Origin of the sequence: Bacillus sp. MYb56 (genome assembly GCF_002976445.1) — a bacterium.
GTDB lineage: Bacteria > Bacillota > Bacilli > Bacillales > Bacillaceae_G > Bacillus_A > Bacillus_A mycoides.
On record NZ_PCOH01000021.1, the window covers coordinates 1 to 57,671 of the forward strand.

At 33.0% G+C, this 57,671-nt stretch carries 54 protein-coding genes, 1 tRNA gene and 4 pseudogenes (1 of these 59 running past the window's edge); 40 read left to right on the top strand and 19 right to left on the bottom strand.

Going from position 1 to position 57,671, the window contains the following annotated elements; translation table 11 throughout:
* The 8 genes from CQ058_RS21465 to CQ058_RS21500 all read left to right on the top strand — a co-directional run.
* A partial coding sequence (locus CQ058_RS21465) for a DUF3958 family protein (protein ID WP_142396384.1) occupies nucleotides 1–205 on the top strand: 205 nt, incomplete at its 5' end.
* The gene (locus CQ058_RS21470; RefSeq protein WP_105589966.1) at nucleotides 202–1,872 is read left to right on the top strand and encodes a T7SS effector LXG polymorphic toxin; all 1,671 of its coding nucleotides are present in this window, start codon (nucleotides 202–204) and stop codon (nucleotides 1,870–1,872) included. The genes CQ058_RS21465 and CQ058_RS21470, both read left to right, overlap by 4 nt.
* 24 nt (nucleotides 1,873–1,896) lie before the next feature.
* On the top strand, nucleotides 1,897–2,349 hold the full coding sequence (locus tag CQ058_RS21475; RefSeq protein ID WP_002188201.1) for a YrhA family protein: 453 nt from the start codon (nucleotides 1,897–1,899) through the stop codon (nucleotides 2,347–2,349).
* Between the two features lie 216 nt (nucleotides 2,350–2,565).
* Nucleotides 2,566–2,814 (top strand): GntR family transcriptional regulator, encoded by a 249-nt coding sequence (locus CQ058_RS21480; protein ID WP_105589967.1) that lies wholly within the window; start codon nucleotides 2,566–2,568, stop codon nucleotides 2,812–2,814.
* A gap of 376 nt (nucleotides 2,815–3,190) precedes the next feature.
* Nucleotides 3,191–4,171 carry a tyrosine-type recombinase/integrase gene (locus CQ058_RS21485; RefSeq protein WP_105589968.1) on the top strand — a complete coding sequence of 327 codons (981 nt, stop codon included), beginning with the start codon at nucleotides 3,191–3,193 and terminating at the stop codon, nucleotides 4,169–4,171.
* Between the two features lie 647 nt (nucleotides 4,172–4,818).
* The gene (locus tag CQ058_RS21490; RefSeq protein WP_082187721.1) at nucleotides 4,819–5,088 is read left to right on the top strand and encodes a BRO-N domain-containing protein; all 270 of its coding nucleotides are present in this window, start codon (nucleotides 4,819–4,821) and stop codon (nucleotides 5,086–5,088) included.
* On the top strand, nucleotides 5,085–5,480 hold the full coding sequence (locus tag CQ058_RS21495; RefSeq protein ID WP_002188208.1) for a Rha family transcriptional regulator: 396 nt from the start codon (nucleotides 5,085–5,087) through the stop codon (nucleotides 5,478–5,480). The genes CQ058_RS21490 and CQ058_RS21495 overlap by 4 nt, the downstream gene beginning before the upstream one ends.
* Before the next feature lie 52 nt (nucleotides 5,481–5,532).
* Nucleotides 5,533–6,081 (top strand): hypothetical protein, encoded by a 549-nt coding sequence (locus CQ058_RS21500; RefSeq protein WP_002188209.1) that lies wholly within the window; start codon nucleotides 5,533–5,535, stop codon nucleotides 6,079–6,081.
* Between the two features lie 308 nt (nucleotides 6,082–6,389).
* Here CQ058_RS21500 and CQ058_RS21505 read toward each other — a convergent pair whose 3' ends face one another.
* The 7 genes from CQ058_RS21505 to CQ058_RS21535 form a co-directional block, all read right to left on the bottom strand.
* Nucleotides 6,390–6,746, bottom strand: coding sequence for a hypothetical protein (locus CQ058_RS21505; RefSeq protein ID WP_002188211.1), 357 nt, complete (start codon nucleotides 6,744–6,746; stop codon nucleotides 6,390–6,392).
* 4 nt (nucleotides 6,747–6,750) lie between these two features.
* The gene (locus CQ058_RS21510) at nucleotides 6,751–7,125 is read right to left on the bottom strand and encodes a hypothetical protein (protein ID WP_001030776.1); all 375 of its coding nucleotides are present in this window, start codon (nucleotides 7,123–7,125) and stop codon (nucleotides 6,751–6,753) included.
* Nucleotides 7,126–7,238: 113 nt separating this feature from the next.
* The gene (locus CQ058_RS21515; protein WP_002188212.1) at nucleotides 7,239–7,481 is read right to left on the bottom strand and encodes a hypothetical protein; all 243 of its coding nucleotides are present in this window, start codon (nucleotides 7,479–7,481) and stop codon (nucleotides 7,239–7,241) included.
* Nucleotides 7,482–7,769: 288 nt separating this feature from the next.
* Nucleotides 7,770–8,597 carry a hypothetical protein gene (locus tag CQ058_RS21520; protein WP_105589969.1) on the bottom strand — a complete coding sequence of 276 codons (828 nt, stop codon included), beginning with the start codon at nucleotides 8,595–8,597 and terminating at the stop codon, nucleotides 7,770–7,772.
* A complete protein-coding gene (locus CQ058_RS21525; RefSeq protein ID WP_002188214.1) occupies nucleotides 8,597–8,788 on the bottom strand; it encodes a hypothetical protein in 192 nt (63 codons plus the stop codon). The genes CQ058_RS21520 and CQ058_RS21525 overlap by 1 nt, the downstream gene beginning before the upstream one ends.
* Nucleotides 8,789–8,803: 15 nt before the next feature.
* Entirely contained in the window at nucleotides 8,804–9,091 is a 288-nt protein-coding gene (locus CQ058_RS21530; RefSeq protein WP_002188215.1) for a hypothetical protein, read from the bottom strand.
* Nucleotides 9,092–9,754: 663 nt separating this feature from the next.
* A complete protein-coding gene (locus CQ058_RS21535) occupies nucleotides 9,755–10,573 on the bottom strand; it encodes a tyrosine-type recombinase/integrase (RefSeq protein ID WP_002188217.1) in 819 nt (272 codons plus the stop codon).
* Nucleotides 10,574–11,006: 433 nt separating this feature from the next.
* Here CQ058_RS21535 and CQ058_RS21540 point away from each other — a divergent pair, with 433 nt between their 5' ends.
* From CQ058_RS21540 to CQ058_RS31875, 4 genes are all read left to right on the top strand, one after another.
* Nucleotides 11,007–11,492, top strand: coding sequence for a hypothetical protein (locus CQ058_RS21540; protein ID WP_002188222.1), 486 nt, complete (start codon nucleotides 11,007–11,009; stop codon nucleotides 11,490–11,492).
* Between the two features lie 59 nt (nucleotides 11,493–11,551).
* The gene (locus CQ058_RS21545; protein ID WP_105589970.1) at nucleotides 11,552–12,184 is read left to right on the top strand and encodes a hypothetical protein; all 633 of its coding nucleotides are present in this window, start codon (nucleotides 11,552–11,554) and stop codon (nucleotides 12,182–12,184) included.
* 114 nt (nucleotides 12,185–12,298) lie between these two features.
* A complete protein-coding gene (locus tag CQ058_RS21550) occupies nucleotides 12,299–12,787 on the top strand; it encodes a hypothetical protein (RefSeq protein ID WP_002188224.1) in 489 nt (162 codons plus the stop codon).
* Between the two features lie 23 nt (nucleotides 12,788–12,810).
* Nucleotides 12,811–12,975: a hypothetical protein gene (locus CQ058_RS31875; RefSeq protein ID WP_181150775.1), complete on the top strand. Its 165-nt coding sequence runs from the start codon at nucleotides 12,811–12,813 to the stop codon at nucleotides 12,973–12,975.
* A gap of 603 nt (nucleotides 12,976–13,578) precedes the next feature.
* Here the strand turns inward: CQ058_RS31875 and CQ058_RS21555 are convergent.
* On the bottom strand, nucleotides 13,579–13,899 hold the full coding sequence (locus CQ058_RS21555) for a DUF3884 family protein (RefSeq protein ID WP_002140297.1): 321 nt from the start codon (nucleotides 13,897–13,899) through the stop codon (nucleotides 13,579–13,581).
* A 661-nt stretch (nucleotides 13,900–14,560) separates the two neighbouring features.
* On the opposite strand from CQ058_RS21555, the gene CQ058_RS21560 reads away from it, so the two are divergent.
* The 11 genes from CQ058_RS21560 to yhbH all read left to right on the top strand — a co-directional run bounded on the left by CQ058_RS21560 (nucleotide 14,561) and on the right by yhbH (nucleotide 27,149).
* A complete protein-coding gene (locus tag CQ058_RS21560) occupies nucleotides 14,561–15,280 on the top strand; it encodes a YebC/PmpR family DNA-binding transcriptional regulator (protein ID WP_002113875.1) in 720 nt (239 codons plus the stop codon).
* Between the two features lie 150 nt (nucleotides 15,281–15,430).
* The gene (locus tag CQ058_RS21565) at nucleotides 15,431–15,892 is read left to right on the top strand and encodes an NUDIX hydrolase (RefSeq protein WP_002188226.1); all 462 of its coding nucleotides are present in this window, start codon (nucleotides 15,431–15,433) and stop codon (nucleotides 15,890–15,892) included.
* Nucleotides 15,893–16,421: 529 nt separating this feature from the next.
* Complete coding sequence (locus CQ058_RS21570; protein WP_002091102.1) at nucleotides 16,422–17,198, top strand: transglycosylase domain-containing protein; 777 nt, start codon at nucleotides 16,422–16,424, stop codon at nucleotides 17,196–17,198.
* Nucleotides 17,199–17,384: 186 nt separating this feature from the next.
* Complete coding sequence (locus CQ058_RS21575; protein WP_002091101.1) at nucleotides 17,385–18,038, top strand: DsbA family protein; 654 nt, start codon at nucleotides 17,385–17,387, stop codon at nucleotides 18,036–18,038.
* Between the two features lie 115 nt (nucleotides 18,039–18,153).
* Nucleotides 18,154–18,227 (top strand) — tRNA-Gly (locus tag CQ058_RS21580).
* A gap of 200 nt (nucleotides 18,228–18,427) precedes the next feature.
* The gene (gene queG / locus CQ058_RS21585) at nucleotides 18,428–19,570 is read left to right on the top strand and encodes a tRNA epoxyqueuosine(34) reductase QueG (RefSeq protein WP_002115986.1); all 1,143 of its coding nucleotides are present in this window, start codon (nucleotides 18,428–18,430) and stop codon (nucleotides 19,568–19,570) included.
* Between the two features lie 44 nt (nucleotides 19,571–19,614).
* Nucleotides 19,615–20,502, top strand: a complete 888-nt coding sequence (locus tag CQ058_RS21590; RefSeq protein ID WP_002029655.1) for an amidase domain-containing protein — start codon at nucleotides 19,615–19,617, stop codon at nucleotides 20,500–20,502.
* 58 nt (nucleotides 20,503–20,560) lie between these two features.
* Complete coding sequence (gene trmL, locus CQ058_RS21595) at nucleotides 20,561–21,049, top strand: tRNA (uridine(34)/cytosine(34)/5-carboxymethylaminomethyluridine(34)-2'-O)-methyltransferase TrmL (protein ID WP_000538149.1); 489 nt, start codon at nucleotides 20,561–20,563, stop codon at nucleotides 21,047–21,049.
* A gap of 124 nt (nucleotides 21,050–21,173) precedes the next feature.
* Nucleotides 21,174–23,243 carry a sensor domain-containing protein gene (locus CQ058_RS21600; RefSeq protein ID WP_002140299.1) on the top strand — a complete coding sequence of 690 codons (2,070 nt, stop codon included), beginning with the start codon at nucleotides 21,174–21,176 and terminating at the stop codon, nucleotides 23,241–23,243.
* Nucleotides 23,244–23,646: 403 nt separating this feature from the next.
* On the top strand, nucleotides 23,647–25,542 hold the full coding sequence (locus CQ058_RS21610; RefSeq protein WP_002029658.1) for a PrkA family serine protein kinase: 1,896 nt from the start codon (nucleotides 23,647–23,649) through the stop codon (nucleotides 25,540–25,542).
* Between the two features lie 449 nt (nucleotides 25,543–25,991).
* Nucleotides 25,992–27,149: a sporulation protein YhbH gene (yhbH, locus tag CQ058_RS21625; RefSeq protein WP_087963125.1), complete on the top strand. Its 1,158-nt coding sequence runs from the start codon at nucleotides 25,992–25,994 to the stop codon at nucleotides 27,147–27,149.
* A 227-nt stretch (nucleotides 27,150–27,376) separates the two neighbouring features.
* On the opposite strand, the gene CQ058_RS21630 is transcribed toward yhbH, so the two are convergent.
* The 4 genes and pseudogenes from CQ058_RS21630 to CQ058_RS32360 all read right to left on the bottom strand — a co-directional run.
* Nucleotides 27,377–28,507 carry an MFS transporter gene (locus tag CQ058_RS21630; protein ID WP_087963126.1) on the bottom strand — a complete coding sequence of 377 codons (1,131 nt, stop codon included), beginning with the start codon at nucleotides 28,505–28,507 and terminating at the stop codon, nucleotides 27,377–27,379.
* Between the two features lie 161 nt (nucleotides 28,508–28,668).
* Nucleotides 28,669–29,295: an FMN-dependent NADH-azoreductase gene (locus tag CQ058_RS21635; RefSeq protein ID WP_087963127.1), complete on the bottom strand. Its 627-nt coding sequence runs from the start codon at nucleotides 29,293–29,295 to the stop codon at nucleotides 28,669–28,671.
* 199 nt (nucleotides 29,296–29,494) lie between these two features.
* Entirely contained in the window at nucleotides 29,495–30,139 is a 645-nt protein-coding gene (locus CQ058_RS21640; RefSeq protein ID WP_002114586.1) for a DsbA family oxidoreductase, read from the bottom strand.
* Nucleotides 30,140–30,391: 252 nt separating this feature from the next.
* Nucleotides 30,392–30,493 (bottom strand): annotated as a pseudogene (locus CQ058_RS32360) (DUF3238 domain-containing protein); the annotation flags it as partial.
* Between CQ058_RS32360 and CQ058_RS32365 the strand changes: the two are divergent.
* Nucleotides 30,481–30,621, top strand: a pseudogene (locus tag CQ058_RS32365) (IS6 family transposase); the annotation flags it as partial. The pseudogenes CQ058_RS32360 and CQ058_RS32365 sit on opposite strands and share 13 nt — an antisense overlap.
* 78 nt (nucleotides 30,622–30,699) lie before the next feature.
* On the opposite strand, the gene CQ058_RS21655 reads toward CQ058_RS32365, so the two are convergent.
* Both CQ058_RS21655 and CQ058_RS21660 read right to left on the bottom strand, forming a co-directional pair.
* The gene (locus CQ058_RS21655) at nucleotides 30,700–31,299 is read right to left on the bottom strand and encodes a DUF3238 domain-containing protein (protein WP_087963129.1); all 600 of its coding nucleotides are present in this window, start codon (nucleotides 31,297–31,299) and stop codon (nucleotides 30,700–30,702) included.
* Between the two features lie 154 nt (nucleotides 31,300–31,453).
* Nucleotides 31,454–32,038 (bottom strand): DUF3238 domain-containing protein, encoded by a 585-nt coding sequence (locus tag CQ058_RS21660; RefSeq protein WP_105589971.1) that lies wholly within the window; start codon nucleotides 32,036–32,038, stop codon nucleotides 31,454–31,456.
* Between the two features lie 717 nt (nucleotides 32,039–32,755).
* Between CQ058_RS21660 and CQ058_RS21665 the strand changes: the two are divergent.
* The 3 genes and pseudogenes from CQ058_RS21665 to CQ058_RS21675 all read left to right on the top strand — a co-directional run.
* Nucleotides 32,756–33,003, top strand: a pseudogene (locus CQ058_RS21665) (GRP family sugar transporter); the annotation flags it as partial.
* Nucleotides 33,004–33,180: 177 nt separating this feature from the next.
* On the top strand, nucleotides 33,181–34,899 hold the full coding sequence (locus CQ058_RS21670) for an NAD-dependent malic enzyme (RefSeq protein ID WP_087963131.1): 1,719 nt from the start codon (nucleotides 33,181–33,183) through the stop codon (nucleotides 34,897–34,899).
* A 123-nt stretch (nucleotides 34,900–35,022) separates the two neighbouring features.
* Nucleotides 35,023–35,979: an AEC family transporter gene (locus CQ058_RS21675; RefSeq protein ID WP_002114592.1), complete on the top strand. Its 957-nt coding sequence runs from the start codon at nucleotides 35,023–35,025 to the stop codon at nucleotides 35,977–35,979.
* Nucleotides 35,980–36,290: 311 nt separating this feature from the next.
* On the opposite strand, the gene CQ058_RS21680 is transcribed toward CQ058_RS21675, so the two are convergent.
* Both CQ058_RS21680 and CQ058_RS21685 read right to left on the bottom strand, forming a co-directional pair.
* Nucleotides 36,291–36,926: an FMN-dependent NADH-azoreductase gene (locus CQ058_RS21680; RefSeq protein WP_002114593.1), complete on the bottom strand. Its 636-nt coding sequence runs from the start codon at nucleotides 36,924–36,926 to the stop codon at nucleotides 36,291–36,293.
* Between the two features lie 175 nt (nucleotides 36,927–37,101).
* Nucleotides 37,102–37,419, bottom strand: coding sequence for a winged helix-turn-helix transcriptional regulator (locus CQ058_RS21685; protein ID WP_087963132.1), 318 nt, complete (start codon nucleotides 37,417–37,419; stop codon nucleotides 37,102–37,104).
* Between the two features lie 769 nt (nucleotides 37,420–38,188).
* Between CQ058_RS21685 and CQ058_RS21690 the strand changes: the two genes are divergently transcribed.
* The gene (locus CQ058_RS21690; protein WP_087963133.1) at nucleotides 38,189–38,662 is read left to right on the top strand and encodes a MarR family winged helix-turn-helix transcriptional regulator; all 474 of its coding nucleotides are present in this window, start codon (nucleotides 38,189–38,191) and stop codon (nucleotides 38,660–38,662) included.
* Between the two features lie 350 nt (nucleotides 38,663–39,012).
* Here CQ058_RS21690 and CQ058_RS21695 read toward each other — a convergent pair whose 3' ends face one another.
* The gene (locus tag CQ058_RS21695; protein WP_087963134.1) at nucleotides 39,013–40,560 is read right to left on the bottom strand and encodes a recombinase family protein; all 1,548 of its coding nucleotides are present in this window, start codon (nucleotides 40,558–40,560) and stop codon (nucleotides 39,013–39,015) included.
* 122 nt (nucleotides 40,561–40,682) lie between these two features.
* Between CQ058_RS21695 and CQ058_RS31880 the strand changes: the two genes are divergently transcribed.
* Nucleotides 40,683–40,850 (top strand): hypothetical protein, encoded by a 168-nt coding sequence (locus CQ058_RS31880; RefSeq protein WP_166504398.1) that lies wholly within the window; start codon nucleotides 40,683–40,685, stop codon nucleotides 40,848–40,850.
* 95 nt (nucleotides 40,851–40,945) lie between these two features.
* On the opposite strand, the gene CQ058_RS21700 is transcribed toward CQ058_RS31880, so the two are convergent.
* Nucleotides 40,946–41,323 carry a helix-turn-helix domain-containing protein gene (locus CQ058_RS21700; protein ID WP_087963135.1) on the bottom strand — a complete coding sequence of 126 codons (378 nt, stop codon included), beginning with the start codon at nucleotides 41,321–41,323 and terminating at the stop codon, nucleotides 40,946–40,948.
* A 40-nt stretch (nucleotides 41,324–41,363) separates the two neighbouring features.
* Between CQ058_RS21700 and CQ058_RS32370 the strand changes: the two genes are divergently transcribed.
* From CQ058_RS32370 to CQ058_RS21720, 5 genes are all read left to right on the top strand, one after another.
* Nucleotides 41,364–41,495: a hypothetical protein gene (locus CQ058_RS32370; RefSeq protein ID WP_003195041.1), complete on the top strand. Its 132-nt coding sequence runs from the start codon at nucleotides 41,364–41,366 to the stop codon at nucleotides 41,493–41,495.
* 55 nt (nucleotides 41,496–41,550) lie between these two features.
* Nucleotides 41,551–43,005, top strand: coding sequence for a recombinase family protein (locus tag CQ058_RS21705; protein ID WP_105589972.1), 1,455 nt, complete (start codon nucleotides 41,551–41,553; stop codon nucleotides 43,003–43,005).
* Nucleotides 43,002–44,570, top strand: coding sequence for a recombinase family protein (locus CQ058_RS21710; protein WP_105589973.1), 1,569 nt, complete (start codon nucleotides 43,002–43,004; stop codon nucleotides 44,568–44,570). The genes CQ058_RS21705 and CQ058_RS21710 overlap by 4 nt, the downstream gene beginning before the upstream one ends.
* 614 nt (nucleotides 44,571–45,184) lie before the next feature.
* Complete coding sequence (locus CQ058_RS21715; protein ID WP_105589974.1) at nucleotides 45,185–45,373, top strand: hypothetical protein; 189 nt, start codon at nucleotides 45,185–45,187, stop codon at nucleotides 45,371–45,373.
* A gap of 298 nt (nucleotides 45,374–45,671) precedes the next feature.
* Complete coding sequence (locus CQ058_RS21720; protein WP_105589975.1) at nucleotides 45,672–47,474, top strand: DUF4365 domain-containing protein; 1,803 nt, start codon at nucleotides 45,672–45,674, stop codon at nucleotides 47,472–47,474.
* A gap of 168 nt (nucleotides 47,475–47,642) precedes the next feature.
* Here the strand turns inward: CQ058_RS21720 and CQ058_RS21725 are convergent, their stop codons facing one another.
* Entirely contained in the window at nucleotides 47,643–48,518 is an 876-nt protein-coding gene (locus CQ058_RS21725; protein ID WP_105589976.1) for a CPBP family intramembrane glutamic endopeptidase, read from the bottom strand.
* Between the two features lie 178 nt (nucleotides 48,519–48,696).
* On the opposite strand from CQ058_RS21725, the gene CQ058_RS21730 reads away from it, so the two are divergent.
* The 6 genes and pseudogenes from CQ058_RS21730 to colA all read left to right on the top strand — a co-directional run.
* Nucleotides 48,697–50,127: an IS4 family transposase gene (locus CQ058_RS21730; protein WP_105589977.1), complete on the top strand. Its 1,431-nt coding sequence runs from the start codon at nucleotides 48,697–48,699 to the stop codon at nucleotides 50,125–50,127.
* A 1,608-nt stretch (nucleotides 50,128–51,735) separates the two neighbouring features.
* The gene (locus CQ058_RS21745; protein WP_016102548.1) at nucleotides 51,736–52,299 is read left to right on the top strand and encodes a hypothetical protein; all 564 of its coding nucleotides are present in this window, start codon (nucleotides 51,736–51,738) and stop codon (nucleotides 52,297–52,299) included.
* Nucleotides 52,300–52,528: 229 nt separating this feature from the next.
* Nucleotides 52,529–53,086 carry an AAA family ATPase gene (locus CQ058_RS21750; RefSeq protein WP_087962992.1) on the top strand — a complete coding sequence of 186 codons (558 nt, stop codon included), beginning with the start codon at nucleotides 52,529–52,531 and terminating at the stop codon, nucleotides 53,084–53,086.
* 205 nt (nucleotides 53,087–53,291) lie between these two features.
* A pseudogene (locus tag CQ058_RS21755) lies at nucleotides 53,292–53,447 on the top strand (sporulation protein YhbH); the annotation flags it as partial.
* Between the two features lie 128 nt (nucleotides 53,448–53,575).
* Nucleotides 53,576–57,139, top strand: coding sequence for a leucine-rich repeat domain-containing protein (locus tag CQ058_RS21760; RefSeq protein ID WP_105589979.1), 3,564 nt, complete (start codon nucleotides 53,576–53,578; stop codon nucleotides 57,137–57,139).
* Between the two features lie 302 nt (nucleotides 57,140–57,441).
* Nucleotides 57,442–57,671 carry the start of a collagenase ColA gene (gene colA, locus CQ058_RS21765; protein WP_002193368.1) on the top strand. The gene runs 2,668 nt beyond the window's last position, so only the first 230 of its 2,898 coding nucleotides appear in the window; it begins with the start codon at nucleotides 57,442–57,444; the stop codon falls past the right edge of the window.

A 57,671-nucleotide genomic window follows, 5' to 3' on the forward strand; every position in this document is an offset into this window, starting at 1 on the left:
TATTTTAGGAACTTGGCATAGAGATAGAGAAATGTCATTGTTTTTTATGAATATGCGTCAAGATGCACAACAAATGGAACGAAAACTCACATTTGAATTGGAAAATCAAAAAGAAACGTTGCTTAAAGAAAGACGAGACCTTAGTGATTTAGAAAATGACCTTTCCTATCATCACCAACAATTAGCAAGGGAGGTCAATGCATGAGTTTAAATATGTATTTAGGAGAAGTACAAAGCCAAACTCAAACCATGAACGCTGTATGTACCGCTATCATTCAAGGTATGGAAGAAGCTATCAATTCGATTGATGCTTTTACAGGTGATACTGTTTTGCAGGGGCAAACTTACGATAGTGCGAAAGCCTACTTTGCACAGACATTTCGTCCTTTAGCACAAGGAATCATTTACTTGTGTGAAGAATTAATTCGTCAGAATGATGCCTTTCCAAGTCAATTTCAATCCAAGGTGGCTTCGACAGATGTCATTGAACAAGAAATATTAGAACAAATCCAAGGGATTGACCGAATGAAAGCTGGTGTTGAAGGGATTAGTAATGTCCTTCCAGCTATGCAAGCGATGATGGGTATTTTTGATATGATGAAACGGAAACTGCAAGAAAAGTTAGAACATCTACATGAATTCAATTATACTTCTAGTAGTAATTATGATACAGCACTCCAACTAGCAGCTAACATTGCGACGGGTCTTGCTGAAGTCCAAAGTGGGAAAGGTTTTAGTCCTGCTAGTGGTACATTTAGTACACAGGGATTGAATATGGAGTGGACAACTTCTATTCAAGCGATAGAAGAAGAGAGGGCACGTCAGGCTGCCAATTCAATTGAAGAAGGTGAAATGTGCGGTAAGCTTCCGCCAAAATCTGACTTCGAGAAAGCTTGGGAAGAAGAGAAAAAAGATTTAAATGACGCATGGACTGGTATTTCTACTGGTGTAGAAGATGCTGTCACAGATGCATGGGAAGGACTTAAAGCATTGGGTGATGCAGAAACGTGGGAAAATATGCGTGATGCAATTGTAAACTACAAGGAAACCTTTCCTGCAATGTGGAACACATTCTCTGATTCATTTGTAAATAAATTTTGGAATGGAGATATGGAAAGCAGAATGCATTACGCTGCCTATGGTGTAGCATCAATATTAACAGGTTTTATTGGTGATAAAGGTCTTAGTAAAGCAGGGCAAGCAGGGAAAGTAGCGATTGTTGCCAACTTAGCAAAAGGAAAGTCGTTCATAAATAATTCTGCCGCATATAGAAATGCCTTATATACGTTAAATAACTTTAATTTTGGAAATCAATTTTCATTTGCAGGTATTGATGGAAGTTCTTTAAAATCTAGCTTTGTTGATGCTTATCAAGAGGCTAACAATAAGTTATCTCCTTATCAATATACTAAAAGTACCACAGATGGAGATGTTTTTGTTGGTAAATTGTATGGAAAAGACGTACTTCTTGAGGATGTTAAAGTTGAAGATATTACTTATACTAAGAGACCGAGAGAAGAAGCTGAACAACTTAGGAAAACTTTTGATAGCAAGGTAAGACAAGAGTTTCTTAAATCCTTGGTAAATGACCCTGTTAAGCTTACTGAACTTAAGGAAGCGGGAATAACAGATGGCAATATAGAATTAATGAAACAAGGAAGACCTCCAGTTGGATGGCAAGTACATCATAATCTCCCTTTAGACGATGGAGGAACAAATGCATTTGAAAATTTAACTTTAATACAAAATCATCCATATCATAAAGCTATAACTAATACACAACGTACATTAACTAGACACTTACAAGATGGAGATAGTGCAGACATAAGCTGGCCTATACCCAAATATAATATCTACCCTAAAGGGGAATAAATACACTTAGAAAGAGGTTTTTATATGTGGAAAAATCTAGTTTTAGAAATTGGAGATATACTGAAAAGTGTTAACTTTAATTTGAACACACCAGCAACAGATACTGAAGTTCATAGATTAAGAGAACACGTGAAAGAGAAATTTAATGTTGATTTACCGATTGAATTTGAGGAGTTTCTTAAAAACGTAAACGGTTTAGATTTTGGTGGACTAGTTATTTATGGAGTTGACTCTTCTTTACTAGATACAGAAAGAAACGAACCGATTTGTGGATTTATAGAAACGAATGAGATTTGGTATGAAAATGAATTTCAAAAAGAGTATCTTTTCTTTGGAGATTCAAGTATTGCGTGGTTTTGTAAAAACTTATCTGACGGTACTTACTTAGAACTTGATAAACCATCTGGCACAGTGATGAAAACATATAATGATTTCAATACAATGCTTGAGGAAGCATTAAAAACAGCCCTTCTTTAATATGGGGTATTCTATCCTACGTGATTTCGAAGACGAAGAATAATCAATTATGAGTAACAAAAGTAAGACTTATGTGAATTACGCATAAGTCTTTTTAATATATTATCAGTTAAGAGGAAGTTTTTGGTGTTTTTATAGTAATTAATATGTACTATATGAAATGTAAGGCACCATTAGTATGAGTGTTAAATGACAGAACAAGGGAAGAGGCTAACATTGGCATTATTCAAACGTACTAACTTAGATAAAACAGAACTATTGTTACTATATATTATGAAAGAATTAGAAGCTGATAAAGCACCCGTGAAGTTATCGTATAACCAGTTACAGGATTATTTACGGGCTAATCGTAATACAACATCAAAGGCAATAAAAGGACTGAAAGAACAGGGTATACTGTCTGTTACAGTGGGACAGGGGAAAGCCTCTAATACTTACCAACTTACATTAGAAACAGGTGTATAGAGATAATAATGATTATATAAAAGAAAAGTAGAAAAACTTATTGAAAATCTAGTCTGCTAGAATTATACTGTAAAGTATATAGTAGTCGTGTGAACAGGCTAACTGTAACACCCTACAATTAACTGTAGAATTACTTAATATGACTGTAAAAAAATGATAATAACTAATGATATAACGGAAAAAACCGACTCAAAATCGTGTTCCTTCGGGAGTGTCGGTTCGACCCCGACCATCGGTATCATGTAACGTTGATTTAAACGGCTCTTACGTTCAGTAGGAGCCGTTTTTTCGTGTTCTTAAAAGTTTATTGCATACGATTATCTCCTTGTTAAATAAGCGTACTGAATCATGTACCAAAGGGAGGTAAAAGGTTGTTATGAAAAGACGTAATAATGATTTAAATGTTAAAGAATTAGCAGTAATTCACGATTCTGTACAATTAGATGTACTGGACTATAAAACCGCTCTACACTTATTCCTTAATGATTGTGAGTTACGTAATTTACGTGACCATACCATTCGATATTATAGGAGTGAGTTAACTACGTTTTACAAACTTCTCATGGATCAATCTGTATCCACAAATCCAACTGAAATTACCAGTGAAGTAATTAAGAAGAATGTTATTTTCCATATGAAAGAGGTTCTACAAAGAAAACCAGTTACGATTAATACACGTTTAGGAGCGATTAGAGCGTTTTTTAACTTTCTCCATACTGAAAGATATATTAAATCTAATCCAATGAAAGACGTTAAATTCTTGCGTGTCAGAAGACAAGCTATACCTACATTTAGCAAAGAACAAATAAAAACGTTATTAAAGCAGCCTAATTTAACTACATTTATAGGCTTTCGTGATTATACGGTAATGTTATTACTTTTAGAAACAGGTGTAAGAGCGAACGAACTTGTTGGAATAACAATTACTGATATTAAATGGGAAGATTCATTTGTTCATATTCGTAATACAAAAGGATATAAAGAAAGATTAGTACCAATTCAATCTTATATGAAAGAAGTATTAAGAAAGTATGTAACAGTTCGCGGGTCAATGGAAACAGATGCTTTATTTACTTCAATTGATAATCGACCAATGACAAAAAGACAATTACAAAATCGAATTAGCAAGTATGGAGAAATGGTGAAGATAAAAGATGTTCGTTGCAGCCCCCATACGTTTAGGCATACATTCGCTAAATTAAGTGTTCAAAATGGAGCAGGGATATTTGAACTACAACAGATACTTGGACACACCACGATGGATATGGTTAGAACATATGTCAATTTATTTAGTAATGATGTGAAAGAGAAACATAAAGAATTTTCACCTTTAAAGATGCTAAATAGATACAAATAAAAAGAAAAAAGCCACCTACTGCAATAGGTGACCGAGTTTAAATATGTAATAGCAAAAATTAAATAACGGATATTCCGTACATCTAACACCTTCATTATAAATTTTTAAAAAGTATAATGCAAAGGTTTAATTTCCTATTGTCTTTTTTAGGAATATGTAAAGGGATTTCCGAACGTGGGAATGACCTAACACCACGAATAAACACTTGAACAGGTTAGCTAAGCCACTGTCATAAAATTAAGCGTTCTAACATATAACGTTTCCTTGTTTGCGTTGTTAGAAGTCTAGGAGAGAACGTCCATAAACGGTTTGGTAAGGTTGCTTGGTGTATTAAGGTACAGGTAGCAACGAATAAGAAAGAAATATTAGGTTACGGGTAATAAAGGATAATGTCAGTAGTACAATTCCTTCCCTATATCTTTCAGCATGTTGGACAAGCATAACATGTTAAAAATTCGTTGTAGGTGAAAATCTAACGTTCAAACAAGGTGTTACTATACGGAATCCTTAACCCGATAGACCATGATAAAAATAACAATGAACGTCTGCTTTATGCTGCATTAACTTTCTTGTTTTTGCAATGTAAGGTAGTCATTCTATGCCCTAGCCGTTTTCCTGTACCCTCATCCCATGATAAAAATCCTCCAATGAACGTCAACATATATTTGCAAGTTAAGTTATTAATCTTATACAATCCCTCACCAAATAGAAAAGGGGGAACAAAGGAAGAACCGTTCTTCTTAGCTAAAGACGTAGCTGATTGGATTGATTACGATGGAAGAACAGGGCAATTATTAAAAACTGTAGATGAAGACGAAAAGCTGACGCATACAATATATGCATCAGGTCAAAATCGTGAAATGTGGTTCTTAACTGAAGATGGATTGCATGAAGTGTTAATGCAGTCTCGTAAATGACAAATAATATCGTATTTATTGAAAACAATGAGGTAGTAACAGATAGTTTAATGGTGGCTGAAGTATTTGGGAAAGAACATAAAAACGTAACAAGAGACATTGAAAACCTTTTAGAAACAGGAATTGTTTCACCGCTCAATTTTGAGCAGTCAACTTACATTAACGAACGCGCAAGACAATACAAGAAATACAACTTAACTAAAGACGGTTTCACACTTTTAGCGATGGGATTCACTGGTAACGAAGCATTGAAATTTAAAATGATGTACATTGATGAATTTAACCGCATGGAAGAAAAGTTGAAACAAATGTTAACTGATTCATATATGATTGATGATCCGGTTGCGAGAGCAGAAAGATGGATTAAAGAGCAAAATTTAAAATTAAAATAAAAGGTTATTATTAGCCATAAAGGGTATTTATATTACGAGGGGATGATAAATAATGAAAAAACAATTAGCAACTTTAACAGTAGGGATTTTATTGACTGCGGTGTTCACAAGCTGTTCTGTTCAAGAGGGGGGAACAGAAGAAACAAGCTCGAATACTAATGAAGAATTAATTCAATTTAGTGGTACAGAAGATCTTTCAAAGGACGAAAAAAAGTACATTAACTATGTAGCAAAAGATACTTTGGATTTTCAGAATACAAAATCTAAAATATTTGATTTAATGGGAAATGTAGTTGATAATCCTAATAAATTAAACGATAGTACTTGGAAGCAAGAGGTCAAAGAACATATAAAGGTTTCTAAAAAAGCAGCTTCACACTTTTTAAGTTATAAAAAAGTGCCGAAAAAACTAGAAGATTTTCATGATACGTATGTTGATGCGTTTAAATTAGATGAAGAAGCAATGGAACTTCTAACAAACTATATCAATAACGCTAAATCTTATGATAAGGAAAAGATATCTGAAATCGCTGATTTAATGAAAGAAGCGATTGATAAATCAGAAGAAGCGAATGCATCTTTAAAAGACTTAGCAAAGTAAGAGAAGGGATAGGTGAAATCGCCTATCTTTTTTAGATTTATTGATTGCATGGGAGAGAAATTCCATACTCCCATTTTGGAGAATTAGTGGTTTAGCATAATTGTAATACACTAAGCATAAACTTTCGTATGAGCGAATGTAATAGTGGTTCGAAAGTTCTAGGTAAGCTTATATAAGGTTATAAAGTACTTAATAACCTTATATAAGCTTGTTATGATGCTCTTAATCCGTACTTAACAATGCTATTTAATAACTCCTTAAAACCCTCTTAATAAGTAAAAAAGCATCCTCTAAATTGAGGACACCCTTTAAAATTCTTCTAACTTTATCTTTCCACCTCTATAGGCTAGTTTAATATTATTTTTCTTTAATTCATTTGCCAACTTGTCCGTTTTAGTAGGTGATTCAAAGAGGTTATAAAACTTGTATATATCTAATTTTGCATCTCTTACAAAATGGCGCAGATCAGAAACAGAACCAGTAAACTCTGCTGGATAATTAGCGTATTTATAATATTCTTTAACATAAATGGACAATGCTTTTGCAATTGTTGGAATGTCCATTCTTGTAAAGTCTGAAGGGGAATTTGAAGTGCCATATAATTCAAAGTCATTTCCGTAAAGCATTTTTAACATTTTAACTTCTTTAGTTGTAAAATTATTCATGATATTAATCCTCCAAGTCTTCTAATTTTTTGTTTGGAAATTGTGCTACAAAATCAAGTATAAGTTTTAATTCATCTTGTTCTAACTCAGTTCCCTTGTGATATTTACGTAGGGCTTCAACAAGACCATAATATTTATAACTATTTAGTATTTCTTCTTCAAGGTTATTTGCTTTTTCTAAGAAAAGTAACGGATTACCTTTATAAGTTTTATCTTTAGCAGTTTCATAATCATTTAAGAAAGCTAAAGGGTTATCACTGTTATTTAATTCTTTTGCAGCGGTTTCTTTTTTATTTTCTTCTTCTGTTAAAAATGACAATGGATTACTATTGCTTGCTTCATAACGTTCAAAATTTGAAAATAAATTATCTTTGTTCATATTAATACCATCCTTTATTTAACTTTTGATTAGCCCTATCCAAAGAGAAAAGGTTTTTGAGGGTGTATTAGTCGATTCCCCCTGCTATCCATTCGGTAAGGGCATTACTTTGTTCAATTATTCGTTATTACAAAATGATTCGTATTATTAATACGTTCTACAACAATTCCACATTTAGATAATTGACTCATTAGATCAGTATCTTGTTTCTTTAATCGTAAGTTATCAGTAGTTGTATTTAGATATTCAGCAACTTGTGGAAATGAAATTGGTTCATTTTTATATGCATAGTATCCTAAAGTTAAAATACTAATATGCTGAATAAATTCTTTGCGATTCATGTATTTCTTTTTCATAATTTTTTGCTACCTCCTTAATTTATAGAATGAATGTACGAGCGAAAGTGAAGTACTAAGCCGTCCGGCAATTGAGGACATATAACAAGGAATATATGCACAAGGTAATTCTTACCTATATTAAACTTGTGAATTATTAAACTGTATATAAAGTTAACTTGTATCAAAGATAAAGAAGTAATCAACGCCCAAAACAGTGTTCAGCCTTACTGTCACAATGGATTAAGCGTGATTTGAAACAGGTCAAAAAAGTTACCCATTCGAGCAAAAAAGGGTCAAAAAAGTTACCTATTTTTTTGGAGCATATGGTGAAGCAGCAAACATACCTCTTAACGTATTATCAGGTTGACCACTTTTTCTATAAAAGATATATGGATTTAATGTGATGAAAGTATGGCGTTTATCTTCCAGTATCGTTTCTGCAATTATTCCACCTTTTCTTAAACCTCTAAGGAGAGTAGATATTTTCTTTTGATGGATTTCAGTAACTTGTGCGATTGCTTCTATATTAAGGTACTTAATTTCCTTAGAATCAATTTCATGAGGATTAATACAAATCATGTTAGTTTCGTAATGCACATATGGAAGTAACTTATATAAGAATCCAATTTCAGCAGGTTTTAAGATTGTGCATAGCTGCTTTAATGTTGTAGTAAATAGTTTGATTATCTTTTGTTCTTGAGCTTGTCCCCTAAAGTGATAAGTAGGATTAATACGGTATCCACCTTTAACCTCTTCCAAAATTTCATTACTTTCAAGTGCTTTATATAAACGTTTATTAGTACTATTTGTAATACCTAATGTACGCTCAATATCTACTTTCTTAGTCATAACCGCCCCATCCTTTCCAATTAAAAAACCTGTTCCGAATTCCATATGACACTGTAATTGTAATAAATATCCAAGGTGAACATTTGTTAATTTAGAAATCACTTCTTTAATATTCTCCATATCCGCAAAACTGAAATGACGGTTATCTCTTTCTTTTTCTAATTTGTTCTTATATGCCTGTCTCTGATTTTCAGATATTACTTGTGATTGGGGATTAATAATATCCTCACCTAATACTTCACCAGTTTGTTGATCAACTAAATGTACTAATCGAGATTGAGTCATCAATTCTTCACCTCACTTTCATCTTTTTGTACGTTTTTAGCCGTACTTAATTTGTTGAATTGTTTTGCGAGAAATTCTTGTCTTGCTTGGCAATTTGTAAGAAATTCCTTTTGTATAGCTTTTTCAACGGCTAACTCTTTTTCTAATTCTGTAATACGTTTATATAATGCAGCTTCTTGTGGATTGGACATATTGATGAACCTCCGTTAAATTTGATTGTTGTATTGTCTTGTTTTAAGGTTAAATAAGTAACGACAATAAGCTAATTGAGCACTTAGTGATCTAACGTTTAGCTGCAATGTGTTTGCTTTATAAAGCTCAATCATGTTGTCGATTGAAGGTTGTAAATTTTCTTCATATGTCACTTCAAATGTAACCAAATAACCATCATCTTCCTTTTGAGTTACAGTTACATGACCAATTGATGCTCCTTTAATTGTTGATAATGCAGCAGTTAACGACATATCAGATGTGTGAAAAACCTTTTTAACCATAATTAACATTCCTTTCGAATTACCATATTTGTGATTCCATAAACCATTAATACTTAGGAATCGTGTGTAATTCTTACGTTTTAAAATTTAGTTAAGATGTAATTGCTCGAGGAATTTTTATCGAGTGTTACCGAGTAATCGTATCGAGTAAAAAACATCTTAAAATTAATGAGGATATTGTTTTTATGGATGTGATAAATACAATAAAAATAAAGTAAGAAGTAACAGTGTACATCCTGTTTTTCTTACGTTTAAAAATAGACAAAAGAAAACCCTGTACCGTTTGATACAGGGAAACAAGGGGTTTAAAACGATAAACTTTAAAACTGTAGTGCTCATTTCTATGCCGATTTGAATTAAGTGGAGATAAGAAGCTGCTGAATCCCTCTTATCTGTAAAACACTATTACTTCGTATGTATAGTAATTTCGCATGAATTTACGTTAAATAAGTGTAAGAAAGAGAGTATTTGTTGTAGTAAGGAATAGATGCAAGTATGAAGGAGAAGAGTGGTCACCATCTTGTACGGTGTTAACGAATATATACGAATTGATATGAACGTAAAGATAGTGAAGGGGTAGTTAATTTGTTTTACGAATGAAGGAAGTTTGAAACGATATAAATCAGAATATGAAAAAAGACCATCATAACCGATAGTCTTGTATCAATTCTTATATAATTGTTCAACTGCATTTTCTCTATCCTCTTCTGTCGGTGCTGAATAGCGAAGGATCATATCAGCACTGGAATGACCTGATAAGGATTGAATGATGCTTATATCATGTCCTGCACGTACAAGGTCTGTAATAAAAGTATGTCGCAGTTGATGTACATTGAATCCATATTTATTTATTAAGTGTTGCACACTCCTAACACTAATGCGCTCACCTCTATTACTTAGGAATAAGGCTGGGCTATTTCCATTGCGTTCTTCTAAATACTTAGTTAAAGCCCTCCTAGTTTCTACATTTAATGGCATTGTACGTTCTTTATTTCCTTTTCCAATAATCTTAACCGTGCCTTTTCTTTCGGTAAGGGATATATCATTGATATCTATATTCACCAGTTCACTAACACGTAATCCAGTATTTAATAGAAGCAGTACAATAGCGGAGTCTCGCTTGTTGTTTGCTCTATCCACTTCACGTATGAGTTGATTGCGTTCGTTTCTATCGAGTGACTTAGGTGCTACTTGCTTTAAGTCTTGTTGCTTTACCACACTTATGTCTTCTATTGCTTCTGTCTTGTTACTCCACTTGCAATACTTCTTTAATGCATTAAATACTTTATTAATAGTTGCAGCAGACTTCTTATGGGAAACCATGTAGTCAATATACTGTTGGACATCAGAACGAGCAAAGCTTTCTAAGTCTGTTCCTGCTCCATCAAGCCACTGTTCAAATTGTTTTAATGCATGAGTGTATGTCTTAACTGTTGTTACTGACTTTCCTTTCAATGCTTCATTCACGAACTTCTGAATCATGATAATTCCTCCCTAAATAATTCTACGCAACTTTTTTTATTTGTTATTCATGAGTTTATGTATGTAAACTGTCTGTTTATATGTATATTTTAGCATAGAATTATAATTCTACGCAATAATTCTACGCTGATTTAAGGTTGGTAATATGCTTGTTACTTATGCACTGAATAAGAAGTTTTGTATGATCTAACATAATAGTTAAATTAAATGGCTACATATGTAAAAAACATCTTGCCAACCTCTTCCAGTGATAAGGCAATATAGGGGGAGGGGTGGTTTACATTCTGATATATATCGTATCAATTAAGCGGCTGCATGACCTTAGTTTATTTCACAGGAGAGAATTTTTAGAGTAATTCCTTTTATAAATTGTGAAGGGAAATGTAATAAATTGTCGAATGGAAAAATTAAATTAAAATATTGGAGGTAGCACATGAGTGAAAATAAATATAGTCAATTAAATCATAATGAACTGCTAAAAGGAGTTAAAATAGATAAGGAAAAGCTTGCTGAAATAGTAAGTAAAAAAACAACTAATCCACTTGCTTTAAAAACAGTAGGAAAATCTATAACAAATGAAATGTTAAATGAAATGATTACTTTGCAAAAAGAAAAAGAGCATCGAACAGAACAGTATAATCAATCTGTACTACGGACGTTAGAAAAGATTGAGCAAAATACAGGGAATTTATATCAAATAGTTCAATTACTCAATACACAAACAGATAAGCAAGATACTATTATTGAACTATTAACAGAAGTATTAGCAATTAGTACTTCCGCAACTAAGGAAGAAGCTGAAGGTAAGTATAGATCGGTTATGAAAAAAATTACAACAGTAACAGAGGATGTTGAAACGATACAAAAATTGTCAGGTTTTGCTCAAATGGTTTTTCAAATGTTTCAATCACTAGGTTAATTTGTATAAGCAATTGATGAAATAGTTAATATCGAACTAATATATTAGGAGTGAAATAATTGGATTTATTAAAATGGATAAATGATAACCAAGGAGCAGTAATGGCAATTTTAACCTTGATTTACGTAGGAGCAACTATATTTATTTTAAGAGCCAACTCAGCATCAGTAAAAGAAATGCAAAAAACTAGGGAGGAAGAGAACCGTCCTTATGTGGTTGCTTATTTAGATTCTAAAACAAATGGGGTTGTAAATTTTGTTTTAAAAAACATTGGAAAAACTATGGCTTTAGATACTACGGTTGAGGTGTCACCTAGGATAGAAAGTCCTGAAAAAATGCCATTATCTAATTCAAATTTACTTAACAAACCTATTCCTAATATTCCACCCCAATATAATTATAAAGCTTTTCTTGGAATGAGTTGGGATATAAAAGATAAAGAAAAAGATGTTTATCCTGTTTATAAAGCAACTGTTACGTATAAAGGTGCAAATGATGAAAAAACAATTTATGTAGAAGAATATATAATGGATTTAAATTTTGAAAGTGGATTATTATTTACGAGAGAATATGAGGTGCATGATTTAGTTAAAAGCTTTAATGAATTTAGTAAAGATAATAATAGAGTGTTAAAAAAAATAAATGATAATGTTTCTGCGTTGGGGGATACAAAAAAACGGCATTCTAATTAAAAGGATGTCAAGAACATGCTAATGGAAGATATGATTTAAATATAGACTAGCACTCTTTAATTAGGGTGCTTTGTTTGTGACAAAGAAATACCTATAAGTTAATTGGAGGATAGAATGAACATTGATGTAAAAATATTATCAGCTTTTATTTCAGTAATATTTTCAGTTCTTACTTTTTTACTTATTCATTTATATATTGAGCCAAGAAAGGCAAAAAGAAATTTTAAAATGGAAAAATATAAAAACTTATATGCACCACTTTATACTATGATAATTTCTAGTGTAAATATAGTTAAAGAGGAATCCATAAGAGCAGGTTATATAGAATTAGGACATACAAGTGAGCGAACCTATTTAAGTCCTCAAGATATTGAACAATTTATTTTTAAAAATGCCGGTTATGCCAGTGTTGAATTAATCGAAGCGACAAAAGAATTAGCTTCTTCTTTCGGTAAAATAAAAAAAGGTGTTTCACAAAATCTTGTAGAGGTAACAGTAAAAGATTATAACCAATTAAGACGTGAATTAGGAATGGAATATAATAAAGATGAATTAAACACGGGTATTCCCGATGTAATAAAAGAATTTCGAGAAATTAGCTAATAAACTATGTAAAGGAGAAAGAAATGAAATTTGATGTAGTTGAATCGGTAAAAAATTTATTAGGCGTTGAAGAAGGCAGTAATGTAGAATTCGTATTTGATAATATTGGCAGCGGAGCACCTTATATAAGTGGAGCTATTACTTCACATAGAATAAATCGATTGAAAAAACGTTTGGACGACATCTAATAGAGTTCTTTGAATTAACAAGTTTAATTAAAGATGGACAATTGATTTAGTCTTTTGGTTGTACTTAATGCCTATTTAAAGAGTTTTGTGTCGGTAAGGGCGCTAATATATTAAATAATATATTCACCTATATAATAGGAAGAAACTCGTTTTATGTCGAACTACTCAACTTGACGAACCTTTTTAAACGAAATATACTTATTTACAAGATAGTCGTATGTTATAATTTTGTTTAAACTTAAATTGAACGTTAAAGAGCGTATATATATCAATGTTTCTGATGGTTTATGGAGAAGATTAAATTCTATAACCGACTCAAAATCGTGTTCCTTCGGGAGTGTCGGTTCGACCCCGACCATCGGTATCACGAACGGCGTAACATCAAGGCTCTACACTAATTGTGTAGAGTTTTTTTGTGTTTTTTTCACACTACAAAATAAGCACTAATAGTGCGTTGGGGTAGTGTGCGGTGAGTAAGTGACGAACTTTAGATACAGTTGGAAAAAACTATGAAGTATTAAAAGGATAAAACCAAAAGTTCGGTTTTATCCTTTTATAAAATTTCAGTAGAATATTACATATACAAGAATTTTTTCGAGCACTCTAGAGAGAATCTCTCCACCCTGGTGACATGAAGTTAAATCCGATACCACCAGTTGAAATTACCACATTATCAGCTGGTAATTTCGTAATTTCGAAAAACTTCTTTTCAAACTCTTCTCTGTTGTACTTGTACATAGTTGAGTGACACGACCATATTTGCGTTGAAGTACTCAACCAGTCCCCTAATTCCTTTAATTTAGGGAACGAATCAAAGTGAATTGGACCATCCAATTTTATGAATCTCACTTGATAGATAGTTGGGTTTAACTTCTCTCCTATTCCTTTAAAACCATGTGATTTTTTCTCATTTGAATGTGTCATAATTCTCCCCCTATCTTTTCTTCAAATTTTTTCCTATTTTAATTATACAGCAATAGAAAGTAATTAAGGAAATATTATGGGATTAGTAGAGGAATGAAAAGGAATAACTTTAGTTTGATAATGAATAGTTCATAACATACTACATAACAAATCTTTAAAAGGACATGGCAGCTTTGCCCTGTTTCTTATTGTTTAGCGAGAAATAATAAAATAAATCATCACAGTAATAAATGAAATATGATAAATTTAATCAAGGGAGAGAAATGAAAGTAAAAGGTGTCAGTTATTTAATATGATTCCATTTTGGCTCCGTTTCATTTTAATTTATCATGTTTAAAGAAGCTCAAAATTTTTAAAATGCTTTAAAATAAAGGATTTTAAGGGTAGCACTCTATATAAATGTCACCTAAAAAGACCCTAACAGAAATGTTAGGTTTTTTTTTGTTAAATTATGCTATGTGATTCTAAAATTCGTAATAAACTTAGGAATTCATGTATAATATAACTTGTCGAAAGAACAAAATGATAGTGATTTATATTATGTCTGTAATATGAATCAAAAATGAACTTTTTATATTTCTTTTAAAAATGTGTTGAATACACATTATATTTCATATTAATATTTTTATGTAGATTTAAAATGGGAAAGAGAGTGGAAAGTATGGGCCGTAAATGGAACAATATTAAAGAAAAAAAAGCATCAAAAGATGCAAATACAAGCCGTATATACGCGAAATTTGGACGTGAAATTTATGTGGCAGCAAAACAAGGCGAGCCAGATCCAGAATCAAACCAAACGTTAAGAGTTGTATTAGAACGTGCGAAAACATACAACGTGCCAAGAACAATTATTGACCGTGCGATTGAAAAGGCAAAAGGCGGTTCAGAAGAAAACTATGACGAGCTTCGTTATGAAGGCTTTGGACCAAACGGATCTATGGTAATTGTAGATACACTGACAAATAACGTAAACCGTACTGCAGCAGATGTACGAGCTGCATTTAGCAAAAACAGTGGTAACATGGGTGTAAACGGTTCTGTCGCTTACATGTTTGATGCGACAGCTGTTATCGGTCTTGAAGGTAAAACATCAGATGAAGTTCTTGAAATCTTAATGGAAGCAGATGTAGATGCACGTGACATTCTAGAAGAAGAAGATTCTGTTATCGTTTATGCTGAACCTGATCAGTTCCATTCAGTACAATCTGCACTTAAAGGTGCTGGTGTTGAAGAATTTACAGTTGCAGAATTAACAATGCTTGCACAAAGTGATGTAGAACTTCCTGAAGATGCTCAAGTGCAATTTGAAAAAATGGTTGATGCATTAGAAGATTTAGAAGATGTACAGCAAGTTTACCACAACGTAGACTTAGGGGAATAATATAAGACAGAAGACCCTTTCCTTTAACGGATAGGGTCTTTTTTTATGGAGTTAATTAAGGTGGTAAAGTATTAAAGGTATTTTGTAGCTGCTAGGGAATATGGTTATAGGTTTGTATTTTAAATAATCATATTTCTAGGAGGTATTTCTGTGGAGCATAAAACACCAAAGCATATTGTTGCCGTAGCAGGTTATGTAACAAATGAAAAGAATGAGGTGCTTTTAACGAAAGTGCACTGGCGAGCAGATACGTGGGAAATGCCTGGAGGACAGGTAGAAGAAGGGGAAGCGCTCGATCAAGCTGTTTGCAGAGAAATAATGGAGGAAACAGGATTAACTGTGAAGCCTATCGGAGTTACAGGGATTTATTATAATGCTTCTAGGCATATTGTAGCTGTTGTTTTTAAAGTAGCATATGTTAGTGGTGAAATAAAAATTCAATCTGAAGAAATACAAGAGGCTAAATTTGTTGCTTTAAACGAAGAGAACATTGATGAGTATATAACGCGTCCTCATATGAAATCAAGGACACTTGATGCGATGAAAGCAATGCATTTTATTCCATACGAAACATGGGAAGTTCAGCCATATAATCTTATAGGAAGGTTGTAAAGAAAAGGTTAGTTATTTGAGGACAGCTCAAATTGCTAACCTTTTCTTTATGTATACTGTTTCAGAAAAAGGTCACAATAATAAAGTGTAGGCTAATAATGGGTGGAGGAAGCAGGACTACCACCTAATTTCCTAGCTTTAGCCAAGTTTTGAGGGAGAATTCTTACTGCACACAAATAGCGAGATAATCCGAAAGCTAGTATTGATTTATAGAACGTTCGTTCTGTATAATGGTGATATATCGTATATAATTAGATTGCTAGATGTTTAAAAGCATAAATGTATAAACTGATATAATAAAAGAATAAAGTGAAATTAAGGAGAGTCCTACTTCCTATAAATAGTGTGATAAATAAATGTATATTCAATATTTCATATGAATAGTAGATAAAAAGGGACTGTGATACAATACATTTTTACACCTTACAATGTTGTAAGGTAGGTGTAAGAGAAATCGATGGGATATTCTTTTATAACAAGGTATTCTTAAATTAAGAGTTATATGCTGTGTGGAAAAGAGGTGTTCGAGATGAAAGAACGAGTATTATCTAGAGTGAACTATCATCAAAAAGTTGCATTAAATCCATTAACTAAATTTCTTTATAAAGCCATTATATTATTATTATTGTTAAGTTTTGCATTATTATTCGTTGGAAATGTAATGATTGAGCGAAGTGATATTAGTAAATTACATGTACCTGCTAAGTTAGAGGTGCCAGAATCATTAACACACGCATTTATTGCGACGGAAGATAAAAGATTTTATCATCATAACGGCTTAGACTATATAGCGATTATCAGGGCGTCTATTGAGAATATAAAAGCTGGTGGTGTTGTGCAAGGAGGAAGCACGATTACACAGCAGTTATCTAAAAATGCTTTCTTATCTAATGAACGTACATTTTCCCGTAAGTGGAAAGAAATTTTTTATACGAAAAAGATTGAACGTACATTCACAAAGGATGAGATATTAAAATTGTATGTAAGTAATATTTACTACGGAGAAGGCGCATGGGGGATTGAAAAAGCAGCAAACCTTTACTTCGGTAAAAAAGTGGATCAATTAACACTGGCTGAAAGTGCAATGATGGCTGCTATAGTAAAAGCACCGGCTTATTACTCACCTGCACAAAATTATGATAAAGCAGTTGAGAGACGGAATGTAGTTTTAAGGCTAATGGAGAAAGAAGGGTATATAAATCATGATGAATATGTGCAAGCAGTTAGTGAGAAATTAGTAATTCGCCATGATATAAAAACAGAGCAATCCATGTTAAAAAATGCCCGTGAAAAAGCAGTAAGTTAAAAGAAGTTCCTACATAGGAGCTTCTTTTTTTAATAATTTGTGACAAAAGGCGACACAATATTGTCACAAACGTTGTATTTTTGTAATTTATGTGAGCGTGTTCATTGCGTGACCTATGTAAGTATTGATATTATGTGTATTGTGTACAATGATGTATACAGAATATGAAATTAAAGAGGAATGTATATGAAATCATCAAACAAACTCATGGCTCTTGGTATAGTTTTTTCTATCGCAGTATTGATTGTAATCGGGACGATTGTGTATAGCATCATAAATGACAAGAAAGATAAAGGGAATGAGATGTTTGCTTATTCTACGCAACAATCTTTAGGAAAAGATGATGCTCCAGTTAAGGTAGTTGAATTTGGAGACTTTAAATGTCCAGCTTGTCGTACTTGGGATGTAACAGTATTACCACGATTAAAAGAAGAGTATATTGATAAAGGTAAAGTGCAGTTATATTTTATTAACTTCCCGTTTATCGGAAAAGACTCTGATTTAGGTGCAGCTGCCGGTGAAGCAATTTATAAACAAGATCAAGATTCATTCTGGATTTTCTATGATGAGATTTATCAAAATCAAAAGAAAGATACGGAAGAATGGATTACAGAAGAATTACTTCTTAATATTGTGAAAGAAAAGCTTCCGAAAATTAATGTAGAACAGTTTAAAAAAGATTTACACAGTAAAGAAATGAAAGACAAAGTACGTAAAGATTCAGATCGTGCTCAAAAATTAAAAGTTCAAGGTGCTCCTTCAGTATATATAAATGGGAATCTTGCAAACCCTGATTTCGATAGTATGAAGAAGGCGATTGATAAAGAATTGAAAAAGTGATGAGGTATCTCATCACTTTTTCGACTTTTTTCGATAAATTTCTTGCTTCGATTTTTTTTACATGCTATACTACTTTACATAAGTTATTTCAATATCTTATATTTTTTTCATATTTGCGGGTGTAGTTTAGTGGTAAAACAAGAGCCTTCCAAGCTCTGGTCGAGAGTTCGATTCTCTTCACCCGCTCCAAATTTTATTTAATGTTTTTCTAATAAATTGTGATCAACGCAGTGTTTCGTTTCTAAGATAAACGAAGCATTGCGTTTTTTAATGTTTGAAAATCATAATTGTATGCGAAAATAGAAGTGAAGAATATTATTCCAAAAGTGAATTGATAACCAGTATAGTCGTTACATAAGGGATAGATTCATCGGTGGAGGCGATTGAAAATGGACTTTGAACAATTAAAGCAAGATGTAATTGCGTATAGTAAAACGATTGGTATAGATAAAATAGGTTTTGCCAGTGCTTCACCATTTGAGGAATTAAAGCAGCGCCTAATCCAGCAACAACAATTGAATTATCAGTCTGGATTCGAAGAGCCTGATATAGAGAAGAGAACGAATCCACAGCTATTGTTACCTGGTGCGAAATCAATTATTGCGATTGCTTTAGCATACCCTTCAAAATTAAAAAATGCACCATTAAGTAAACGAGGGGAACGACGTGGGATTTTTTGCCGTGCTTCTTGGGGCCAAGATTATCACCTTGTTCTACGAGATCGTTTGCAAAAGTTAGAGGCGTATTTAATCGAAAAGCTGCCGGATATAGAAGTGAAATCAATGGTTGATACAGGGGAGCTAAGTGATCGAGCTGTTTCAGAGCGTGCCGGTATTGGATGGAGTGGTAAGAACTGCGCTATTATTACGCCGGAATTTGGTTCGTATGTATACTTAGGAGAAATGATTACGAATGTTCCATTCCCTCCTGATCGGCCAATAGAAGATCAATGTGGAAGTTGTACGAAATGTATTGATATTTGTCCTACAGGTGCTTTAGTACAAGGCGGGCAGTTGGACTCGAAGAAATGTATTGCATTTTTAACACAGACAAAAGGGTTTCTGCCTGAAGAATATCGCGATAAAATAGGAAACCGTATATATGGATGTGATACGTGTCAGACTGTTTGTCCGAAAAATAAAGGAATGGATTTTCATAACCATCCTGAAATGGAGCCTGACCCTGAGTTAGTTAAACCGTTATTAACACCACTTTTAACAATTAGTAATCGTGATTTTAAAGAGAAGTATGGAATTATGTCTGGTTCATGGAGAGGTAAAAAACCATTGCAACGAAATGCTATTTTAGCACTTGCGCATTTTAAAGAAACAGCAGCAATTCCTGATTTAATCGGTGTTATGAAAGATGACCCAAGACCAGTCCTTCGGGGAACAGCAGCATGGGCACTTGGGAAAATTGGTGGAGATGGAGTAGGAGAAGCGATTGAAAAAGCGATGGAACGTGAGAAAGATGAAGAGGTTCTTCATGAAATGAATCGTGGACTTGAATTGTTAGCACAGAAAAAAGAGTAGATAATATCTCCCTTTTTCATATTGTAATATGGGAGGGAGACGAAATGGTTGTAAAAGCGAATATTGAAAAGCAAGTGCAACAGTTTTTAGCATATATAACAGAGAAACGAACAGATGTAGATGGTATTGCAGTAGATTTGTTACAAATGGTACAGAGAAAGAAACAATTGTTTCAAAAGCGTAGTGCACATATAGTGAAAGCAACTGCAGATATTTCTTTCGTTAGACAATTAAATAGTAATGAGCATCAAGAAATTGATTATCAAATACACTTGAAATATTTAATTAAGCATAAAGAATTATTTTATATCGAAGAGGAACAATTAAAACGACGAGTTTGTTTAAAAAATAGTTGTATAATAGATGATTATGCTCTCGAAGTGTCAGAAGAAATAGGAATAGGTGAAACGTTAGAACGGGAAGTCACGAAAGAAAAATACGGTTCATATCAATATAATCGTTTAGAGGCAGTGAAATATGCAGAGCGTTGGTGGGATGATCGCAATTCTGCATACCGTAATTTTCCGGATAATTGTACAAATTTCATTTCACAATGTCTGCATACTGGAGAAGTACCGATGAATGGACATCCTAACATTCGTAAAGGGTGGTGGCAAAGGGGAAACCAGTGGAGTTGGAGCTGGGCTGTAGCACACTCTTTTTATTGGTATTTGTCAGGTGCTACAACAGGGCTTCGAGCAGAAGCAGTAGAAAGGCCAGAAGACCTTATTCTTGGCGATGTAATTGCGTATGATTTTGAGGATGATGGTAGGTGGAATCATACGACAATTGTAGTAGCAAAAGACGCAGATGGTATGCCGCTTGTAAATGCACATTCAGCGAATAGCCGCAGGCGTTATTGGAACTATGAAGATTCTAGTAAATATACACCACAAATGAAATATAAATTCTTTCATATTATTAATGGGTAGAGATTTTTCGTTCAAGTGGTATAATACGTAGTAGATAAAAAATAGAGGTGAATATCGCGTGGGAGTACATGTTGTTTTATATCAACCAGAAATTCCAGCAAATACAGGAAATATTGCACGTACTTGTGCAGCAACTGGAACAGAATTACATTTGATTAGACCGCTTGGATTTTCAACGGATGACAAAATGTTAAAGCGTGCAGGATTAGATTATTGGCAGCACGTAAAAGTTACGTATTATGATTCAATCGAAGAATTTTATGAGAAAAATAAAGATGGTGAATTCTTTTATTTAACAAAGTATGGCGAGAAAGCTCATACAGCATTTGATTATAGCAAACGTGAGAAGGATTACTATTTCGTATTTGGAAGAGAAACAAATGGATTACCAGCTAATGTAATTGAAGAAAACTTCGATCATTGTTTACGTATTCCAATGACGGATAAAGTACGTTCATTAAATTTATCTAATACAGCAGCAATTTTAATTTATGAAGCGTTCCGTCAACAAAATTATCCAGGATTAGATTTAGAAATCGTGTATTAAAAGTCGCCATTTGGCGGCTTTTTTATTTTTTAAAAAAATATGTAATCATACATTTTAAAAAAGGTACATATTCATATAGAATGAGATATATGAATAAAAATAGATAAGACGGGTTGAGATAAATATGAAGGAACAATATAATAATCAAAATACCTTTTTAAGTATGATAGATATGGATTTAGTAAGACAGGGATTGTTACATGCTATTCAAGATTTAGTGTTTATTGTGAAAGTTATTGATGATGAAACTTTTAAATATATTTATGTGAATAAAATAGGAATGAATCACGCCAGGCTAGGGAAAGAATGTTATGGGAAAACTTTTGCAGAAGTATTACCAGAAGATACGGCAAGGTTATTGCAAGGACACTATGCAAAAGTAATGAGAGAAGCGAGAGCAATTACATTTTGTGATGTAATTAGTTTGCCAACTGGTGATATACATTATGAATCTTCACTTAATCCAGTATGCGATGTAAATGGAACATGTCAGTTTATTATTTGTATTACTAGAGATATTACAGCACAGGTTAAGAAAAAAGTGGAAATAGAAGAAAAACAAATGTTATTTAAGTCATTACTAGAATATAATAATGATTCCATTATATCTGTAGATTCTATTGGAAGAATTACATATGCAAATCCAGCGACTTATGAAATTTTTGGGTATCGATATGAAGAGTTAAAGGACCAATTTATTTTTCAGTTTATAAATAAAGAATATGAAAAAACTTTTCAAATTATATTTAAAAATGCTTTACAGGGAAGAGCAAAACAAATTGTTGCAAAGAAATATATTCATAAAGAAGGATATGAACTTTATATTTCCGTGAGGACAATCCCCATTATTGTGAATAGTGAAATCGTCGGGGTGTACATTGTTACGAGGGATGTTACGAGGCAAGTATTAAATGAGATGAAAACAGAATATTTGGCTTACTTTGATCAGTTAACGGGGTTAATGAATAGAATATCATGTACAAATAAGCTAAATGAATTTTTAGCTGAGAATAAAGAATTCGCATTGGTTTTTATAGATTTGGATGAATTTCACCTTATTAATGATACATTTGGTCATAAAGAAGGGGATCAAGTCTTAAAAAAAGTTACTGAATGCTTACGAGACCTAAAGATAGAAGATATGCATTTATTTAGAGAACATGATGATCAATTTGTTATGTTAATAGAAAATATAACGAGAGAATACGTAGAGGAAGTTGCACAAACAATATTAAAGAAAATTAGTGGGCATTTTGTAATAGAAGAAGAGGATGTTTATTTGAGTGCATCAATTGGGATTGTAATGGCCCCAGAAGATGGAATGGATGAAAAAATGCTTTTCCAAAGAGTCGACGCAGCTTTGGAAAAAGCAAAGGAAAAAGGAAAAGGGTATTATCATTTTTATTGTAGTGGATTAGATTGTGAACGTGAACAAAGGTTTATAATAGAAAATCAGTTACATCGTGCTATAGAGAAAAATGAATTTTCCCTCTATTATCAACCTCAAATTAATATTGAAACGGGAAAGATGGCCAGTATGGAAGCCTTAATAAGGTGGGAGAATAAGGAGCTAGGTTTTGTCTCGCCAAATCAATTTATCCCACTTGCTGAAAGAACAGGGTTTATTATTAAACTTGATGAATGGGTAGTACATCAAGTTTGTGAACAGATACGTGAATGGTTAAATAAAGGATATGAGGTTGTACCAATCGCAGTTAATATTTCAGCTAGACATTTTCGTTCTATTACATTAATAGAGATGATTACACGTGCTTTAAATAAGTACAACGTTCCCCCTCATTTATTAGCAATAGAAGTTACAGAAGGGGCTCTTATACATAAAGATGTATCAAAAAGAGTGTTATTGCAGTTAAAAGAACAAAATTTAAAGATTCATTTAGATGACTTTGGAACGGGATATTCATCTTTAAGTTATTTAAAAACATATCCGATTGATACGTTAAAAATTGATCGTTCTTTTATGGAAGGTATATATAAAGATGAAAGAGATACGAATATTACGGCTGCAATTATTCATTTAGCACATACTCTAGGGTTAAATGTGATTGCAGAAGGAGTAGAAAAGGCGGAACAAATACAGTTTTTAAAGGAAAAGAATGTGAAAATCGTACAAGGTTATTTTTATAATCGCCCTTTATCGATATACGATGTGGAAAATATTTATTTTAAATAGTGTATAAAAAACAAGAAAAAAAGTGATGTGCTGAAAAGCACATCACTTTTTTTGTGTACCTGGCTTATCGTTATAACCAGATGTGAAAATAGCTGTAAGAAATGTGAGTGATACACCTAAAATTAATAATAACTTCATACTAATTTCCCCCTTACTTTTTCGGTTTACGAATCCTATTTGTGAATCGAAATGTATGTAAGGTTCCCAGAAGAAAAGAATTTATTTACAATGAATAGCAGCATGAAAACTTTAATACCTTTATTATACAGAATTTTCTTTGAATTTTGGAGAGAATTTTATCGCGCTATTATATATTTCGTTTTGATTTAAAGAATGTTTAAGGACATCCTAGCATACCTTTTATAATAATCCGATTGAACAAGGAGATGGGGGAGGAGTTATAATGGATATTCTAAAGAAAATTGAACAATATCGGGAAGCAGAAGAACGTTTACAATGGGAAGGTACGTTTGCGGAGTATTTGGAGCTTGTGAAAGAAAGACCATGGGTGGCTCAAACAGCACACTCTCGCATTTACAATATGATAAAAGATGCTGGAATTGAAGAAGTTGATGGTAGAAGAAAATATAACTTCTTTAGTAATCAGCTATTTGGATTAGAGGATGCTTTAGAACGCCTTGTGGAAGAATATTTTCATCCATCTGCAAAACGATTAGATGTTAGGAAACGTATTTTGTTATTAATGGGGCCTGTTAGTGGGGGGAAATCAACATTAGTTACGATGTTGAAACGAGGATTAGAAACATATTCACGAACAGATCGTGGAGCGATTTTTGCAATAAAAGGATGCCCAATGCATGAAGATCCACTTCATTTAATTCCGCAACATTTACGGAATGATTTCTTTGATGAATATGGAGTAAGGATTGAAGGGAATTTATCACCATTAAATGTTATGCGTCTAGAGCAAGAATACGGGTCAAGAATTGAGGATGTAGTTGTAGAGCGTATTTTCTTCTCTGAAGATCGCCGTACAGGAATTGGTACATTTAGTCCTTCTGATCCAAAATCACAAGATATTGCCGATTTAACAGGTAGTCTAGACTTTTCTACAATTGCAGAATACGGTTCGGAATCAGATCCTCGTGCATATCGATTTGATGGAGAATTAAATAAGGCGAACCGCGGCATGATGGAATTCCAAGAGATGTTAAAATGTGATGAGAAATTTTTATGGCATTTACTATCGCTTACACAAGAAGGGAATTTTAAAGCAGGAAGATTTGCGCTTATTTCAGCAGATGAATTAATTGTAGCGCATACAAATGAAACAGAGTATCGTTCCTTCATAGCAAATAAGAAAAATGAAGCATTGCATTCACGAATTATTGTAATGCCGGTTCCATATAATTTACGGGTTAGTGAAGAAGAACATATTTATGAAAAAATGATTCGTGAAAGTGATGTGTCCAATGTTCATATTGCACCGCATACACTTCGCGTTGCAGCAATGTTCACTATTTTAACTCGTTTAAAAGACCCGAAGCGTCCAGATATTGATTTAATTAAAAAGATGCGTTTATATGATGGAGAAACGGTAGAAGGATATAATACGATTGATGTAGAGGAACTGCAACGCGAATATCAAGATGAAGGTATGAAGGGGATTGACCCTCGTTATGTCATTAACCGAATTTCTTCTACAATTATTCGAAAAGAGGTACCATCTATTAATGCACTAGATGTACTGAGATCGTTAAAAGACGGATTGGATCAGCACCCGTCAATTAGTAGTGAGGACCGAGAGCGCTATATGAATTTCATCTCATTAGCGAGAAAAGAATACGATGAAATTGCTAAGAAAGAAGTACAAAAAGCATTTGTTTATTCATACGAAGAATCAGCTAAGACACTTATGGATAATTACTTAGATAACGTCGAAGCATACTGCAATAAATCAAAATTACGTGATCCGTTAACTGGTGAAGAAATGAGCCCAGATGAAAAACTTATGCGTTCGATTGAAGAGCAAATTGGAATTTCAGAAAATGCTAAAAAGGCATTCCGTGAAGAAATTTTAATTCGCATTTCTGCTTACGCACGTAAAGGGAAACGCTTTGATTATAATTCACACGAACGTCTTCGTGAAGCGATTCAGAAAAAATTATTTGCCGATTTAAAAGATATAGTGAAAATTACAACATCAACGAAAACACCAGACGAAAATCAGCTTAAGAAAATCAATGATGTTGTTGCACGCTTAATTGATGAGCATGGCTATAATTCTTCATCTGCGAATGAATTGTTACGATATGTAGGTAGTTTGTTAAATCGATAGTTTGATAACAAAACGCTGTCTCTTATTCTTGGGGCGGCGTTTTGTTATCTATTGATATTTGTAAAAAATGTCATAGCTTGTCCGAATATAATAAATTAAGATGCGATTTTATGAATTTCTTGTCAATTATTTTTACAATATGCATATGATAGAGTAACCAACCATTCATACAAAAAAGCCAACACAATACAATATGTTGCAAAACGAAAATGTGTGCAACAATGCATTGTGTTTCTTTCTTATCAACGGCTGAATGTTTCTTTCTTATTATGTGAGTGGCAAAATTTTGTTTAGGATGCTCGGAGTATTGTATGAAAAACGCTATATATGTTTATGGGATGATTTTCGATGAACAGTTATTTTTCAAATATTCTAGTTACGCACACTAGAAAACAAAATTATAGATTGCTGTTCATAGGGGAAGACAATTACAGTAAGGAGGGAAAGGAATGAGCGAAGAAAACCAACCAAATTACACGATTTCACAGGAAAACTGGTCCCTCCATCGCAAAGGATATGACGACCAACAACGCCATCAAGAAAAAGTGCAGGAGGCAATCAAAAATAATTTGCCAGACCTTGTAACAGAAGAAAGTATAGTTATGTCTAATGGCAAGGATGTTGTGAAAATACCGATTCGTTCTTTAGATGAATATAAGATTAGATACAATTATGATAAAAACAAACACGTTGGGCAAGGAAACGGTGACAGCAAAGTTGGTGATGTTGTTGCAAGAGATGGATCAGGTGGTCAAAAGCAGAAGGGACCAGGAAAAGGGCAAGGGGCAGGAGATGCAGCTGGAGAAGATTATTATGAAGCAGAAGTCTCAATTTTAGAATTGGAGCAAGCGTTTTTCAAAGAGTTAGAGCTGCCTAATTTAAAGAGAAAAGAAATGGATGAAAACCGGATTGAACATATTGAATTTAATGATATTAGAAAAACAGGATTATGGGGAAATATTGATAAGAAACGGACGATGATATCTGCATATAAACGAAATGCAATGCGTGGTAAAGCATCTTTCCATCCAATTCACCAAGAAGATTTAAAGTTCCGTACTTGGAATGAAGTGTTAAAGCCAGATTCAAAAGCTGTTGTATTAGCGATGATGGATACGAGTGGATCGATGGGAATATGGGAGAAGTATATGGCACGTAGCTTCTTTTTCTGGATGACAAGATTTTTACGCACAAAGTATGAAACCGTAGACATTGAGTTTATTGCTCACCATACGGAAGCGAAGGTCGTCACAGAAGAAGAGTTTTTCTCAAAAGGGGAAAGTGGCGGAACGATCTGTTCTTCCGTATACAAAAAAGCACTTGAGTTAATCGATAATAAATATTCACCAGACCGTTATAATATTTATCCATTCCATTTTTCAGACGGTGATAATTTAACTTCGGATAATGCTAGATGCGTAAAGCTTGTGGAAGAGTTGATGAAGAAGTGTAATATGTTTGGGTATGGGGAAGTGAATCAGTATAAACGTCCATCATCTACCCTTTTTTCTGTTTATAAAAACATTGAAGAGGAGAAGTTTAGGTATTATATATTGAAAAATAAGGAGGATGTGTTTAAATGCCTTAAAAAGTTCTTTAAGAAATGAATCCTAACATTAAAATATTAAGATTTAAGATATCTTAGGGTTAGAAATATATCAATGAATACACTGTGAATTTTTGAAGGAGAAATAAAAATTTATCGTTTGGGGAAGTTCATCTCATTTTTTTCGTTTAGGGGAACAAAATAAAATTTCTCTCAAATGAAAAGATAGGCTATTCTTTCTGTATATTTCTACAAAAAGAATAGCTCTTTTTTTTGTAAATTAAAAAGTTATTTTAGCATCTTTTTTACAAGCAAAATAAAAATTAACAGACTAATAAACCCAGATACAGCACAAACAATAAATATCATTTGATATCCCATGAGCTGTGAAACGAACCCTAAAAGAATAGCGCCTAAACCAATTCCTAAATCAAAAGCAGTAAAGAATGTAGCGTTCGCTACACCTCTTTTCTCTGGTGAAGCTAATCGTAAAGTTACTATTTGAAGAGCGGGTTGTGCTGATCCGAATCCAATTCCATATAAAATAGCTGTAATAACTAGTCCAACAATCCCTTTTGTCATTGCTAAGACTAATAGTGCGACTATCAGTATAAAAAGTGCAGGAACAATGATGATCCCTTCTCCATGTTTATCTGATATCTTCCCTGCAAGTGGTCTAATTACTGTAAGCGTGACAGCATACACTAAGAAAAAAGTACCAGCATTAACTTGAATGTTTGCCGCAAATAGTGGTAAAAATGTTGTAATGCCACCAAAAGTAAAGGATAGGAAAAATGTAACAATAGCGACTGGTAATACAGTTTTTTCAAAAAATGATATTGGCTTTTTTGATGTATGCTGAACTGCTGGGATTTTTGTACCAAATGCAAGTATGAATGCCATAATTGCTAAGGCTGTACATAGAAGGAATAAATAATGAAATGATAATGATTTTACTATCCAAAGACCTAATATTGGTCCTAAAGCCATACCTAAAGTCATGGCAAGTCCATACCATCCCATTCCTTCTCCACGACGAGATTGTGGAATCACATCAGTCACAGCTGTACCAATCGAAGTTGTAGCAATTGCCCAGCTGATTCCATGGAGGATACGTAATACCACTAAAAATATAACTCCTGTTACCCAATCGTAAAAATACATTGTAATTGCAAAAAATAATAGTCCGCTTATTATAAATACTCGTCGACCATATCGATCCATTAATCCTCCAACAATAGGACGTAAAATGACTGCCGATATTGTAAACACTCCTATAATAAATCCAACTTGAGATTCACTTCCACCTAATTGTTTAATAAAAATAGGTAGTGTTGGCATGAGTAAATAAAAACCACTAAATAGTAATAATGCTGTAATTGTCAACATTATATAGTTCTTTGTCCATAATCGTTCCATTATAATGTAATCCTTCTTTCATTTGAATAATTTGAGCGTAGAAAGCTCGCATCAATTGTATTCTTGCCACTCAAAAATAAAGGGATAAGTAAATAAAAAAAGCAGTACCACCGCTATAAAAGTGTTGGTACTGCCATATAGAGTGACAAGTGTTTTGTTAATTAGAACGTACTTGCTACTTTAATCGCTTTTTCAAGCCCTGCAGCAATAATTTCTTCTGCTTTATCTGGGAATTGGTTGTGACCTTCAATTACTATTTTTTCTATATCTTTTGCACCGAAGAAGCTCATCATACTTGCTATATATTTAACAGCCATTTCCATTTCAGCTTTTGGTCCTTTAGAATATACACCGCCACTTGCGTTTAATAATGCAATTTTCTTATTTCCAATAAGACCTACTGGACCTTCTGGCGTATACTTAAATGTTTTACCCGCGCGGTTTAAGTAATCAATATATGTGTGTAGTACGGCTGGGATTGTTAAATTCCATAACGGGAAACCAAATACAACTTTATCAGCTGCAAGGAATTGATCTAAATATTTATCAGCAACAGCTACTGCCTTTGCTTCTTCTGCTGTTAAATCAAATCCTCTACCAGACTTAAATGTACCGTTAATCATATCTACTCCTACATATGGCAATTCCTCATTGTATAAATCAAGCTCTACCACTGTATCATTTGGATGTGATTCTTTATAACTTGCTAAAAAAGCATAATATAATTTCACACTAACTGCTTGATCTGCTGGACGATTGTTTGCTTTTACAAATAAAACTGTTGTCATGTTTTTTTCCTCCTGTTATTCACTCTTACGTTGTTATTATTTACTCAATAAAAAGGGGGGATCCCATTTCTTTTATAACAAAAGTAATGTAGTCAACTTAATTGACCACATTATGCATATTACAATAGAATTCTGATAAAGTCAACTTAATTGACTTTAATTTTGTTGATCTATATTTTTCCACTAATCCAATCTATCATCAACAATCTCCATCTACAGTACATTGCAGTCCATCTAATGCATTCTCATTACCCTTTTCTAGTTCTTGATCAATCGCCTTTGCTAATTTTTCTTTGCTAGTAAATCCTTGAATGACCTCATCACCAATCATGAACGTTGGAACGGCCATAATTTGTACTTCTTGATGGGCATGTTTTATAGCTTTTTGATGCATTTCTCGGTACTTTCGTGATACTAATGCTTTTTTAAATGCATCCTGATAAAGTCCCACTTCCTCCGCCAATTTTGTTAACACTTCGATGTCTTCAATATTTTGTTCCTCTTGGAAATGTGCAATAAACACTCTATGGTGAAACTCATTTCCTTTTCCATGTTCTTTTGCAAATTGATAACCTTCAAACGCAAGGTGCGTATACGAACGAAAATGTGGTAACTTTATTTCTAATCCCAATTTTTTAGCAGTAGGATAAATAAATGAATTCCAAGCTTCCATTACACGAGGTTGTGTCCGTGGATCAATTTTCGGAGATGGACTAGGACGCAATTCAAATGGCATCCATTCTACTTCTACATCTTTTTCCTTTACAACCTCATCCAAAGGACCTGTTGCTAAAAAACAAAATGCGCATACAAAATCAGAATAAACTTTAATTTTTACAGTCATATATACGTTTCCTCACTTTTCTTTTTATCGCACCACTTGTAACTATATAAGTTATAAGTGGCGTAAAAAAATATACACTCTATACGAAGCATTTATTTTATTTACTAATAATGTAACGAGTTGTTCCATTGCCATATTCTCTAATACTTGATCCATCGCTTCTTGTGTATGGGCTAAAATAACCCTAAAATAATTTGTATATTTGCTCCCGTAGGATAAGTGAAATTTAGTTTTTTATGGGAATAAAACAACTTTTCCTGTTCTTTTATTAACTGAACCATCTAGTGTTGTGACTTTTTCTGTTGTTATACCCGTATTTGCATATGAGAAAATTTCTTTTTTATAAAAATCTACGTTATGTTTCACGTACGATAAAAGGAATCGAAACCGTTCATGCCCTGTATAAACAAAGGCGAAGTCTTCAAATAGACTTCGCCTTTTCGGCGTATCATAATTTACAGAAATTACTAATATCCACATAATATTTCCTCATATATTCAGGCTCTTGTTTATCTTTTAAGAAACTTTGCATCTTCACTAAAAGGGAAAAGATATTGTCTTTACAATATCTTTTTAAAACTATACTCCATGTCTCCACCTAGAGCTTCAGCTGTATCACCAGTTTCTCTGAAATCATGTGTATGAATTTGTTCAAACGGACCAAAATCTGTTTGTTTATAAAATTCATAGCAAGGGAATCCGTCATGTGCACCTTGAATCTCAACAGTACCATCTTTTTTGACATGCACAGTTAAAAGATAGTCAACAGCAGGTGCATTTATATTTAATGGATTGCTAGCACTTGCACTCATTTGAAACTTGACGTCATCAGAAGCCCATTCAATATCAGTGCATACAATACGTTCTGTACTAGCTTTTCCTGATTTCTTATTAACAGAACCATCTGGAGTTGTGACTCTTTCTGTTGTTATACCCGTATTCCCATATGAGAAAATTTCTTTTTTGTGAAAATCTACAACTACTTCTTGTTCAACTCTAGAACGCATAGCGTTTACAGCATAAGGGGTAAATTCACGTGCGTCACCTTCGAATTCGATTAAGTTTCCCGTTTGTTTATCTTCCTTAGGTCCATTCCAACCTATTGCAGTCCAAGACGTTGGAATGAATACACTTGCTCTAATTTTAACGATATTAGTCATGAGAAACACCTCTGTAATTTTATTTTGGATAATACATAACCTTTAATCATTGAGCAAAACAGGTTGCAATTTCTTTCTCATAATCAATTGCTTTTCCTTTCATATTCGCTCTTTCTTGTCTAAATAGTAATACGCTTCTGATTCATATTTATATTTAAATTGTCTTTTTAAAACTGTATTCCATTTCTCCAGCTAGCGCCGCTGGAGTATCACCGGTTTTTCTGTAATCATGTGTATAGATTAATTCAAATCGACCAAAATCCGTTTGCTTATAAAATTCATAGCAAGGGAACCCATCATGAGAACCTTCAATATGCAAAGTTCCATTTCTGTTAACACGTATAGATAATAAATAGTCAGCCGCAGGTGCTGCTGTATCTAAAGGGTTGCTGGCACTTGCTCTCATTTCAAAAGAAACTTCATCAGTGCCCCACACAACATTCGTACATACAATGTTGTCTGTACCTGTTTTTCCTTTTTTATGCTCAATAGAATCATCTTGATTTGTAATTTTTACAGTTGTAATACAAGCATCTGCAAATGTGAAAATTTCTTTTTTATAAAAATCAATAATCACTTCTTGCTCTAATCTTGATCGCATTGTGTTTACGGCATATGGTGTAAATTCACGTGCATCACCAGCATATTCTAAGATTCTTCCTGTTGCAGACTCCTTAATAGGCTTTAACCAAGCATAAGGAGCAAATACACTTCCTCTAATTTTAACGATATTAGCCATGAGAAACCTCCATAATGTATTAATTTTTGTTTCGGTGAATCCTATTCCTTTTATACTCCGAATGTAGTCAATCCCGTTGACTACATTACTCATAGTACAATAGAATTCGAATGAGGTCAACTAAGTTGACTTTATTTAAGAAGATTTTATGTATGAATCATCAAATACTGAGTGAATTGGATCTTACATCACTTTTGCCATTATTCATTCTCACCTTTCTGTTTTTACTATGATAGATAATAAACCATATATAGAGGGGTAATAAAATAACTAAGTTACAAATAGTAACCTGTATAATTAATTTATCCAAAGATTTTTTATTGTATTTACATTTTCCTTTCTAAAAAAAATCTATATAGGTTCTTATTCTCTAAATTATTTCTATTAATTTTTTGATGTAAGTAAAAAACAAAACCTTTATTTTATATGGTTTTAATTTGTGTTTATATAGAGGAAACTATTTATTTACTAGCCGATAAAAAATAATTAGAAGTAAAGGTAAGGGAAGGTAAGGGAAAATAAGGAAAAATAAAATTGTTGACTATTTAAAGTACGTTGGTTACGATTAGTGACGTTGAGTGACACAAGTTACTATTAGTAACCTCGAGTAACGCAATCAAATAAGACACTTTACAAATACATTAAGGTTTTAAGAAAGAAGGTTTGAATCAAATGGATATTCTCTTAGCTATTCTTCCTGCACTATTTTAGGGAAGTATCGTCCTCTTCAATGTAAAGCTAGGTGGAGGGCCTTATAGTCAAACGATGGAAACAACGATTGGAGCACTGATCTTTTCAGTTGTTATCTATCTCGTTATTCATCCAGTTATTCATCCAGTTATTCATCCAGTATTGACTCCTTTGAATATTATTGTAGAAATCGTTTTTCGTTTATTTTGGTCGTTAGACAAAGTAATCAGTTAAAAACGATTGAGTATGTCGACGTACCAAATACAATGCCAATCTTGATATAGAAAGTTGTATGACAGCATAACAATTTTATGTAAAAAGGAACCTATTTAGAAAAAGGATAACTCATATTAAAGAAGCCATATGAATTTTTTATTACTACCCAATTATGGTTCTCTTATAAATAAAAAAAAGAATACAATACAAAGCATCTAGAAAGAAGGAATAATCACATGACTACATTTAATCTTTCCAATGACAGATCTATTCAAACAAATTTGAAAGGGAAAAATCTTCTTGCTCAACCTTTCTTAAATAAAGGATTAGCATTTACAAAACAAGAACGTAAAGATCTTGGCTTAGAAGGGATATTACCTCCAACAGTTTTAACGTTAGAAGAACAAGTTAAACGTGCTTATCGACAATTTAAAGAACAGCCTAATAACTTACGAAAAAATGTTTGGTTAAACGATTTATCTAATCGCAATACCGTATTATTCTATCGATTACTAACAGATCATCTTAGTGAAATGTTACCTATCATTTACACTCCGACTGTTGGACAAGCCATTCAAGAGTATAGTCATGAATATCATCGTCCAGACGGTGTTTATCTTTCTATTAATGATATGGATGGAATTGAAAAAGCATTTGTAAATAGTGGAGTTAAAGCAGAGGACATTGATTTAATTGTAGCTACAGATTCTGAAAGTATTCTGGGTATTGGAGATTGGGGAGCAAATGGAATTAATATTTCTGTTGGTAAATTGGCTGTTTACACGGCAGCTGCTGGTATCGATCCCAGTCGTGTGTTACCTGTTGTATTAGATGTAGGGACAAACAACGAAGAATTGTTACAAGATCCTCTTTATATTGGAAATCGGCATGAACGTGTTCGAGGCGAAAAATACGACGAATTTATTGATGCATATGTTGAAAAATCATTAGAAATGTTCCCAAATGCTTTATTACATTGGGAAGATTTCGGTAATGTCAATGCTCGCAACATTATTGAGAAATACGGAGATAAGATTTTAACATTTAATGATGACATTGAAGGTACTGGAGCTATTACATTAGCAGCTATCCTTTCTGCTGTTCAAGTTACTGACGTTCCATTACGAGAGCATCGAGTAGTGGTATTTGGACCAGGAGCTGCAGGGATTGGTAATGCTGATCAAATTCATAATGCGATGGTGTTTGATGGTCTTTCGACAGAAGAAGCATATAGTAGATTTTGGGCTGTTGATTACCGAGGACTTTTAACAGACGATATGCATGGTATTCTAAAGTTCCAAAAACCTTACTTACAAAAATCGGAAGAAGTAAAAGGTTGGGCGCGTGATGAATCCGGTAAAATAACTCTTCTGGAAGTAATTAAACAAGTAAAACCTACTATTCTTATCGGAACATCAGGTGTAGCAGGAGCCTTCTCAGAAGAAATCGTAAAAGAAATGGCCAAACATGTGGAACGCCCAGTCATTATGCCAATGTCAAACCCAACGCCATTAGCAGAGGCAACTCCGCAAGATTTACTTACTTGGACTGATGGAAAAGCACTAATTGCAACAGGTAGTCCATTTGAGCCCGTTTCTTATAAAGGGACAGTATATGAGATTGGTCAATCTAACAATGCATTTGTATTCCCTGGTTTAGGACTTGGTTCGATTGTCGTAAAAGCTAAAGTGATTACAAGTGGTATGTTTACTGCTGTTGCAAATGCTGTGACTGATATGACTGATAGTCGTAAAACTGGTGCTTCATTACTTCCAAGTACAAAGGACTTGCGTGCTGTTTCTATAGCAGTAGCAATTAAAGTTGCAAAAGCAGCTATTCAAGACGGCGTGGCTCAACATGTTCCAGAAGATGTTGAACAAGCTGTAAAAGATGCCATGTGGCATCCAACTTATAAGCAAATCAAAGCTAGTGAAAATTCGGAGATAGCTATGTAAGTTTAAATGAATGCCTATCACCTTGATAGGCATCGGTATTTAATAGAAATTATTCACTTTGAAATTAAATCGTAATTTAGGATATATACGCTTAGATCAAAGTGAAGTATGGAGGATTTTAAAATGGATATTAGTCAAATCTTTATTATTTTAACACCTATTTTCTTTACCATCCTATTAGGATATTTAGCTGGATATTTTAAAAAATTTGATGCGACGACATCAAAAGGATTAAATACATTAGTAACTAAATTTGCATTACCAGCCCATCTATTTGTGGGGATTACAACAACCCCTAAGCAAACATTAATTGAAAAATGGCCATTTTTACTTGCCTTAGTTATTAGTATTGTAGGTTTTTATATTGTTTTCCTGTTAATTGCTAAATACGTATTTAAGTTTTCATTAACAAAAGCATCAATGTTTTCTTTAAACTCAGCCCAACCAACTTTTGCATTTATGGGAACTCCGGTTTTAGGAAGTTTGTTTGGAGCAAGTGTGGCTGCGCTTCCAATTGCCATTACAGGAATCGTTGTGAATGCCATGCTAGATCCATTAGCTACTATTATTGGTGCAGTGGGTCAACGTCAGAATGAAGAGACTGACGAGAAAGAAAGTCTTTTGAAAGTAACTGTTAAATCAATTTTACATGGTCTTTCAGAGCCGCTAGCCTGTGTTCCTTTAATTGGGGTTATTCTTGTGCTATTCGGGTTCCAGTCACCACATTTATTAGCGAAGAGTTTAGAGCAAATTGGTGGCATTACATCGGGTGCAGCGTTATTTGCAGTTGGGGTCACAATCGGAATTCGTAAAGTTCAATTTAGCCCAACTGCATTTGGGATTTCACTTCTTAAAGTAATCGTTCAACCACTTGTCATGCTTGGAATTGCGCTTGCAATAGGATTATCTTCAGATGACGTAACAAAGTTAGTTTTATTAGTAGCATTCCCAGGATCTGCAGTAGCTGCTATGATTTCAGTGAAATTTGACAGTCTAGCAGGTGAGACAGCTTCTTCTTTTGTTATTAGTGCGCTTATGTCTCTTGTCACCCTTCCCTTTTTGATTTCTTGGTTGATGTAAATATAGTTACTGTCAATCAATTGAGATTGTAAAGAATTGAACTGTACTCTATAAAATGGACAGTTTAATAAAAAGACTCTAAAAAATCAAGCACTAAAAAAGATGGTTTCGGTATTCTACCGGAGCCATCTTTTTAGTGTCCACTATAAGAGCTATAATTATAGTCCTAAAATAATCTGAGTAAACGACTGAAAATTATTTTAGTGGATTAAGTTGATGTACAAAATACTATAGAGCGAGATAATATTGTGGGATGAATTAGATACAAGATAAGTGAAGAAAAGCCTAGGAGAGTTTTTAGATTGAAATATTTAAAAATATTTAGCAACTTCTTTAGCTCTAATAATAGCTTTTTCCTTAATTTCTTCAGCCTGTCCTGGAAATTTGTTATGTCCTTCGACAAATATTCCTTCAAAGAAAGAGGTTCCAAAGAATTCCATCATAACCTCTAAATACCGATGCCCCATCTCTCTATGTGCTTCTGGTCCTTCAGAATAAATATCGCCACGTGCTTGAATGTGCAATGCTTTTTTACCTGTTAATAATCCTACTGCTCCTTCTTTTGTATACTTAAATGTTTTTCCTGATACAGCCACGGCGTCAAGATATGTTTTTAAAATGGCTGGAATAGAGAAATTCCACATTGGAGTGACGAATACATACTTGTCAGCTAATACAAATTGTCCGCCTAATTCAGCTAGACGTCCTACTTTTGATATTTCAATAGGTGTTAATTCATGTAAAGGAATGCCAGATCTAAGTTTCTTCCACCCACTAAATACATCAGCATCAAGATATGGAATATCTGCTTTGTATAAATCAAGATGAACAACTTCATCATGGGGGTTTAATTCTTTATAGGATTTAATAAATTCTTTTCCAACTGTCAAACTGTATGATTCAGTATCGTCAAGTGGATGCGCTGTAATATAAAGAAGATTTGCCATTTGTTTCTTCCTGCCTTTCTAAGATGAGATCAGTTATTACTTTAGTATGAAACAGTGTAATTTTTTTAATATGAATTGTCTACTTATTGAATTGATTGACTATATTTTTTAGGAAATTGCACTTCATCTTTTCTTAATATGTATTTGATTTATGTATTTGAGAGGACCTTTTTAATTACTCTTTTATCCAACTTTCGGCCCATTGACTAATTGGTCCAAGAATTCTTCCTAATTCTGTTCCTTTTTTTGTTAGTAAATACTCTATTCGTACAGGGCGTTCCGCAATCACGTGTCGCACTACCATATCGTTATCCTCAAGCTCTTTCATTCTTTCTGTAAGCATACGTTTACTTAAATCTGGAATCATTGAATGAATTTCACTAAAACGTTTAGGACCACTCATTAGTACATAAATAATTAATCCTGTCCATCTTTTTCCTATTAATTCAAAGCTTTTTTCTATTTTAGGCCCTATGTCTCGTTGTTCATCCATTTCTCATACCTCCGTATAGATGATTTGTAATCTTTTATTCCCCGTGCATTTATTGTAATCACATAAATTATATCAAATAAATAAAATAATTCCTTTATTTTAGTAGGAAATTATAATTAATTGGATATTTAAAGTAACCTGTATATTTTTGTGATGAGGAAATTTTTTTGAAAAAATCGATATTTTCATCATGTTATTTCTTATTAATATGTAATTTTAATGAGCTTTTATGTGAGTAAATATTTCTTGACGTACAATTACCTTAAGGATATTGCGGTTACATAAAACAATCCAACTTACTAAAGGTTACCTTTTGTAATACAGCTGTTAAATTTTTGAATATTTGAGTTCTATTACTGTTTATAAAAGAAATTTTATTATATAAGACATAGAGAACGTTCTTTTAGTTTCTATAGTAGGTTAATTTCATGAATGTTATATTCATTTAAGTTGAAACGTATGTTCATTTCTATGAGTATCCGTTTTTTTTAGATTGATGGGAGTTTTTTTGTTTGTATATATGTGTACTTATTATGTTAAAAGTTTAGAATTGCAGAATGGAGAAAAGGCTAAAAGTTATGGAAGTAAAGGAAACAAACTTATTGAGAGTCTTATTATTTCCAGTTTAAAAATAATGCGTTGCTGTAAGTGGGCCATATTTCTTTTATAACAAAAACAACATAGTGAACTTGATTGATTATGTTGTTTGTAGTACAATGGAATCCAAATAAAGTCAACTAAATTGACTTTATTCGAGGAGGTTTTATGTATGAATCATCAAGTATTTAGTGAATTAGATCTTACATCACTTTTGTCATTATCCTTTAGTACATCGATTAATGAACTACATGACAGATTGAGTGAATTGGGATTCGGAGATATTAGACCTATACATGGTTTTATGTTTAAATACATCACTCCTAATGGAGCAACAGGTATAGAACTAGCTGAATATTTAGGAATTACAAAGCAAGCTGTAAGTAAAATGGTGGATTTCCTTGAAAAAAGTGGTTATGTAATGCGTAAAACTCATCCCACTGATAAGAGAGGGAAAATTATTGTTTTGACTGAACGAGGTTGGTTAGTAGTGCAAGCAAAAGAGAAGATACTAACTGAGATTGAGCAACGTTGGATTGAAAACATAGGTGCTGAACGAATGCAAATGCTCAAGGAAGATTTAACAAAATTAGTTTATGAAGCAAATGAAGGTAATTTACCATTGAAGTTTAGACCTGTCTGGTAAATATAGAGTGCCTCAAAATCTTAACTTGATGCATGCCCATCAAGTTAAGATCTTATAATACCCCTATAACAAAAATTTTGTGCATTTTGCTTGTTTTTATTGTTTTGGGGTAACTCGTTCTTTTTAGCCTAATGGCAATGGGGCAGGATTCCAAAATGAAAATTTGATCTCTCCACAGTTGTCTATGAAAATTCAATTCATTTTTTGCTTGGAGAAACAATGATGAATAGGTAATGAAAACGAAATCAATATAAATAGAGAAAAGAAGATACCTGTACGTAGTAGGTATCTTCTTTCTTCATTAATGGGTATTTTTAGTGGATGCTGTTATATAGAGCTGAGTTTTATGCTTATATTTTAGTATGTAATTCCACGACAAATTCATCTTTTCTTTGCCACCTTTTTTTTCTTAAATATGTGACCTTTTCAAGCGCTGACTTAAGTAGGCGATTTTTCTTTTCTATATCTTCGGTCGCATAGTATGCTTCTAATACATTTTTAATTTTGGGAACAAACTCATGTATATGTTTTTCTTTTTCTAATACATGCTTAATTTCGTGCTCAAGGTGCTTAATTTCTTCTTGTATAGTTTTTAAACGTATTACAATGGATTTCTGTCGTTCTAAAAAAGTTTCAATATCGTATACACCTTTCTCTAACAAATCATGGAGGGTATTTTTTTGTTTTTGCAAATCATTAATTTGATGTTCTTTCTTTTCTAAAGCTTTTTTTTGCATATTAATGTTATTCGTTGTTTTCTTTTTTTGTACCATGTTCTCTTGTATCTCAAAGCTTTCAATAATTTGTTTTAATCCGTCAAGTATACGCTGTTCAACAAGTGCTAAGGAAGCTCCTTTTTGAATTCCTTTACAAGACGGTTGTACACAGCGAACTTGGGGGTTAGGGCGATCTTTTCGTGGCTGATAAAGCATGGAATGACCACATAATTCGCATAACAAGATTCCTGCCAATGGATTGGAAAGTTTTTTTGTTTTGATTGTTGGAGGTCTCCAACGTTTGCTATGAGCCATATTGGCTTTTTGAAATAACTCTTCTGATACAAGTGGAGTATGAGCATGATCGTGTCGTTGCCATCTTTCCTTCGGTACTTTTTTACGAATGTACTTCCCATTTTGTTTGGTATAACGTATTTTCCCCCAAATAATGTGACCAAGATATACTTCGTTTTTTATAATGGAGGAGATAGTTGAAGGATTCCAATATTCACCTTCAGGAGGAGAAATACCCAACCTATCTAATTCTTGGGCAATTGCCTGTCTTCCCATTCCATTCGCCATTAATTCAAAAATTTTTGGTATCACCCAACTCTTTTCAGAATCAGGATAAAGTTTTAAATTATTATCTCGTAAGTATCCAAAAGCTGGCACGCGAGAGATAGATTTTCCTTCTTTTGCAGAAACCCTTCTACCACGCTGCATACGTTTAACAATTGTTTTTAATTCTTCTCGGGCAATTAAAGATTTTATACTAAAGGTCAACTCTTGATTTTCATCATTGGGATCAATAATTTCTGTTGGAGTAATAATGAATGTCTCTGAATAGCGAAACACACGATAAATCGTTCCCTGATCTACCATATCCCCACGACCAAGACGGTCTAAATCCATTACTAACACAGCATTAGCGATGCCTGATTCTACTTCGCGAAGAAGTTTTTGCATCATAGGTCTTTCAGATATATATTCACCAGAAACAACTTCTTCAAAAATATCAATAATATTATGATGCTCTTTGTGAGCGAGTTCTAATAACTGAGTACGATGACGTTCAAGTGTATCATAATGTTGTCCGTGTTCCATCGCCTTTTTTTCTTCTTCAAGATCTTTTCGACTTTTACGTAAATAGATGAATACATCAAGTTCTTGTGGACGGTACATTAGTTTCACCTACCAGCTTGTCTATTATTATTGTTATAAATATGTATGGCTAGCTTGTCCTATGAAAATGATAGTTCGTCTTTTTTCCTGTCTTGCATACATATAATGCAAGGGGGGATATGATGAAAGAATTCCAATTTGGTAATACAAAAGTCATTATCCATTCACCACTTGCATCAATGGAAAAAGAAGAACAAAAAGAATGGTTCCAACAAGAGTGGGAAAAGAAAAATCCAATTTTAAGGTCTATAGTTGAAGCGGCAGTGAGTTGTCAGGAAGACGAAAAATAAAAAGAGCATCCTCTTTCTTTAAGAGGTATGCTCTTCTTTTTTTGATTAAATTATTCACTAACATAAATAATTGTTTTTTATTGTGAATAGTCTTTTTAGTTTTGTAAATAATAATCCTGATCATTGTTATCGGAGGTAGGTGATACCTGAGATAGATAAATACCTTTTTCTAAGGTTTCTAATAAGTAGTATCCAAATGCTTCATTCTGTTGCATCAAGCTATGTAAGAGAGTGCTTGCCCGAGCAATTCTATATTTTGTTTCATCTTGTATTAAGGAAAAGTTATCTATTGTAATGAGGTGAAGTTCATCTTGCAGTTTTTGTAGTAGTGAAAGTTGAATGGTATCTGTTTTTCCTGTCTCAAGATTACTTAAATAAGCTGGTGATACACCAAGCTGTTTTGCAAAGGTGTTTAGTCCAATGCCTTTTTGAGTACGTAGTGTACGAATGTGTTTACCAATTTCATTTATCATAAGAATAACCTCCACGGATTTATTGAAAGGAATACATAAAATGAATAGGCAAAAGAAAATTACAATTACATCAGTAAGTTATGTTCATGATCCAGAATCAGCTCAAAAATGGTTTGAAGCGTATATCAAGATTGTTGAAAAAGAATTAGTTAAAGCAATTAATAAGGACTAGCCGCTATTTTTGATACATACAGTGTAAATAGAACATCATGAGAGGAGGTCCTGAATTGAAGACCGTTGCATATTATAGAAGTTCAATTGATTCTCAGGAAAACTCAATCGGGATGCAACAAAATTCAGTTCTCACTTGCTCCATTGATATGGCATTGATTATCGATGAAGAATATATCGATGAAGCGGTATCAGCCCGAAAAGTCAGTTTAAAAAAGCGTCCAGCCCTACAAAAATTACTACAAGATATCAACAATAACGATGTCGGAACCTTATTCTTATTTAAGCGAGATCGATTAGCTCGAAATGTGATGGAGTATTATGAAATTTATCAAATACTAAGAAACAAGAAAATAAATGTTATTTTAACTGCACCGAATGAGCCACCAGTGTACTACACACCAATTGGTGAATATCTTGAATTAATTATGGCGGGTATGGCCCAACGTGAAGGCGAACAAATTATTGAACGTTTAAAGCAAACATTAAAGTCAAATTTCCAAAGTGGTAAAAACCCAGGACGTCTTCCGTATGGTTTTAAATGGAATAAAGAAACGAAAGAAATTGAATTGGTTGATGAACAAGTACAAATTGTTAAAAGGATTTATCAAGAACTTGTATCGGGAAAATATGAATCCTTGAAAGAACTTTGTAATGTATTAGGCTTGAAGGAAAACGGTAAGTCTTGGACTTCGGCTGATATAAGAAAAATTGCATTAAACCCGACATATATTGGATTGCGTACTATGAATATTTTTGGTGAAGATGTTACTAGTAAATATGAAAGACTTTCCATTATTGATAAGAATACATGGGAAAAAGCATGTAGTATTGTCACCGTTTTATCTCCCAAAAAGATTCATCAAGATTATGTATTCGAACAAATGTTATTTCCATTGCAAGACTTACTAATTTGTTCGAAATGTAATGAATTATTACAAAAAATAAAGGCTAGAAGAAAAGAAAATTTAAAATATAAATGTTTAAACCATTCTTCAGTTTACGTTTTTAAGAGTACAATCGAACCATTAGTCTTTGAACGCTGCAAAGAATATTTTCATAGCCTACTCACTTCTCATTTCCAGGAATTATTTAATCGATATGAACAGAATGCTAAGAAGCAAGTAAAACAGAAAATACAAACCATTGAAGAAAAAATCCAGCTTATGAATGAAAAGTTAATTACAAAAGTAGATACGTGGTATCACGAAACTGATGCACCTTATAAGGAACAGAAAGAAATCGAAATTATGGTGCTGTATGATGAGCTGGCAAAATATAAAAAACAAAAAGAACAGGTAATACAGGAATTAAGTGATGTAAAGCAATTACGTGAAAAGGTAAGTAATTATCAATCCTCTATGTCGTTGTCCTATGACGAGATCAAGGAGAATCGAAAGTTAGGTTCCTTTTTTCGAGATTTAATACAGCAAGTCAAAACTGACGGGAAGGAATGCGAAATTGTTTTTAAACACCCATTCTTACGTACTCAAGAGGTGTTAACATCATGAAGCTCTCTTATATATTACAATCAAATATGAAAGCTGCTTTTTACGGGCGGCATTCTACTGATAAGCAGGACATGGATATGCAAATAAATTCTGTTATGGAAGTAGTTCGTAAATATAATTGCATTCATACTCATTCCTTTCTTGATAAGGCTGTTTCAGCTCGTAAAAATAAACTCACTAGTAGAAAAGAACTTGAAAACATGTTTGAAGCGGCGAAACGACAAGAATTTGATTTTGTGATTGTTTATAAAAGTGATCGTCTTGCCAGAGATCCTCTTGAACATCAAACTATTCGTATTGTCATGAAGACACTTGGTATTCCGATTATTATTAGTTCGACTGAAAGTGTGTACAGTACTGATAATGATTTGATTGTGCAACTCATGGAGGATGGTTTTACTAAATATGAAGTAGACACCATCATTGCAAGAACACGATCGGGACTAGAAAATAAAGCAAAACAAGGAAAATGGCTTGGTGGAAAACCACCATTTGGTTACACATATGATAAGAATGGTGGGCAATTTATTGAACACACCGAAGAGCTGTGCTATGTAAAAGAAATCTTCAATTTATATGTAAATGGTCATGGGTTTCAGTATATTGCTAATACACTCCCTAACGGTTCCCGCCGCGGAAAAGATTGGGGGAAAGAGAATGTAAAGGTGATTGTGCTTAATCCTTTTTATTGTGGTTTATTATCATGGCGCCGACAAACAGATGGAAAGCAAAATGCAAGGGATATTTGGATTGAAGCACCAAACCACTATGTGAAGCCAATCATTTCACGAGCGACATGGGAATCATGTTGGCGTATTTATTCAGAAAAACGTAATGGCAACATGGTTCCTAAACATTACAAAACAAGTTTTTTGCTACAAGGGTTGCTTTCTTGTGAAAAGTGCCAAGAATTAATGAAAACAAAGAATCAACAAACAGTAAGTTCTACAAATAAACAGTATGGAGGGAAAATTTATTCCTGTCCCAACTGTAAATTAAGAATAGATGCAGACCTCCTTCATGATAAAGTAGTGAATCAAACACTTACTGATGTGAAAATAAGCGGATTTCATAATGTATATCATGCGATAGAACAAAAAATTCAGTATGAGATACAAGAATTGAATAACAATATTCAAAAGCATCAGCGTCTTTTCGAAAGCTACACCATCAAACTTCACAATATTACAGAAGAACTTAAACAACGTATGAAAAATAACGATGATAAACGTTTTTTGAAGTCTTTAGCGATTTACCGTTTGGATGTACAGCGAAAACTAGATGGAATCGTACAACAAATAAACCACTTTAAACAGCAAATCACTCTCAAAGAAAAAGTTGAAAAAAGCAAAGAAACATGGTTACATACCTTGAACGAAGTATTTCAAGACGATGTGAAACTTCAAGAAATAAGCGATATGGATAAAAGACGATTTTTATTACCTCTCATTCAATCTGTATCTATTAAAGAAAATAAAAAGCGTAATGAATATGATATTTCACTACAGTTACGAACAGATTTTTCAAAACGTGATGTGAAGAATCAAATCAGCTTAATTTTGTAAAACAGCTATCGAAATCGGTGGCTGTTTTTTATTTTTGATGACATCGGTATTTAGGTCGAAATGTAGATGGGGAATTTTCTTTTACTCGGTGGTTAGGGGGGAGTGGTATACCACTCCCCCCTAACCACCGAGTTTGAGACTCTTGAAATAGAGCTTATCTTTTAAGAATAAAGGGCTTGTCTTTGTTTATTATTATGGACAGTAGTTTGGAGAAATAAACATACTCGGTGATTGGGGTGAAGCTACAGGTGTGAGAGGGGGGAGTACTCGGTAATTGGAGATTAAAAAGTATACCCAATTCGTAGGATCTTGTAAAATTTAAAGGTGTTCTTGGGGATATTCTATAATTCCTTTCAAACAGTTGTATTTATAGTGAAAAGGAAAAGAACATCTGGAATTGAAAAATCGATTAAGGAACTGTTGAGTGACAATAAGTTGTTCTGTTAAAGGGCCATATAATTGAACAAGACCTTTAAAGGGAACTGGATATTTATGTTAATATATAGATGATATTGTGAAGGAATGTACTTAAACTAACGAAGCAGTTTAGTTGAAGAAGAAAAACGAATAATGCGTATTTGAACCAAATTGCGAAGTAAAAGGAGGATGTTTAAATGGCTGGTAATAACGTTAAAGTGATTAAATATAGTGGACTTTCAAGTGATAAATTGAAGTATCCTGTAGCTAAAACTGTTATTGGAACGATTATTAAAGCGAATGGCCCGTACTACCGTGTTAAAACAGAATTAGGAAAAATCGTTGAGATTGCTAAGAGTGCAGTGTTTGAGATGAAGGATAAATGATATGAAAGAAGTGGCGACCTGTTTACGCAGTTTATAAAGACCACTTGTCTTTTTACACCATCGAGCTAACAAATAAAAATACCCTAAAATGAAAAAAACGGTATTCTTTCTATCTAAGATGTAGAAGGGATATCGTTTTTTACTCTCATAAATGTAAAAAACTCTTGAAAAACAAATTGGTTTAAGAAAAAAATGCTGACATTTCCGGTGATAATTCTGAATTTTTTTATTGTTAAATAGATTATGTGGGGTTCCGCTTGATATAATTATATAAATATATAATTACAGAGGTGTGGAAATGGCAAAGTTATCTAGTACGAAATTAGAAAGGTTAGCTGTAGACGCAATAAATGTGCTAGCGAATAAACCAGATGCTCTACTTAGAGCGAATATTCCAGTAGGAGATAAAGGAATATCGTTTGACGGTGATATTGAAGTTTTTAAAGATCATTCAGAATCTGTAGGATCACTAATTGGTAAAGTGCCAGTACAAGTAAAAGGAACGGAAGTAAAAGAGTTTACTAGGGGAATTCGAACATTTTCAATTGGTTTGGATCATTACCAAAATTACTATAACAGTAAGGGTGTAGTATTTTTTGTGGTTGAAATAAAAAGAAATGGGGACTCAAAGATTTTCTACAAACAACTGTTACCTACTGAAATCAACGAAGTTCTTAAAAAGTATGGAGAAGAAAAAGGTCAAAAACAAAGACGCATTGAGTTGAGAGATCTAAGTGAAACGGATTTAACGAGTGTATGTAGCAAGTTCTTGGCTGAATCAAAAAAACAATCAATCATTCTTATTGAAAAAAGTCCCTTTAGTCGAGAGGAATATCATTCATTTGAATTAACAAGCTTAACATACAATCCTACCAAAACACCGACAAGAAATATATTCGAGCATGATTTTACTGTATATGGTATACGTGGTGAGCTCCCAGTCCCACTTAATCAAGGTCGCGTAGCGGCTCTTTCACTTGAAATGCAGGAAAATGTAATGATAGATGGGTCTACATATGAATTACAAGTAAAGGTAACAGAAGAGTTTAATAAAGTTATCCTACTAGTTGAAGGTTCTTTGGAAATTTCATATGAAAAAGGATCCACAAAATTCAATTTTAAAATTATAAAGTTGCACTCGCTAGCGAGTCAGTTAAAAGTATTACCGTTGCTACTACATATTTTTTCTGGAAATACCATCACATTTGAAAAATTAAAGTTAACGTTCGATATTGGGACAATGAAGAAACGTGATGAGACTCAAAGGGCATTTAAGAGTCTGCATGCTACGTTTTTGACTTTGAAGGAAATCTATCAACAATTAGAAATTAATGAGGAGACTCCATTTGGAGAAGAAGGTACGGATATTAATCGATTTGTTGATCAAATTAGGGCATTTAATAAGATGATACAAGAGGATGATATATCGAATTTTAAAATTGAAAATCCTAAAGAAGCAAAATTTGTAGTATTTAATATTGGTTCCATTAAAATCATCTTATTCTATAATCCATCAGCAACGCCAAAATTAACAAATGCATTTTCAGAACAGATTATAGACGGGCAAACACGAGTCGCTTTTGATGATGCAATCTCATATTATACACCTTATGTATTATTAAATTCGTCAGGGTTGGCATTTGGGGCAAATGTAAAGAAAGAAGTGATCAAAGAGTCGTTTAATCGCATAGATCCATTTGAAAACCCAGAACTAGCAGACTGTACAAATCATTTTTGTTTGTTGTGTGTGACCGCATTCGATCTAACAGAGGACGTGGAATGGCTTGAATTAGCAGAGCATCTGTATAGTAAGTACGCAGGGGAATACATAACAGATGCGATTGTTTTCATTAATCAAATTCAGATCAAACTACGAAGAGAAGGTGTTATTTCTGAGGAAGATAGCAAGCAACTATTTACAATTAAGCAGAAAAATGCGGAAAATCTAGAGATGCAGTTTTGTACAAGCGTATTGTTAGGTAGTGCTCTTGAATCAAAAATATTATTTGGGCAGTTTGAAAGTGACAATCAGGAGCGATATAAGGAGTTTCCGATATACAAACTCTATGAACATCTTTGTATATCAATTGGTGCCGTTTAAAGGGGTACGGAAACATCGCCATCAAGCTAAGATGTTTCCGTACCCCCCATAACGAAAAAAAACGCCATTCTTCTGTATAATCATAGAGAGAATAACGTAGTTTTCACTTTAGGAATAATTTAGAAGCTTAGCTCGATAGACAGGTAGTGGTACTTCTTATTTTCTTAACTATAAAGATTTTTTCTCATTATTTTTTATATTGGATTCATATGTAAAACTAGGAATCCCTTTTTTAATACAATATTTCCAATTGCGTTTTATAAAAGGAATAAACCATAGTAATCCAATTCCAATGAATAAGAATGCACCAATAAAACCTATAGATACATCTAAGTCTGCTGTTGAAGATGTAGATGATTCAGAAGGACTCATAAATAATGAAATATCTTTAAATACTACAAAAATATTAGATACCATATGAACAATAATTGGCACTATAAGACTCTTCGTTTTTATATACAATACACACATACTAATACCCAAAATAGTAGCTCCAAATATGTTTTGTAAATGTAAAATTCCAAATACAATAGAACTTATGATAATTGCTTTTTTAATTCCTAATCTGAAGCTTAATCTGTTGAATAAATATCCACGAAATATAATCTCTTCAGCTATTGGTGCTATTACAGCGATTATAATACTACTTACCAACAATTGAAGACCACTTTTCGATTCTAATACAGTTGCTTCAGCTGTACCTTCCAATATATTAAAACTCATTGCAATTGCTAATAAAAGTAATACTATACCTATAACTAAAAAGAATGGCATAATGACAGCTGCAATCATCGTTTTAATAGGGAATACAGAAGGCTTTGAAAAAAAGCTAGAATAAAAGTATATCTTTTGTTTTTTACATTTGTTATAAAACCATAAGATTGGAATCAAATAAATAGCGCTAACCAATATAACTTCTTGTTTAATCCAAGGAGCAATATTATTAAAAAGGGGTGCACGTGAAAGAAGTTCTAGACTAATACTACTTACTAGAATCCATCCAATTATATGACGTATTTTCATTGTAGACATTGATGTATTCAAATTAATTCCTCCAAAGTTTATTTTGTTAAATTATAACATTTTAATAATCTAAACTTCCACTTATTAGAAGATAACTCACTTTAGGAGGGTTTCACATGGCCATCAAGTCAATAATTCAGACTATTCCTCACATGCGAAAAATGTTAACCTTTTTGATACGAAAGGATGGCGTTTTTGTATGAATATTTCGATTTCAAACGAGTTTCAATTACTCTCGCAAGAGTTACAACAAGTCTTTTCCTCGCAAACGTTGAAACAAATTGCAAGGCAAACGGGATTTGTACAACGAACGAGTAAATATCGTGCACAAGATTTATCTGCTTTATGTATTGGATTGGGCCAAGACATTGCGAGTCATTCTTTGAACCGTTTATGTGGAGCTCTGGAAGAAAATACTGGTATATTGATGAGTCCAGAAGGACTCAATCAACGCTTTAATGCCAATGCTGTTACTTTTTTACGTACGATATTTTCAAAACTTATACAGGCACAATTTTTATCTACAACTACAATTCCTCATTCTTTTTCAGAGTATTTTCGTCGTATTCGTATTTTAGATGCAACTACATTTCAAGTTTCAGACATGCTGTCTACCGTGTATCCTGGTTCCGGTGGAAGTGGAAAAGCATCTGGTGTAAAAGTGCAATTAGAATATGATTTACTTAGCGGTCAATTTCTACATGTTCAGGTAGCACCTGGTAAGCAAAATGATGTGAATTACGGGAAAGAAATTCAATCAACAGTAGATCTGCAAGACCTATGTATACGAGACTTAGGTTATTTTAGTTTATCTGACTTTGATGTAATCCAACAAAAGGGAGCTTATTATCTTTCACGATTAAAAATGAATACAAAAATTTATCAAAAAAATGCTGATGTTATGTATTTTAAAAATGGTGTTTTAAAAAAGAACTCTGAGTTTTTTAACATCGCTTTAGAAGAGATTATGTCACAAATAAAACCCGGTGAACTTTATGAGATTCCCCTTGCTTATGTCGGACGTGATTATAAACTTCCTGTACGTGTGGTGATTTATAAATTAACACCAGAACAAAAAGAACAACGATTAAAAGATCGAGCATACAAAGAAAAAAAGAAACGAATCACCTATAGTGAAAGGACTAAACAGTTACAAGAAATCAATGTTTATATTACGAATATTCCATCGGAATATGTCCCGAAGGAGTGTATTCATGATCTCTATTCTCTGCGTTGGCAGATTGAAATAATGTTTAAAACATGGAAATCAATTTTTCGTCTTCACCATAATACCAATGTAAAAATAGAAAGGTTTGAATGTCATTTATACGGGAAGCTAATTGCTTTATTATTATCTTCCACCATCATGTATCAAATGCGTCGGTTATTAGTTATCAAAAAACAGAAAGAACTCAGTGAAGTAAAAGCCATGTATATGATTTATGACTATTTTAAAAAGTTATATAGATATATGCAGCAACAAACCACACATTTATCCAAAAGTCTTCTTCGGTTATTTTACCTGTTGGAAAAGAACGGAAAAAAGTCGCATCGATACCAAAAGAAAACAGTCTTCGATATCTTAGGTGTGGCATACGAATATTACCTATCGCCCAAGAAAAGTGCATGATTTTTAAAACGAAAACCCATTAGGGCTATTTGATATGCCCTTATTTAATGACCAAAGCTTTTCAATTCATATTCAAGATAAGTTGATGTAATTTTTTATAATCGTTTTTTGTTAGCTTGATAGCAATGGGGTACGGAAACGATTCGAGGAATGAGGGGCCACATGTGAAGGGATTTTATAGTATTCAACAATCGGGCCATTTTATGGAATATCACCTTTAAAATCTGGATATTTGTGTTAAAATTTCTCTATATTGTTTTCCATCTAAACTGGACAAGAGAGGTATTTGAGATTTATGGGAGTAGCTTGTAATTTGAACTGCGGACATTGCTCTTACAATCAAAATGTTTTTTTAGGAATTGGATTTAGATATATAAACTTGAGTTCGATTTTAGAATGGTATGAGGAAGAAGAAGGTCGGCAATACATCAGCGAATTTATTAATAACAAGGAAACGTCTTTTGAATGCTACGACGGTCTATATGTTTGTCAGAAGTGTTGTTTCCTATTAAATAAAGTACATTTACATATGAAGTCAGGAACCCAATCTTACACGAACACTCAGACTTGTCCTCGATGTAATACTCAAATGCCGTCAAAGCCTTTAGTCGATATTAATCAAAGTGAAGTTCTAGATTGTCCAGATTGTGGGCAAGAAAAGCTAAAGGTGAGTTTTTATATGGATTGGGACTAAGAAGTTGGTTCTTAAAATTTCCTCATTAAACTAAAAGAGGCTTTAGCAAAATAACTGTAGAGTTATTTTACAGTCATCGTGTTTTTCAATATTCTACAATCGGTCGCTATTGTTGAATAAACCTTAGATTTTCAAACGACTTTATTGGGGTACCCCATACTGGACTTATGTAAAAATTTCTCAATATTATATTATTACTATGTAAAATATAATATAAGTAATTCTTTTTATTGTTTATATTTTGTTATTTCCTGTTGCAGAATCCTTATAATAAGGATTCTATTTTTTTGCATTAAATTTCTACAAACAAAAAAAGATAAGATCGGAGAATACGATCTTATCTTCAGCACAAGGAGTAAACATAAGTGATAACCATCACATTTTTATTATACCTTAATTTTTGTTAATTTTGAATATTAAAACCATAATTAACAAGTATATCAATATTGAGAAATTTATTACAAAATTAGCTATAAATGATTCAAAATCCGAATGTAAACTTTTACCCATTAGCTTACATTCGTTTCACCTAAAATATTGAATCCATCCAAAATCCCATAATATCCTCGAAATACAAAGCAAAAATGTACATTCAAAATGCTGTGTTGGTGTGCAGGATTTTTTCTTATTCAGCAATCGGGCCATATTCTTGAATAAAGAAGGAATTTATATGAACAATCTTAAAATTGTAATTCATTTCAGAAAAGGTCATCGTTGTTAAATAAGGTACAAATATATAGTCCAACCAGTACCTGCCCATTATGTAATTCACTTAAAGGATATAAAGAATAAAAAGGCTCTAATATTGAATAAGAATATAAAGGGCGGAGCTTATTTGAAGACTTTTGAAGCTTTGTACTTTTATTTTTAAAACTAATATGCTTCATTTCTTAAGTGAGAAGGGAGAATGTCTTTTGAGCTTAAAACATGAGAAACATATGAGGTCAGAAATAGCTGATAAAACTTATTTGACTAAAGGATGGGGCTATGTTGCAGCTCTTGCACTGTTGCCGTATGCGATTTTAAAATCACTTTGGGCATGGGGATCAACGGTAGGACTTACAACAAAACAAGCTGTACAAAATGTAGCAGGGTTTGGTGATACCTTAAAAGAAGGATCTGCTTTTCTATATACGTTATATACCATCGGAATAGACTTCACAGCTATCTTGGCGATACTGGCATCTTTATTTGCTTTAGCTCTCGTGACTTCCTGGGGGGAGAAACTACCAAAATGGTTATTAATCATATTAGGATGGTCAGTTGGGGTGTTGACAGTTCTAATTAGCTTCTTGACAGCTCTTCAATTTTTAGGAATGCTTCCAAAAGGATACACCGAAGGGTTAGCCATTTGGGTGTATGTCGTAACGTACGGAGGATTGTTCTTGTGGGGAGTAACTGTATTTATAGCGACTCTGTCGTTCCAGCATCGGATTAAAAACAAACAGTCCCCAAAAAAAAGATATTTTAGGCAATAATTTACTTCGAGTGCTTATCTTGAATATCCTTTCAGTGTTGGTGTTCCGGGAAAATTTTCAACAATCGGGCCATATAACAGCATAACTTTTTCAGGTTAACAAATTAAAAACGTTAATGTGAAATGTATTTACTGAACAACCTAAAATTTTTCAGATAGTATGAAGTTTGTGAAAAAGGGTACTTGAAATTACTGGTATAATAATAAAAAATCATAAATAGAGGAATTCTATGAAATTTGTACTTATATTTGGTCCACAAGCAGTTGGTAAAATGACAGTAGGGCAAGAGTTAGTTAAAGTAACTGGATTGAAACTATTTCATAACCATATGACCATTGAATTACTTGAGCCCTTATTCAGCTTTAGCCCGGAAATGTGGAGGTTGTCAACTTTATTTAGAAAAGAAATATTCAAGGCAGTGGCTGAGAGTGAACTGGAAGGTTTGATCTTTACATATGTGTGGGCTTTTGATCAACAAGAGGATTGGGACTTCGTAGACCAGACATGTGAAATCTTTGAATCCCAGGGTGCCACTATTTATTTTGTGGAATTAGAAGCCGATATGGACGAGAGGCTGGAACGAAATAAAAGTCCGCATCGACTTGAGCATAAACCTACCAAAAGAAACGTTGATTGGTCGGAGAATGAACTAAGGGAATCAATGGAAAAATACAGATTGAACTCCCATAAAGGTGAAATTAAAAATGAGAACTACATAAAAATTAATAATACAAATTTGAGTGCTGCAGAAGTAGCTGAAATAGTGTCAAAAAGGTTTGAATTATAAAATCACGTGAATGATCTTCAATTATCGGGCGCGATTGTGGAGTAGCATAAATAGGAAATGATCAAACTTTTTTATAATCGTTTAACAAGATTATTAGTATCAATTTGATCAAACTTTATTTTAAATCTTATTTGTAATACAGATAATAGAAGAATAATTTCTAGACCATGGTGTTTATTTTGTGAAGTACAGGGTACATCCCTGCCAACTAAACCAGTACAACCGCCACAGTACGCTTATGTCAGCATATAAAAATATTAAAGACGAGAATTTCAGATATTATATTTTAAAGCAAAAAGCAGATGTATTTCATGCGATGAAGAGCTTTTTTAAAGAAGAATCAGGAGAAAAAATGGCATAACCCCTTGTAAAGGGGTTATTTTTTTGTAAACTTTTTATTTTTTTAGTTGACAATGATAATGAAAATCATTATCATTTATTCGAGAAATGATTACATTTCGATTTATATATTTTGGAGGAGATGTAAAGTTGAAAAAAACTAAAAGAAAACATATAAATGCGATGATTATCGCTGCGGCGTTATCGCTACCGTTTGCTGCGTATTCAACACCTGCTTTAGCAGCGGTAGCAATTGAGGCTAATAAAACGGGACATGCTTTAGAAGATGGTACATATGATGCTGTTATTAAAGCGTATAAAGATAAAACGAATGAAGAGTCTATGGCAGCTGTTTATATAAAAGATCCTAAATTAACTATTGAGAATGGGAAGAAAATTGTAACGGCAACGTTAAGTGATAGTGATTTCTTCGAATACTTGAAAACAGAGGATATTGATACTCCTGGTGTATTCCATGATGTAAAAGTCATATCAGAGGATAAAAAGAAAAATGGGACGAAGGTTATTCAATTTGAAGTTGGAGAATTAGGAAAAAGATATAATATGCAAATGCATATTTATATTCCGACAATGGCCTATGATAATAAGTACCAGGTGCAGTTTGAAGTAAATGCGTTAAATCTAGAAAACAATGTTCCAAAAGATCAAAAGGAAAATAAAGAGGATACAGTGGATCAACAAGATGGAAATGTAATAGTAGATAAGCAATTGCAAATGCATATTAATAAATATAACTTAGAGAGAAAAAATATAAATGAACCTATAACGAAGGAAGATTTATTACAAATTAAAACATTATCCATATACTCAGGTGAGGGGATAAATGAAATAGCTGGTTTAGAATATATGACAAACTTAGAGAAGTTGACATTAAGAGAGTCTAATGTAACAGACATATCTGTTATCTCGGGATTGAGACATTTGAAATATTTAGATTTATCCTCTAATCCAATTGAAAGCATTCAACCCGTTTCTAAGCTAGAGAATCTTGACATGCTCTTTTTAAGAGATAACAAAATTGCAGATCTTACACCGTTAAGTCAAATGAAAAAGATTAAAATATTAGATTTAATTGGTAATAATATAAAGGATCTTACACCATTATTTACAGTGTTATCGTTAGAAGAAGTATACTTAGCAAATAATCAAATTAGTAATCTTTCGGGTATTGAGAAGTTAAAGAATGTGAATCTATTATGGATAGGAAATAATAAAATTAGTGATGCTGAGCCTATTAGTAAAATGAGTAATCTTATTGAACTAGAAATTGCTGATAGTGAAATAAAAGATATATCATCATTATCTAAATTAGTAAAAATACAAGTATTGAATTTAGAAGAGAATTATATCTCTGATATATCGCCACTGAGTAATTTAACAAATTTACATGAGATAAATCTTGGAGCGAATGAAATTTCTGACATAAAGTCTGTTGAGGAATTGGGTAAGCGAACTTCAATAGATATTCAAAGACAAAAAATCTTTTTAGATGAAGCAAGCGTAGATGAAGAAATAAAAATTCCAGTATACAATTTTAAAGGAGAGCCACTTCAAAATATTAAATTGAAAAGTGAGGGGGCTACGCTGAGTAACGGATTTATAAAATGGAATAGTCCTGGAGAAAAAATATATGAATTTAAACTAGATACGAATCCTGCTGAAAGTAAAATAAGATTTAATGGGACGGTTATACAAAGTATAGTTGAAAAACAAACAGAAAGTAAAAATGTAATTCTTGATAAAAATTTACAACAACATATTAATAAAAAGAATTTTGGTAGAGAGAATCTAAATGCCTCTATAACAAAAGAAGATTTATTACAGATTAAAACATTAGAGATACTTAAAGAAAAAGGAAAAGAGATAAAAGATCTAACTGGTTTAGAATACATGACGAACTTAGAAAACCTCACTTTAGAAGGAGTAGGGTTGAAAAATATTGAGTTCATTTCAAACTTGAAACAATTGAAAGACGTGAATGTATCTCATAATAAAATTGAAGATATAACGCCGTTATCTTCACTGGAAAATTTACAGTGGTTAAACCTTGCGGATAATCATATTAAAGATGTATCAGTTCTTGGCTCAATGTTAGACCTACTCAGTTTAAAATTAGCTGGAAATGAGATTCGTGATGTAAGGCCGTTAATACAATTAGGTCAATGGTTTTCAATTGATGCCGGAAGACAAAAAATCATTTTAAATGAAGTGAAAGTAAATGAAGAAATTCAAGTTCCGGTATATGACTTAGAAGGAGAAACTATTGAGAATATTAAACTAACAAGTGAGGGTGGAACGTTTAATAACGGAGTAATGAAATGGAGTACTCCAGGTGAAAAGGTATATAAATTTGATTTAGATTCGGATGAAACTAGTATAAGCTTTAACGGAACAGTTATCCAGAATATAGTTGAAAAAGAAGAAGTAAAAGAGCCGGTAAAAGAAATTGAAGAAACAAAAGAAGAAGTAAAAGAGCCGGTAAAAGAAGTTGAAGAAATAAAAGAAGAAGTAAAAGAGCCGATAAAAGAAGTTGAAGAAACAAAAGAAGAAGAAGTAAAAGAGCCGGTAAAAGAAATTGAAGAAATAAAAGAAGAAGTAAAAGAGCCGGTAAAAGAAGTTGAAGAAACAAAAGAAGAAGTAAAAGAGCCGGTAAAAGAAATTGAAGAAACAAAAGAAGAAGTAAAAGAGCCGGTAAAAGAAGTTGAAGAAATAAAAGAAGAAGTAAAAGAGCCGATAAAAGAAGTTGAAGAAACAAAAGAAGAAGAAGTAAAAGAGCCGGTAAAAGAAATTGAAGAAATAAAAGAAGAAGTAAAAGAGCCGGTAAAAGAAGTTGAAGAAACAAAAGAAGAAGTAAAAGAGCCGGTAAAAGAAATTGAAGAAACAAAAGAAGAAGTAAAAGAGCCGGCGAAAGAAGTTGCAGGTACAAAAGAAGAAGTGAAAGAACCGGCGAAAGAAGTTGCAGGTACAAAAGAAGAGGTAAAAGAGCCGGTAAAAGAAATTGAAGAAACAAAAGAAGAAGTAAAAGAGCCGATAAAAGAAGTTGAAGAAACAAAAGAAGAAGTAAAAGAGCCGGCGAAAGAAGTTGCAGGTACAAAAGAAGAAGTGAAAGAACCGGCGAAAGAAGTTGCAGGTACAAAAGAAGAGGTAAAAGAGCCGGTAAAAGAAATTGAAGAAACAAAAGAAGAAGTAAAAGAGCCGATAAAAGAAGTTGAAGAAACAAAAGAAGAAGTAAAAGAGCCGGCGAAAGAAGTTGCAGGTACAAAAGAAGAAGTGAAAGAACCGGCGAAAGAAGTTGCAGGTACAAAAGAAGAGGTAAAAGAGCCGGTAAAAGAAATTGAAGAAACAAAAGAAGAAGTAAAAGAGCCGATAAAAGAAGTTGAAGAAACAAAAGAAGAAGTAAAAGAGCCGGCGAAAGAAGTTGCAGGTACAAAAGAAGAGGTAAAAGAATCAGCAACTGGATTGGATCAAGAGCAAAAAGGGAATAATCAAGTTGGTCCAGTAAAAGTGGTAGGACAAGAGAGTGCGAAAGAAAAAGATTTAAATAAACAACATGCTAATAAGCAAGAGGAAAATCAGAAGTCTTTAGCAGCAACTGGTGGTCAAGCTAACACACCGACCTTACTTTCTGGATTAGCACTTGTTCTTTCAGCATTAAGTATGTTTGTATTTAGAAAGAGATTATTTAAGAAATAAATAACGTTTTATCTTGTTATTATATAAAATGATTATATAAGTTTTTGAGAAGCCCTTATTATAGCAATTTCATGTTGAAATATGCTTATGATAAGGGCTTTTTGAATAGGGGAAGGATATTAATACGAGGATGTTTCGATTGCTTAAATAATGGAGCAACTGTAGCGGAAACTGTAAGTCCCTTTCGTTCACTATATGTTCAAAATGTATGAAGAAATAATATGAAATATTGCATTTTATATCATTTCATCTAGATAATATGTTAATTTCTTGAATGGAATATATAAATAGGGGGCAATAATATGAACAAGCAATCAAAGATCAATAAAGTGTTGCTTAGTATTAGTACAATGGCGCTATCGCTCGGAGCAATTCAAACGAATGTATCAGCAGAAGAAAAGGTACCGTATAATGTATTGCATTCGAAACCAGTTGGAATTGAAAAACCAGTAGATGAGATCGGACACGCTTCTAAAGCCGAGGAAACATTATCATTTCAAGAACGCTTAAAAGTAGGAGATTTTTCACAGCG

Excerpts from the sequence above, each read along its gene's own strand:
- CQ058_RS21675 (WP_002114592.1), top strand. The coding sequence starts at position 35,023 with ATGGATATTAGTCAAATCTTTATTATTTTAACACCTATTTTCTTTACC.
- CQ058_RS21680 (WP_002114593.1), bottom strand. The coding sequence starts at position 36,926 with ATGGCAAATCTTCTTTATATTACAGCGCATCCACTTGACGATACTGAA.
- CQ058_RS21560 (WP_002113875.1), top strand. The coding sequence starts at position 14,561 with ATGGGCCGTAAATGGAACAATATTAAAGAAAAAAAAGCATCAAAAGAT.
- CQ058_RS21495 (WP_002188208.1), top strand. The coding sequence starts at position 5,085 with ATGACAAATAATATCGTATTTATTGAAAACAATGAGGTAGTAACAGAT.
- CQ058_RS21700 (WP_087963135.1), bottom strand. The coding sequence starts at position 41,323 with ATGATAAATGAAATTGGTAAACACATTCGTACACTACGTACTCAAAAA.
- CQ058_RS31880 (WP_166504398.1), top strand. The coding sequence starts at position 40,683 with ATGAAAGAATTCCAATTTGGTAATACAAAAGTCATTATCCATTCACCA.
- CQ058_RS21475 (WP_002188201.1), top strand. The coding sequence starts at position 1,897 with ATGTGGAAAAATCTAGTTTTAGAAATTGGAGATATACTGAAAAGTGTT.
- CQ058_RS21720 (WP_105589975.1), top strand. The coding sequence starts at position 45,672 with ATGGCAAAGTTATCTAGTACGAAATTAGAAAGGTTAGCTGTAGACGCA.
- CQ058_RS21710 (WP_105589973.1), top strand. The coding sequence starts at position 43,002 with ATGAAGCTCTCTTATATATTACAATCAAATATGAAAGCTGCTTTTTAC.
- CQ058_RS31875 (WP_181150775.1), top strand. The coding sequence starts at position 12,811 with ATGAAATTTGATGTAGTTGAATCGGTAAAAAATTTATTAGGCGTTGAA.
- CQ058_RS21630 (WP_087963126.1), bottom strand. The coding sequence starts at position 28,507 with ATGGAACGATTATGGACAAAGAACTATATAATGTTGACAATTACAGCA.
- CQ058_RS21500 (WP_002188209.1), top strand. The coding sequence starts at position 5,533 with ATGAAAAAACAATTAGCAACTTTAACAGTAGGGATTTTATTGACTGCG.
- CQ058_RS21610 (WP_002029658.1), top strand. The coding sequence starts at position 23,647 with ATGGATATTCTAAAGAAAATTGAACAATATCGGGAAGCAGAAGAACGT.
- CQ058_RS21670 (WP_087963131.1), top strand. The coding sequence starts at position 33,181 with ATGACTACATTTAATCTTTCCAATGACAGATCTATTCAAACAAATTTG.
- CQ058_RS21490 (WP_082187721.1), top strand. The coding sequence starts at position 4,819 with ATGAACGTCAACATATATTTGCAAGTTAAGTTATTAATCTTATACAAT.
- CQ058_RS21715 (WP_105589974.1), top strand. The coding sequence starts at position 45,185 with ATGGCTGGTAATAACGTTAAAGTGATTAAATATAGTGGACTTTCAAGT.
- CQ058_RS21575 (WP_002091101.1), top strand. The coding sequence starts at position 17,385 with ATGAAATCATCAAACAAACTCATGGCTCTTGGTATAGTTTTTTCTATC.
- CQ058_RS21690 (WP_087963133.1), top strand. The coding sequence starts at position 38,189 with ATGAATCATCAAGTATTTAGTGAATTAGATCTTACATCACTTTTGTCA.
- CQ058_RS21695 (WP_087963134.1), bottom strand. The coding sequence starts at position 40,560 with ATGTACCGTCCACAAGAACTTGATGTATTCATCTATTTACGTAAAAGT.
- CQ058_RS21515 (WP_002188212.1), bottom strand. The coding sequence starts at position 7,481 with ATGAAAAAGAAATACATGAATCGCAAAGAATTTATTCAGCATATTAGT.
- CQ058_RS21590 (WP_002029655.1), top strand. The coding sequence starts at position 19,615 with ATGGTTGTAAAAGCGAATATTGAAAAGCAAGTGCAACAGTTTTTAGCA.
- CQ058_RS21470 (WP_105589966.1), top strand. The coding sequence starts at position 202 with ATGAGTTTAAATATGTATTTAGGAGAAGTACAAAGCCAAACTCAAACC.
- CQ058_RS21635 (WP_087963127.1), bottom strand. The coding sequence starts at position 29,295 with ATGACAACAGTTTTATTTGTAAAAGCAAACAATCGTCCAGCAGATCAA.
- CQ058_RS21510 (WP_001030776.1), bottom strand. The coding sequence starts at position 7,125 with ATGAACAAAGATAATTTATTTTCAAATTTTGAACGTTATGAAGCAAGC.
- CQ058_RS21685 (WP_087963132.1), bottom strand. The coding sequence starts at position 37,419 with ATGGATGAACAACGAGACATAGGGCCTAAAATAGAAAAAAGCTTTGAA.
- CQ058_RS21555 (WP_002140297.1), bottom strand. The coding sequence starts at position 13,899 with ATGACACATTCAAATGAGAAAAAATCACATGGTTTTAAAGGAATAGGA.
- CQ058_RS21540 (WP_002188222.1), top strand. The coding sequence starts at position 11,007 with ATGAGTGAAAATAAATATAGTCAATTAAATCATAATGAACTGCTAAAA.
- CQ058_RS21520 (WP_105589969.1), bottom strand. The coding sequence starts at position 8,597 with ATGACTCAATCTCGATTAGTACATTTAGTTGATCAACAAACTGGTGAA.
- CQ058_RS21530 (WP_002188215.1), bottom strand. The coding sequence starts at position 9,091 with ATGGTTAAAAAGGTTTTTCACACATCTGATATGTCGTTAACTGCTGCA.
- CQ058_RS32370 (WP_003195041.1), top strand. The coding sequence starts at position 41,364 with ATGAATAGGCAAAAGAAAATTACAATTACATCAGTAAGTTATGTTCAT.
- CQ058_RS21485 (WP_105589968.1), top strand. The coding sequence starts at position 3,191 with ATGAAAAGACGTAATAATGATTTAAATGTTAAAGAATTAGCAGTAATT.
- CQ058_RS21750 (WP_087962992.1), top strand. The coding sequence starts at position 52,529 with ATGAAATTTGTACTTATATTTGGTCCACAAGCAGTTGGTAAAATGACA.
- CQ058_RS21730 (WP_105589977.1), top strand. The coding sequence starts at position 48,697 with ATGAATATTTCGATTTCAAACGAGTTTCAATTACTCTCGCAAGAGTTA.
- CQ058_RS21655 (WP_087963129.1), bottom strand. The coding sequence starts at position 31,299 with ATGACTAATATCGTTAAAATTAGAGCAAGTGTATTCATTCCAACGTCT.
- queG (WP_002115986.1), top strand. The coding sequence starts at position 18,428 with ATGGACTTTGAACAATTAAAGCAAGATGTAATTGCGTATAGTAAAACG.
- CQ058_RS21525 (WP_002188214.1), bottom strand. The coding sequence starts at position 8,788 with ATGTCCAATCCACAAGAAGCTGCATTATATAAACGTATTACAGAATTA.
- CQ058_RS21505 (WP_002188211.1), bottom strand. The coding sequence starts at position 6,746 with ATGAATAATTTTACAACTAAAGAAGTTAAAATGTTAAAAATGCTTTAC.
- CQ058_RS21550 (WP_002188224.1), top strand. The coding sequence starts at position 12,299 with ATGAACATTGATGTAAAAATATTATCAGCTTTTATTTCAGTAATATTT.
- CQ058_RS21640 (WP_002114586.1), bottom strand. The coding sequence starts at position 30,139 with ATGACTGTAAAAATTAAAGTTTATTCTGATTTTGTATGCGCATTTTGT.
- yhbH (WP_087963125.1), top strand. The coding sequence starts at position 25,992 with ATGAGCGAAGAAAACCAACCAAATTACACGATTTCACAGGAAAACTGG.
- CQ058_RS21570 (WP_002091102.1), top strand. The coding sequence starts at position 16,422 with ATGAAAGAACGAGTATTATCTAGAGTGAACTATCATCAAAAAGTTGCA.
- CQ058_RS21600 (WP_002140299.1), top strand. The coding sequence starts at position 21,174 with ATGAAGGAACAATATAATAATCAAAATACCTTTTTAAGTATGATAGAT.
- CQ058_RS21535 (WP_002188217.1), bottom strand. The coding sequence starts at position 10,573 with ATGATTCAGAAGTTCGTGAATGAAGCATTGAAAGGAAAGTCAGTAACA.
- CQ058_RS21660 (WP_105589971.1), bottom strand. The coding sequence starts at position 32,038 with ATGGCTAATATCGTTAAAATTAGAGGAAGTGTATTTGCTCCTTATGCT.